Annotated in this window: 40 protein-coding genes and 1 tRNA gene; 24 read left to right on the top strand and 17 right to left on the bottom strand. The window is 63.0% G+C overall.

Annotated features, from left to right (window positions below; genetic code table 11):
- A partial coding sequence (gene waaC, locus NFV80_RS12395) for a lipopolysaccharide heptosyltransferase I (protein ID WP_296758846.1) occupies positions 1 to 518 on the bottom strand: 518 nt, incomplete at its 3' end.
- Between the two features lie 208 nt (positions 519 to 726).
- Between waaC and NFV80_RS12400 the strand changes: the two genes are divergently transcribed.
- The 4 genes from NFV80_RS12400 (at position 727) to NFV80_RS12415 (ending at position 5,078) form a co-directional block, all read left to right on the top strand.
- Positions 727 to 2,148, top strand: a complete 1,422-nt coding sequence (locus NFV80_RS12400; protein ID WP_296758849.1) for a mannose-1-phosphate guanylyltransferase/mannose-6-phosphate isomerase — start codon at positions 727 to 729, stop codon at positions 2,146 to 2,148.
- A gap of 88 nt (positions 2,149 to 2,236) precedes the next feature.
- Positions 2,237 to 3,304: a dTDP-glucose 4,6-dehydratase gene (gene rfbB / locus NFV80_RS12405; protein WP_295330180.1), complete on the top strand. Its 1,068-nt coding sequence runs from the start codon at positions 2,237 to 2,239 to the stop codon at positions 3,302 to 3,304.
- On the top strand, positions 3,301 to 4,197 hold the full coding sequence (gene rfbD / locus NFV80_RS12410) for a dTDP-4-dehydrorhamnose reductase (RefSeq protein ID WP_295330178.1): 897 nt from the start codon (positions 3,301 to 3,303) through the stop codon (positions 4,195 to 4,197). Before rfbB ends, rfbD begins: the two co-directional genes overlap by 4 nt.
- A 71-nt stretch (positions 4,198 to 4,268) precedes the next feature.
- Positions 4,269 to 5,078, top strand: a complete 810-nt coding sequence (locus NFV80_RS12415) for a sulfite exporter TauE/SafE family protein (protein ID WP_295330176.1) — start codon at positions 4,269 to 4,271, stop codon at positions 5,076 to 5,078.
- A 13-nt stretch (positions 5,079 to 5,091) separates the two neighbouring features.
- On the opposite strand, the gene NFV80_RS12420 is transcribed toward NFV80_RS12415, so the two are convergent.
- Together NFV80_RS12420 and NFV80_RS12425 are read right to left on the bottom strand one after the other, a co-directional pair.
- Positions 5,092 to 5,871: an enoyl-CoA hydratase-related protein gene (locus tag NFV80_RS12420; protein ID WP_295330174.1), complete on the bottom strand. Its 780-nt coding sequence runs from the start codon at positions 5,869 to 5,871 to the stop codon at positions 5,092 to 5,094.
- Positions 5,868 to 6,539: a GntR family transcriptional regulator gene (locus NFV80_RS12425; RefSeq protein WP_295330172.1), complete on the bottom strand. Its 672-nt coding sequence runs from the start codon at positions 6,537 to 6,539 to the stop codon at positions 5,868 to 5,870. The genes NFV80_RS12420 and NFV80_RS12425 overlap by 4 nt, the downstream gene beginning before the upstream one ends.
- 205 nt (positions 6,540 to 6,744) lie before the next feature.
- Between NFV80_RS12425 and scpA the strand changes: the two genes are divergently transcribed.
- The 4 genes from scpA to accC all read left to right on the top strand — a co-directional run bounded on the left by scpA (position 6,745) and on the right by accC (position 13,558).
- Positions 6,745 to 8,919, top strand: a complete 2,175-nt coding sequence (gene scpA, locus NFV80_RS12430) for a methylmalonyl-CoA mutase (protein WP_295330170.1) — start codon at positions 6,745 to 6,747, stop codon at positions 8,917 to 8,919.
- Positions 8,920 to 8,948: 29 nt separating this feature from the next.
- Positions 8,949 to 9,947 carry a methylmalonyl Co-A mutase-associated GTPase MeaB gene (gene meaB / locus NFV80_RS12435; protein WP_295330168.1) on the top strand — a complete coding sequence of 333 codons (999 nt, stop codon included), beginning with the start codon at positions 8,949 to 8,951 and terminating at the stop codon, positions 9,945 to 9,947.
- Positions 9,948 to 10,017: 70 nt separating this feature from the next.
- Positions 10,018 to 11,550: an acyl-CoA carboxylase subunit beta gene (locus NFV80_RS12440; protein WP_295330166.1), complete on the top strand. Its 1,533-nt coding sequence runs from the start codon at positions 10,018 to 10,020 to the stop codon at positions 11,548 to 11,550.
- A 19-nt stretch (positions 11,551 to 11,569) separates the two neighbouring features.
- Positions 11,570 to 13,558 carry an acetyl-CoA carboxylase biotin carboxylase subunit gene (gene accC, locus NFV80_RS12445; RefSeq protein WP_295330164.1) on the top strand — a complete coding sequence of 663 codons (1,989 nt, stop codon included), beginning with the start codon at positions 11,570 to 11,572 and terminating at the stop codon, positions 13,556 to 13,558.
- 292 nt (positions 13,559 to 13,850) lie between these two features.
- On the opposite strand, the gene NFV80_RS12450 is transcribed toward accC, so the two are convergent.
- From NFV80_RS12450 to NFV80_RS12470, 5 genes are all read right to left on the bottom strand, one after another.
- Positions 13,851 to 14,162 carry a DUF3579 domain-containing protein gene (locus NFV80_RS12450; protein WP_295330162.1) on the bottom strand — a complete coding sequence of 104 codons (312 nt, stop codon included), beginning with the start codon at positions 14,160 to 14,162 and terminating at the stop codon, positions 13,851 to 13,853.
- A 278-nt stretch (positions 14,163 to 14,440) separates the two neighbouring features.
- Positions 14,441 to 14,515: transfer RNA gene (locus NFV80_RS12455), tRNA-Val, on the bottom strand.
- 151 nt (positions 14,516 to 14,666) lie between these two features.
- Positions 14,667 to 15,515 (bottom strand): proteasome-type protease, encoded by an 849-nt coding sequence (locus NFV80_RS12460; RefSeq protein WP_295330160.1) that lies wholly within the window; start codon positions 15,513 to 15,515, stop codon positions 14,667 to 14,669.
- 70 nt (positions 15,516 to 15,585) lie between these two features.
- Positions 15,586 to 16,521: an alpha-E domain-containing protein gene (locus NFV80_RS12465; RefSeq protein ID WP_295330158.1), complete on the bottom strand. Its 936-nt coding sequence runs from the start codon at positions 16,519 to 16,521 to the stop codon at positions 15,586 to 15,588.
- A 19-nt stretch (positions 16,522 to 16,540) separates the two neighbouring features.
- Entirely contained in the window at positions 16,541 to 17,959 is a 1,419-nt protein-coding gene (locus tag NFV80_RS12470) for a circularly permuted type 2 ATP-grasp protein (protein WP_295330156.1), read from the bottom strand.
- A gap of 327 nt (positions 17,960 to 18,286) precedes the next feature.
- Here NFV80_RS12470 and NFV80_RS12475 point away from each other — a divergent pair, with 327 nt between their 5' ends.
- The 5 genes from NFV80_RS12475 (at position 18,287) to NFV80_RS12495 (ending at position 28,325) form a co-directional block, all read left to right on the top strand.
- Complete coding sequence (locus NFV80_RS12475) at positions 18,287 to 18,625, top strand: hypothetical protein (RefSeq protein ID WP_295330154.1); 339 nt, start codon at positions 18,287 to 18,289, stop codon at positions 18,623 to 18,625.
- Entirely contained in the window at positions 18,622 to 21,210 is a 2,589-nt protein-coding gene (locus NFV80_RS12480; RefSeq protein ID WP_295330152.1) for a [protein-PII] uridylyltransferase, read from the top strand. The genes NFV80_RS12475 and NFV80_RS12480 overlap by 4 nt, the downstream gene beginning before the upstream one ends.
- 210 nt (positions 21,211 to 21,420) lie before the next feature.
- A complete protein-coding gene (locus NFV80_RS12485) occupies positions 21,421 to 24,798 on the top strand; it encodes a transglutaminase family protein (RefSeq protein WP_295330150.1) in 3,378 nt (1,125 codons plus the stop codon).
- 42 nt (positions 24,799 to 24,840) lie between these two features.
- Positions 24,841 to 27,402 (top strand): circularly permuted type 2 ATP-grasp protein, encoded by a 2,562-nt coding sequence (locus NFV80_RS12490; RefSeq protein ID WP_295330148.1) that lies wholly within the window; start codon positions 24,841 to 24,843, stop codon positions 27,400 to 27,402.
- A 5-nt stretch (positions 27,403 to 27,407) separates the two neighbouring features.
- On the top strand, positions 27,408 to 28,325 hold the full coding sequence (locus NFV80_RS12495; RefSeq protein ID WP_295330146.1) for a transglutaminase family protein: 918 nt from the start codon (positions 27,408 to 27,410) through the stop codon (positions 28,323 to 28,325).
- Between the two features lie 15 nt (positions 28,326 to 28,340).
- Here NFV80_RS12495 and NFV80_RS12500 read toward each other — a convergent pair whose 3' ends face one another.
- From NFV80_RS12500 to NFV80_RS12520, 5 genes are all read right to left on the bottom strand, one after another.
- A complete protein-coding gene (locus tag NFV80_RS12500; protein ID WP_295330144.1) occupies positions 28,341 to 29,972 on the bottom strand; it encodes a mechanosensitive ion channel domain-containing protein in 1,632 nt (543 codons plus the stop codon).
- 88 nt (positions 29,973 to 30,060) lie between these two features.
- The gene (locus tag NFV80_RS12505; RefSeq protein ID WP_295330142.1) at positions 30,061 to 30,852 is read right to left on the bottom strand and encodes a type IV pili methyl-accepting chemotaxis transducer N-terminal domain-containing protein; all 792 of its coding nucleotides are present in this window, start codon (positions 30,850 to 30,852) and stop codon (positions 30,061 to 30,063) included.
- A 147-nt stretch (positions 30,853 to 30,999) separates the two neighbouring features.
- Positions 31,000 to 32,448 (bottom strand): metalloprotease TldD, encoded by a 1,449-nt coding sequence (tldD, locus tag NFV80_RS12510; protein ID WP_295330140.1) that lies wholly within the window; start codon positions 32,446 to 32,448, stop codon positions 31,000 to 31,002.
- An 86-nt stretch (positions 32,449 to 32,534) separates the two neighbouring features.
- Positions 32,535 to 33,380, bottom strand: a complete 846-nt coding sequence (locus NFV80_RS12515) for a carbon-nitrogen hydrolase family protein (RefSeq protein ID WP_295330137.1) — start codon at positions 33,378 to 33,380, stop codon at positions 32,535 to 32,537.
- Positions 33,361 to 37,353 carry a YhdP family protein gene (locus tag NFV80_RS12520; RefSeq protein ID WP_296758861.1) on the bottom strand — a complete coding sequence of 1,331 codons (3,993 nt, stop codon included), beginning with the start codon at positions 37,351 to 37,353 and terminating at the stop codon, positions 33,361 to 33,363. The genes NFV80_RS12515 and NFV80_RS12520 overlap by 20 nt, the downstream gene beginning before the upstream one ends.
- A gap of 129 nt (positions 37,354 to 37,482) precedes the next feature.
- On the opposite strand from NFV80_RS12520, the gene glnE reads away from it, so the two are divergent.
- Together glnE and NFV80_RS12530 are read left to right on the top strand one after the other, a co-directional pair.
- Complete coding sequence (gene glnE / locus NFV80_RS12525; RefSeq protein ID WP_296758864.1) at positions 37,483 to 40,221, top strand: bifunctional [glutamate--ammonia ligase]-adenylyl-L-tyrosine phosphorylase/[glutamate--ammonia-ligase] adenylyltransferase; 2,739 nt, start codon at positions 37,483 to 37,485, stop codon at positions 40,219 to 40,221.
- A gap of 252 nt (positions 40,222 to 40,473) precedes the next feature.
- A complete protein-coding gene (locus NFV80_RS12530; RefSeq protein ID WP_295330131.1) occupies positions 40,474 to 41,394 on the top strand; it encodes a VTT domain-containing protein in 921 nt (306 codons plus the stop codon).
- A gap of 193 nt (positions 41,395 to 41,587) precedes the next feature.
- Here the strand turns inward: NFV80_RS12530 and NFV80_RS12535 are convergent, their stop codons facing one another.
- On the bottom strand, positions 41,588 to 42,244 hold the full coding sequence (locus tag NFV80_RS12535) for a PEP-CTERM sorting domain-containing protein (protein ID WP_295330129.1): 657 nt from the start codon (positions 42,242 to 42,244) through the stop codon (positions 41,588 to 41,590).
- 347 nt (positions 42,245 to 42,591) lie between these two features.
- Between NFV80_RS12535 and NFV80_RS12540 the strand changes: the two genes are divergently transcribed.
- Complete coding sequence (locus NFV80_RS12540) at positions 42,592 to 43,359, top strand: alpha/beta hydrolase (RefSeq protein ID WP_295330127.1); 768 nt, start codon at positions 42,592 to 42,594, stop codon at positions 43,357 to 43,359.
- Positions 43,360 to 43,383: 24 nt separating this feature from the next.
- Here the strand turns inward: NFV80_RS12540 and NFV80_RS12545 are convergent, their stop codons facing one another.
- Positions 43,384 to 44,172, bottom strand: coding sequence for a M90 family metallopeptidase (locus NFV80_RS12545; protein ID WP_295330125.1), 789 nt, complete (start codon positions 44,170 to 44,172; stop codon positions 43,384 to 43,386).
- Positions 44,173 to 44,461: 289 nt separating this feature from the next.
- Between NFV80_RS12545 and NFV80_RS12550 the strand changes: the two genes are divergently transcribed.
- Positions 44,462 to 46,687, top strand: coding sequence for a bifunctional (p)ppGpp synthetase/guanosine-3',5'-bis(diphosphate) 3'-pyrophosphohydrolase (locus NFV80_RS12550; protein WP_295330123.1), 2,226 nt, complete (start codon positions 44,462 to 44,464; stop codon positions 46,685 to 46,687).
- Positions 46,688 to 46,758: 71 nt separating this feature from the next.
- Here NFV80_RS12550 and ppk1 read toward each other — a convergent pair whose 3' ends face one another.
- Positions 46,759 to 48,879, bottom strand: coding sequence for a polyphosphate kinase 1 (gene ppk1, locus NFV80_RS12555; protein WP_295330121.1), 2,121 nt, complete (start codon positions 48,877 to 48,879; stop codon positions 46,759 to 46,761).
- A 211-nt stretch (positions 48,880 to 49,090) separates the two neighbouring features.
- On the opposite strand from ppk1, the gene NFV80_RS12560 reads away from it, so the two are divergent.
- The 7 genes from NFV80_RS12560 (at position 49,091) to NFV80_RS12590 (ending at position 56,746) form a co-directional block, all read left to right on the top strand.
- Positions 49,091 to 50,623: a Ppx/GppA phosphatase family protein gene (locus tag NFV80_RS12560; protein WP_295330119.1), complete on the top strand. Its 1,533-nt coding sequence runs from the start codon at positions 49,091 to 49,093 to the stop codon at positions 50,621 to 50,623.
- 57 nt (positions 50,624 to 50,680) lie between these two features.
- Positions 50,681 to 51,844: an ABC transporter permease gene (locus NFV80_RS12565; protein WP_295330117.1), complete on the top strand. Its 1,164-nt coding sequence runs from the start codon at positions 50,681 to 50,683 to the stop codon at positions 51,842 to 51,844.
- Entirely contained in the window at positions 51,844 to 52,641 is a 798-nt protein-coding gene (locus NFV80_RS12570) for an ATP-binding cassette domain-containing protein (RefSeq protein WP_295330115.1), read from the top strand. The genes NFV80_RS12565 and NFV80_RS12570 overlap by 1 nt, the downstream gene beginning before the upstream one ends.
- Positions 52,642 to 52,643: 2 nt before the next feature.
- A complete protein-coding gene (locus NFV80_RS12575; RefSeq protein WP_295330113.1) occupies positions 52,644 to 53,579 on the top strand; it encodes an MlaD family protein in 936 nt (311 codons plus the stop codon).
- Positions 53,576 to 54,184, top strand: a complete 609-nt coding sequence (locus NFV80_RS12580; protein WP_295330111.1) for an ABC-type transport auxiliary lipoprotein family protein — start codon at positions 53,576 to 53,578, stop codon at positions 54,182 to 54,184. The genes NFV80_RS12575 and NFV80_RS12580 overlap by 4 nt, the downstream gene beginning before the upstream one ends.
- 29 nt (positions 54,185 to 54,213) lie before the next feature.
- Positions 54,214 to 55,851, top strand: coding sequence for an acyl-CoA synthetase (locus NFV80_RS12585; RefSeq protein WP_295330109.1), 1,638 nt, complete (start codon positions 54,214 to 54,216; stop codon positions 55,849 to 55,851).
- A 94-nt stretch (positions 55,852 to 55,945) separates the two neighbouring features.
- Entirely contained in the window at positions 55,946 to 56,746 is an 801-nt protein-coding gene (locus NFV80_RS12590; protein WP_295330108.1) for an enoyl-CoA hydratase, read from the top strand.
- Positions 56,747 to 56,959: 213 nt separating this feature from the next.
- On the opposite strand, the gene NFV80_RS12595 is transcribed toward NFV80_RS12590, so the two are convergent.
- Positions 56,960 to 57,655: a PEP-CTERM sorting domain-containing protein gene (locus tag NFV80_RS12595; protein ID WP_296758872.1), complete on the bottom strand. Its 696-nt coding sequence runs from the start codon at positions 57,653 to 57,655 to the stop codon at positions 56,960 to 56,962.
- Between the last annotated feature and the right edge of the window lie 16 nt (positions 57,656 to 57,671).

Consider the following 57,671-nt stretch of genomic DNA (forward strand, 5'->3'; position numbering starts at 1 on the left):
ATCCACGTCGAGTCGACTGCGGGCGCCGAAATTCCGTAATCGAGAGGCAGATCGACAGGGTAGTCGAAGGCGGCTGCCGCCAGCCAGCGGTTGCGCTGCACGGCATGCACATTCCACGGAATGACGAAGGTGGCGTCGTAGAATCGTGCCGCGATGGCTTCGCGTGCTGCTTCGGCGGCGTACCCCCAATGTACGCCGTTTGCCTGGCGGGCAATCAGCGCGCTTTTCAACAAGCCTTGGGTATCGAGCACCGCCGTGTATTCCCGAGCGCCAATGCGTCGCCGAAAGTCGTCCATTTCACGCCAGGTGGACATTCTGCCGAGGCTCCTGCGCCACCGCCGGGTAGCCACCGGGATGACCTGATCGACGGCCGGATGCAGACGCGGAATGTCCGCAAAGCCTTCCTCGACACACCAGTCGATTTGCGCATCGGGAAAACGCAGATGCAGATCGCTGACCACGGGCAGGTTGTGAATTACGTCACCGAGCGACGAGGTCTTTACCAATAGGATGCGCATCGGTGGGCCAGGGCGAAAGAAGATGGGCGGGAGCGGGGAAGTGCGCATTATAGGAGATGCCATGACGCAAGGCCCCCGCCTGCCCCGCTCCAGGCCCATCTCAAGAAGCGCCGGCGGCAGGGTCAGGGCCGGCGCACCATGAAAACGCTATAATGCCGATTCGTGCGATCGCTGCGCGACGAGTCGGCCGTGCCTGGAGACGCTGCAAATGAACACCCCCGTGATTCGCCCGGTCGTCCTCTGTGGAGGGGCGGGTACCCGCCTGTGGCCGCTGTCACGAACGCACTATCCCAAGCAGTTCCTGCGTCTGGTCGATGACTTCTCCTTGCTCCAGAACACGCTACGGCGACTCGACGGACTGGAGGGGCTGGGAGTTGCCATCGCCGTGGCCAACGAGCATCACCGCTTCCTGGTCGCGGAGCAGTTTCTGGAAATCGGACTGAAAGTCGAGATCGTGCTCGAACCGGCCGCTCGCAATACTGCCCCGGCGGTCGCTGCGGCGGCGATGCAGGCGCTCCGCGAGGCGGGCGAGAAGACTTCCCCCTTGCTGCTGGTCCTGCCGTCCGATCACCTGATTGCCGATGTGACGGCTTTCCGGAACGCCGTCGCCGACGCGATTCCGCATGCCCAGGCAGGAGCGCTAGTGACCTTTGGCGTCGTTCCCGATCGCCCGGAGACCGGCTACGGCTACATCCGCCGTGGCGATCCACTGGCCGGTGGGCATGTGCTTGATCGCTTTGTCGAGAAGCCGGATTTCGCAACCGCCCAGTCCTACCTGCAGTCGGGCGACTATTTCTGGAACAGCGGCATGTTCCTTTTTCGAGCCGACGTCTACCTCGATTCGCTGGAACACTTCGCGCCCGACATTCGTACCTGCGTCGCCGCGGCCGTTGCCAGTTCGCGGCGCGATCTCGATTTTTTGCGACTCGATCCGGTCGCTTTTGCAGCCAGCCCGGCGAACTCGATCGACTACGCGGTGATGGAAAAGACCGACCGGGGTGTCGTGGTTCCACTCGATGCCGGCTGGAACGACATTGGCGCTTGGGATGCGCTGGCCACCGTCGGTCAGCCGGGGACCAACAACAATACCCAGCGGGGCGACGTGCATTGCGTCGACACCCGTGACTGTGTGCTCTTCTCCGAAGGCAGGCTGTTGGCCACGGTCGGTGTCAAGGAACTGATCGTGATCGCCACTCCCGACGCAGTCCTGGTCGCCGATCGCACGAAAGCGCAGGAAGTCAAGACGCTGGTCGACGAACTGAAGCGCGCATCGCGCAGCGAAACCGAATTCCTGCACATCGTGCACCGCCCCTGGGGTAGTTACGAAGGGGTGGCGCATGGTCCGCGCTACCAGGTCAAACGCATCCTGGTAAAACCGGGGGCCAGCCTCAGTCTGCAGAAGCATCACCATCGGGCCGAGCACTGGGTTGTCGTCAAGGGGACGGCGATGGTCGTGCGCGGCGACGAAACGCTGCTTCTGTCGGAAAACCAATCAACGTACATTCCGCTCGGCGTCGTGCATCGGCTGGAAAACCCGGGCAAGATCGACCTCGAAATCGTTGAAGTCCAGTCCGGCAGCTATCTGGGAGAGGACGACATCATCCGTCTCGAGGACAGCTACGGCAGGTGAGCATGGCCACCATCCGTCCGTGGCTCCCCGTTTCGCCGGTTGAGGGGGCGCTCACTCTCTCCACTTTCCTGTTGGAGAGGTCTGGCAAGTGATTCTGGTTACCGGTGGCGCCGGTTTCATCGGGGCGAATTTCGTTCTCGACTGGCTGGCGCAGAGCGACGAGCCGCTGCTCAACCTCGACAAGCTCACCTATGCAGGCAATCGCGAGAACCTCGCATCGTTGGCCAATGATCGGCGGCACGTCTTCGTTCACGGCGACATTGCAGACAGCGACCTGACCGGGCGCCTGCTGGCGCGGTATACGCCGCGCGCGATCATCAATTTTGCCGCCGAATCGCACGTCGATCGGTCGATTCACGGGCCGGAGGACTTCATTCAGACCAACGTCGTCGGCACCTTTCACCTGCTCGAAAGCACGCGCGGCTACTGGAGCAAGCTGCCGGCAGGGACGCGCGAGCGCTTTCGCTTTCTGCACGTATCCACTGACGAGGTCTATGGTTCGTTGACCAGCGATGCGCCTGCCTTCAGCGAAACGCACCGCTACGAACCGAACAGTCCGTACTCGGCGAGCAAGGCGGCGAGTGACCATCTGGTACGCGCCTACCATCACACCTATCATTTGCCGGTACTCACGACCAACTGCTCGAACAACTACGGGCCCTACCACTTTCCCGAAAAGCTGATTCCGCTGATGATCGTCAACGCTCTCGCCGGCAGGCCATTGCCGGTGTATGGCGATGGCCAGCAGATTCGCGACTGGCTGTACGTCCAGGATCACTGCAGCGCGATTCGCCGCGTCATGGACGCCGGCCGCCCCGGCGAGACGTACAACATCGGCGGTTGCAATGAGAAGCCGAATCTGGAGATCGTGCACACGGTGTGCACACTGCTCGATGAATTGCGCCCGCGCGCGGACGGCAGGCCCTACCGCGAACAGATCACCTACGTCGCCGACCGGCCCGGCCATGATCGGCGTTACGCGATCGACGCCGGCAAGATCGAGCGGGAATTGGGGTGGAGGCCGGCAGAGACTTTCGCAACGGGAATCCGCAAGACCGTCGAGTGGTACCTGGCGAACCAGGACTGGGTCAGCAACGTTCAGTCCGGCGCCTATCGAGACTGGGTCGAAAAGAACTACGGCGGGCGTCCATCGTGAAGATCCTGCTTTTCGGCAAAGGAGGGCAGCTTGGCTGGGAGTTGCAACGCAGCCTGGCTCCGCTCGGCCCGGTGGTGGCGCTCGATTTCGGCGACCGCGGCAACCTCTGTGGCGATTTCACCGATCTCGACGGTCTCGCTGCCTGCGTGCGAGCGGTCGCGCCGGACGTGATCGTCAATGCCGCTGCGCACACGGCGGTGGACAGGGCCGAGTCGGAAGTCGAGCTGGCAAGAACCATCAACGCGCTGGCTCCGGCCATCCTGGCGCGCGAATCCGAGCGCCTGGGTGCCTGGCTGGTCCATTATTCGACCGACTACGTCTTTGATGGCGGCGGCCAGAACCCTTGGCGAGAGGACGACCCGACCGGTCCGCTCGGCGTTTACGGGCAAACCAAGCTCGAAGGCGAACGCGCGGTCGCCAGTTGTAGTCGCCATCTGACCTTCCGCACCAGTTGGGTCTATGCCGCACGCGGCAACAATTTTGCGCGCACGATGCTGCGCCTGGCGGGTGAACGCGATCGCTTGCAGGTGGTCGCAGACCAGATTGGCGCCCCGACCGGAGCCGAGTTGCTCGCCGACGTTACCGCGCATGCCCTGCGCAGCGTTCGCCAGCGCCCGCATCTGGCCGGCCTCTACCACCTGGCGGCTGCCGGAGAAACCAGTTGGCACGGCTACGCGCGGCATGTCATCGAGTTTGCCCGCCAATCCGGGCGGGCGATTCGCGTCACTGCCGACGCGATCGAAGCTGTGCCGAGCTGCGCCTATCCGGTGCCCGCTCCGCGCCCGCACAACTCCCGGCTTGACACACGCAAGCTGCAGGCTGCTTTCGACCTGGTTCTGCCAGACTGGCAAAGCGGGGTGGATCGCATGTTGCGGGAAATTCTCGAGCGTTGAGGCGAACGCGCGAGCACTTGCCGAGTCGATGAACTGCTGCTTTCGACGACATTATTGAAGAGGAGTCCGATTTGGGCTGGTGGCTGGCATATGTCGCGCTGGGTCTGTTTACGGGTGTCTCGGCCGGCATGCTCGGCATCGGCGGCGGACTGGTGATGGTGCCGACGCTGACCATGATGTTCGCTGCGCAGGCCGGATTTCCGCAGGCCGAGGTGCTCCATCTGGCGCTCGGCACTTCGATGGCGGCGATCCTGTTCACCTCGCTGGCCAGCCTGCGTGCGCACCACCGCCATGGCGCAGTGCTTTGGCCGGTAGTCATCCAGCTCACCCCGGGGATTCTCGTCGGAACGCTGCTTGGCACCCTGTTCGCCGCGCACGTTCCGGCCAGACCGCTGGCCGTCTTCTTCACGGCATTTGTCTGTCTGGTGGCCGGGCAGATGATCCTCAACCTGAAGCCCAAGGCGACGCGCGAGCTGCCCGGTGCTGGCGGCGTGTTCGCGGTCGGAACGGGAATCGGCGCACTATCTTCGCTCGTCGCCATCGGTGGCGGATCCTTGACCGTGCCCTTCCTGACCTGGTGCAACGTGCGTGTGCAGCAAGCGATCGGCACTTCTGCCGCAGTCGGCTTTCCGATTGCTGTCGGCGGATCGCTGGGGTACCTCTTCAACGGCTGGGGGCTCGCCGACCTGCCACCATGGAGCCTTGGCTACATCTACTTGCCGGCGTTCGCCTGGCTGGTGCCATCGAGCATGCTGGTAGCACCGCTCGGAGCGCGTCTGGCACACAGTCTGCCGGTAGCGACGCTGAAGCGCCTGTTCGCCGCATTCTTGATTCTGTTGGCGGCAAAAATGCTCTGGGGGCTCTTCGCCGGCAGGGGGTGAGTCGCCTGGGAAGTCAGCGGCCGCGGAACTTCGGCTCGCGTCTTTCGAGAAAGGCGGCGAGACCTTCCCGGTAATCCTCGCTATCAAGAAAAGCGAATGACGCGCGCAACTCCTGTTCGCTGAGCGGCACGTCGTGCTGCAGGCGGCGGACCCACTGCTTGTGCCAACCGGCGACCAGCGGCGCACCCTCGCAAATGCGCCGGGCGCTGGCGTAGGCCTCGGCAACGACTTCGGTGTCTGCCACGACGCGTGTGACCAGGCCCTTGGCCAGCGCCTCCGTTGCGTCGAGAATGCGACCTTCGAGCAGGATTTCGAGCACCGTCGGCGCGCCGGCCAGGCGCAGCAGACCGAGCATTTCTTCGGGATACATCGAAAAGCCGAGCTTGTTGACCGGCGCGCCAAAGCGCGAGGACGCGGCGCAGATGCGCAGGTCGCACTGCGCTGCGAGCTCCAGCCCGCCGCCGATGCACGCTCCCTGGATGAGGGCGATTGTCGGCTGGCGACAGTCGAAAACGGCCTGCAGGGCTGCGCCGGCCTGTGCGTGGTAGGCCATCGCGTGTTCCAGCGTATCGCGTCGGCTGAGAAACTCGTCGATGTCGCCGCCGGCGGCAAACGCCTGCGTCCCTTCACCGCGCAGAACTACACAGCGCACACCGGCGTCGGCGGACAGATTGCCAAAAATCGCGGCGATTTCCTGCCACATCGCGTGATCGACAGCGTTGCGCTTGCCCGGATTCGACAGGGTTACCGTGGCGATTTCCTGAGCGCGGATGCACAGAATGCTGCCGGTCATGTGCTCGATTCCCGCTGTGTCGGGTTTCGGGCCAGAGCTTGTCGTCCCGAGAGAATGTGATCGTGCATCATGCTCTGCGCTAGTGTCGCATCGCCGGCCTTGATCGCTTCCAGAATGGCGGCATGTTCGATCAATGACTGTTGCAGACGGCCGTCGATGCTGAGCGAAAAGAGGCGTGTCAGCTTGAGCACCTTGCGCAGATCCTGGATCACCTGTTGCAGCCAGCGGTTGCCCGACATCTCCTGGATGCGCGCGTGAAACTCCTGGTTGGCAACGAAAAAACGTTCGATCTGATTGCTGGCAGCAAAACGTTCGAGTTGCCGGTGGATCGCTTCGAGCTTCGCGATCTGTTCAGGCTGCGCCCTTCTCGTCGCCTCCAGCGCGCCACGACCTTCGAGCATCGCCATCAATGGGAAAATGTCGTCCAGATCCTGGTCGGAGATTTCGGTGACGAAACATCCGCGCCGCGGCTTCAGTGTCACCAGTCCTTCTGCGGCGAGAACTTTCAGGGCTTCGCGCAGCGGAGTCCGGCTGATGCCATAATCGACCGCCAGCACCTGCTCGTCGATGCGCGTCCCAGGGGGCAGTTCATGCGCGAAGATCCGCTGCCGTAGTCTTTCCGCGACCTCCTGGTAGAGCGCTGTTTGGGCTATACGACCCGCAACCATCGATCCTTTTCGCTGCCTCGCGCACGGTTTCCAAGGAACCTTGCTTTGATAATTATGGATACAGTATTATTCGCGGAGCGGGGTGTCAAGCGGTAAAATAGTCGTTGCTAGTGGTGCGACTCCCCTGATCAACATGACTTCGCTGTCGGGCGGCCGAGCCGCCTCAATCCACCGCAATCTACCGATTTTCTCGAAAGGTTCCGTCATGTCCAACGCGAACAATGCTCCAACAAGTGACTCCGCAAGTCTTGATGCCTGGAAAAAGGCCGCCAGCAAGTCGGCCCCGGGTGGCAACGTAGAAGCGCTGAACTGGGTTACGCCGGAAGGAATCGTCGTCAAGCCGCTGTATACCCGAGCCGACGTCGACGGTCTGCCGTACACCGATACGCTGCCGGGACTCCCGCCTTTCGTGCGTGGCCCGCAGGCGACGATGTACGCCGTGCGACCGTGGACCATTCGCCAGTACGCCGGCTTTTCCACTGCGGAGGCGTCCAACGCCTTCTACCGCAAGGCCCTGGCCGCAGGTGGTCAGGGCGTTTCCGTGGCGTTCGACCTGGCGACACACCGGGGTTACGACTCCGATCATCCGCGCGTCACTGGTGACGTCGGCAAGGCCGGTGTCGCGATCGATTCGGTCGAGGACATGAAGATTCTGTTCGACGGCATCCCGCTCGAAAAGATTTCGGTGTCGATGACGATGAATGGTGCCGTATTGCCGATTCTCGCCGGCTACATCGTTGCCGCCGAAGAACAGGGGGTGCCACAGGACAAGCTCTCGGGGACGATCCAGAACGACATCCTCAAGGAGTTCATGGTCCGCAACACGTACATCTATCCGCCGAAACCGTCGATGCGGATCATCGCCGACATCATCGGCTACACGGCGCAACACATGCCGAAATTCAACTCAATTTCGATTTCCGGTTATCACATGCAGGAAGCCGGTGCAACACAGGCGCTTGAACTGGCATTCACGCTGGCCGACGGCCGCGAATACGTGAAGACGGCAATCGCGTCCGGTCTCGACGTCGATGACTTCGCCGGTCGTCTGTCGTTCTTCTTCGCGATCGGCATGAACTTCTACCTCGAGGTGGCTAAGTTGCGCGCTGCCCGGCTGCTGTGGTGGAAGATCATGCAGGAGTTTTCGCCGAAGAAGGCGAAGTCGATGATGCTGCGTACCCACTGCCAGACCTCGGGCTGGTCGCTGACCGAGCAGGATCCGTACAACAACGTCGTGCGCACGACGATCGAGGCGATGGCGGCAGTTTTCGGTGGTACGCAGTCACTGCATACCAACGCTCTGGACGAGGCGATCGCGCTGCCCACCGATTTTTCCTCCCGCATTGCACGCAATACGCAGCTGGTCATTCAGGAAGAAACGCACATCACCAACGTCATCGACCCGTGGGCCGGTTCGTACATGATGGAGCGGCTGACTCAGGATCTGGTCGATGAAGCGTGGAAGATCATCGAAGAGGTCGAGACCATGGGCGGCATGACGCACGCCGTCGAATCCGGCTGGGCCAAGATGAAGATCGAGGGTTGCGCGGCCGACAAGCAGGCGCGCATCGACTCGGGCAAGGACGTGATCGTCGGTGTGAACAAGTACAAGCTTGCCAAGGAGGAAATGATCGACATCCTCGACATCGACAACAACGCCGTGCGCGAGGCGCAGGTCGCGCGCCTCAAGTCGGTACGCGCGAGTCGCGACAGCGACAAGGTCAATGCGGCGTTGACCGATCTGACCCGCTGCGCCGAAACCGGCGAAGGCAATTTGCTCGAGTTCACGGTGCGGGCGATGCGCCTGCGGGCGACGGTGGGCGAGGTTTCCGATGCCATGGAAAAGACTTTCGGTCGCTTCCGCGCGACGCAACAGACGGTATCCGGCGTCTATGCCGCGGTCGTCGACGGCATGGCCAGTTGGGAGACGCTGAAAGCCGAGATCGCCAGGTTCAGCGAAGAGGAAGGTCGTCGGCCGCGGATCATGATCGCCAAGCTCGGCCAGGATGGTCACGATCGGGGGGCCAAGGTGGTCGCCACCGCCTTTGCCGACCTCGGCTTCGACATCGATGTCGGCCCGCTCTTCCAGACCCCGGAGGAAGCGGCCCGTCTCGCAATCGAGAATGACGTTCATGCCATTGGTGTTTCTTCTCTCGCGGCCGGGCACAAGACCCTGCTGCCGGAACTGGTCCAGGCGCTCAAGGCGCAGGGTGCTGACGACATCATCGTTTTTGCCGGTGGCGTGATCCCGCCGCAGGACTACGATTTCCTGTTCCAGGCTGGTGCCAAGGCGATTTTCGGCCCCGGAACGCGCATCGAGGATTCGGCGATGTCCGTTCTTGCGGAGATCCGCAAGGCTCGCTCGCAGGCCACCGTCTGAGCGATTCACCCATCCGGCAGGAAATGGACATGAGCAGCGCGACCGCCGGTGGCCTGACGGCTGCCGACCAGCATCTCGTCGAAGGTGTCCTCGCGGGGCGCCGGCGAGCGCTGGCCAAGACCATTACCCTCGTCGAATCGACGCACAGCGATCACCAGCGTCGTGCCCGGCAGGTGCTGGCCGCGCTCCTGCCACATACCGGCAGGACGATTCGTGTCGGCATTTCCGGTTCGCCGGGTGCGGGCAAGTCGACCTTCATCGAATCGCTGGGTCTTTATCTGATCGATGCCGGCAGGCGAGTGGCGGTGCTCGCCGTAGACCCGTCGTCGTCGGTCTCCGGCGGTTCGATTCTCGGTGACAAGACGCGCATGGAGTTGTTGTGCCGGCGCGACGAGGCGTTCATCCGGCCCAGCCCATCGGCCGGCTCGCTGGGTGGGGTCGCCGACAAGACGCGCGAAGCGATGCTGGTCTGCGAAGCGGCGGGTTTCGACGTGATCATCGTCGAGACGGTGGGGGTCGGACAGTCGGAAACGACCGTCGCCGGGATGGTCGACGCCTTCGTCCTGCTGCAGCTGCCCAATGCCGGCGACGACCTGCAAGCGATCAAGAAGGGGATCGTCGAGATTGCCGACCTGATCGTTTTCAACAAGGCGGACATCGACGAGCGTGCCGCCGCTTTCGCGCGTGGACAGATGAGGGCGGCGCTGACCATGCTGCGCAGCAACAGTCCGAACTGGCGCCCGCCAGTGCTGACGGTCAGCGCGCTGGCCAAGCGAGGCATTGCCGAATTCTGGGCGGAAATCGAGCGCTATCGAAGCGTTCTGAGCGCCACCGGCGAATTCGACGAAAAGCGCCGCCGGCAGGCGGTCGACTGGATGTGGAGCCTGATCGATTCCGGACTGCGCCGTTATTTCCGCGCCCATCCAGCCGTGCGCTCGGCGCTGCCCGAACTTGTCCGCGACGTTGCCGAAGGGCACACGACACCCGGCGCCGCGGCTTCACGATTGCTCGCCTATCTCAAGCACTGATTGCTGGTACCAAGAATCTCCGACTTTATTCAGTAGTTCTGATTGACGCGACCGTTAGGGAGTAGAACATATGCACGACATCATTCGCCAGCTTGCAGACAAGCGCGCGGCCGCCTGTCTCGGTGGTGGTCAGAAACGCATCGACAACCAGCACCGGCAGGGAAAATTGGCTGCCCGCGAGCGCATCGAGCTGCTGCTCGACAGTGGCTCGTTCGAGGAATGGGACATGTTCAAGGAGCACCGTTGCAACGACTTCGGCATGGCGGAGCGCTCCGTGCCGGGCGACGGTGTGGTCATTGGCTGCGGCACGATCAACGGTCGCCTGATGTTCGTTTTTTCGCAGGACTTCACGGTTTTCGGCGGCTCGCTATCTGAAGCGCATGCCGAGAAGATCTGCAAGGTCATGGACCATGCGATCAAGGTCGGGGCGCCGGTGATCGGACTCAACGACTCGGGTGGTGCGCGCATCCAGGAGGGTGTGGCGTCGCTTGCCGGCTATGCCGACGTGTTCCAGCGCAACGTCCTTGCCTCGGGCGTCGTTCCACAAATCTCGCTGATCATGGGTCCGTGTGCTGGTGGCGCCGTTTATAGCCCATCGATGACCGACTTCATCTTCATGGTCAAGGACTCGTCGTACATGTTCGTCACCGGCCCGGAAGTGGTGAAGACGGTGACCCATGAGGACGTCACCGCCGAAGAACTGGGCGGAGCGATCACCCATACCAGCAAGTCGGGGGTGGCCGACCTCGCGTTCGAGAATGACGTCGAAGCGCTGATGATGATTCGCCGCTTCATCAGCTTCCTGCCGTCGAACAACCGCGAGAAGCCGCCACGTCTGCCGTCGCAGGATCCTGCCGATCGCCTCGACTTCTCGCTCGACACGCTGGTTCCGGACAATCCCAACAAACCGTACAACATCAAGGAACTGATCATCAAGATCGCTGACGATGGCGACTTCTTCGAGCTGCAACGCGAATACGCGAAGAACATCGTGATCGGTTTCGCGCGCATGGACGGCTCGACGGTCGGCATCGTCGCCAACCAGCCTCTGGTTCTCGCCGGTTGTCTCGACATCAAGAGTTCGATCAAGGCCGCCCGCTTCGTGCGCTATTGCGACGCATTCAACATCCCGGTGGTGACCTTCGTCGATGTGCCCGGTTTCATGCCTGGTACCGCGCAGGAATATGGCGGAATCATCAAGCACGGGGCCAAACTGCTCTACGCCTACGCCGAGTGCACGGTGCCGAAGATCACCGTGATCACGCGCAAGGCCTATGGTGGTGCCTACGACGTGATGGCTTCGAAGCATCTGCGTGGCGACGTCAACTTCGCCTGGCCATCTGCCGAAATCGCGGTCATGGGTCCGAAGGGCGCGGTGGAGATCATTTTCCGCGAAGAAAAGAACGATCCGGCCAAGCTGGCGGCGCGCGAAGCGGAGTACAAGGCGAAATTCGCGAATCCCTTCGTCGCCGGCGCACGCGGCTTCATCGACGACGTGATCATGCCGAACGAGACCCGCAAGCGCATCTGCCGCTCTCTCGCCATGTTGCGCAACAAGCAGCTGGAAAACCCGTGGCGCAAGCACGGCAACATTCCGCTTTGATCCACGGGGAGATATAAAGATGTTCAAGAAAATTCTGATCGCCAACCGGGGCGAAATTGCCTGCCGGGTGATGAAGACCGCCAAGAAGATGGGGATCAAGACGGTCGCAGTCTATTCGGAAGCCGACAAGGATTCGATGCACGTCCTGATGGCCGACGAGGGGGTGTGCATCGGGCCGCCGCCGTCCAAGGAGTCGTATCTGGTGATCGACAAGATCATCGCCGCGTGCAAGCAGACCGGCGCCGAAGCCGTGCACCCGGGTTACGGATTTCTCTCCGAGAACGAGGAGTTCTCGCGCCGCCTCGAAGACGCGGGGATCGTCTTCATCGGGCCCAAGCATTATTCGGTGGCGGCGATGGGCGACAAGATCGCTTCGAAGAAGCTGGCGATGGAAGCGAAGGTCAATACCATCCCCGGTTACAATGCCGAAATCGCAGACTCTGCTCAGGCCGTCGAGATTGCCCGGGGGATCGGCTACCCGGTGATGATCAAGGCCTCTGCTGGCGGGGGCGGCAAGGGATTGCGCGTCGCATTCAACGACCAGGAAGCCGCCGAAGGTTTCGATGCCTGCCGCAACGAGGCGCGCAACAGCTTTGGCGACGATCGTGTGTTCATCGAGAAGTTCGTCGAAGGACCGCATCACATCGAGATTCAGGTGATCGCCGACTCCTTCGGCAACACGGTATATCTGCTCGAACGTGAGTGCTCGATTCAGCGGCGGCACCAGAAAGTGCTCGAGGAAGCTCCCTCGCCGTTCATCAATGACCAGATCCGCAAGGCGATGGGTGAGCAGGCGGTGGCACTGGCGAAGGCGGTGAATTACCAGAGCGCCGGCACCGTCGAGTTCGTCGTTGGCTCCGACAAGTCGTTCTATTTCCTTGAGATGAACACACGTCTGCAGGTCGAACACCCGGTGACCGAAATGATCACCGGTGTCGACCTGGTCGAACTGATGATCCGCGTTGCCGCGGGCGAGAAGCTGCCATTCACCCAGGACGACATCAGGCCCAACGGCTGGGCGATCGAATGTCGGATCAACGCCGAGGACCCGTTCCGGGGCTTCCTGCCATCGGTCGGCCGCCTCGTGAAATACCGGCCACCGGCGACGGCCGACGGACAGATCAGGGTGGATACCGGTGTTTTCGAGGGTGGCGAAATTTCGATGTATTACGATTCGATGATCGCCAAGCTGATCTGCCACGGCGCGACGCGCGACCAGGCGATTGGCCGGATGCGCGACGCCTTGAACGCTTTCGTCATCCGCGGCATCGATTCGAACATTCCGTTTCAGGCAGCCCTGATGCAGAATCCCCGCTTCCTGTCGGGAGTATTCACCACATCGTTCATCGCCGACGAGTTTCCCAACGGCTTCGATTCCTCCGACGTGGTTCACGACGACCCGGGACTGCTTGCCGCTGTCGCCGCCTTCGGCCGTCGTCGCTACATCGATCGTGCGGTACAGATCAGTGGCCAGGTGCCGGGACACCAGCGCCGAGTAGGCAGCGAGTGGGTGGTCCAGATGGAGGGCAAGGATTATCCGGTGGTCGTCACGCCGATCTCCGGCGGCTACTCGGTGACGCACGGAAGCGATCGCTACGATCTCGTCTCCGACTGGAAATTCGGCGAACTGGTTTTCCACGGAACCTGCAACGGAGTGCCACTCTGTCTGCAACTCGAGCGCATCGGCCTGCTCTACCGTGTCGTCCACTTCGGCAAGCAGGTCAAGGTGACGGTCATGACCGCCAATGCTGCGCGCATGCTTGCTCTGATGCCGAAAAAGGTGCCGCCGGACCTCTCGAAATTCCTGCTCTCGCCGATGCCCGGCTTGCTGCGCGAGGTATCTGTCGAAGCAGGGCAAGCAGTTGCAGCCGGCGAAAAGCTGGCGGTAATCGAGGCGATGAAGATGGAGAACGTCCTCAAGGCCGAGCGCGACTGCAAGGTGAAGAAGGTCGTCGCCGGTCCCGGAGAGAGTCTGTCGGTCGATCAGGTGATTCTCGAATTCGAGTAGGTCTGTCGCCGGAGTCGGTCGGATGGCAGCGAAGCCCGCCTCCTGGCGGGCTTTTTTATCCTGTGTGCCGACGAGCGAGCGGCTCGCAGCGAAAGCGATTGGGCGCATGCGCCGCGCGGGTTGCAAGCCGCCGTGTACACGCTGCGGCGTGGTGCCATGGCACTTGGCGCGAGCGTCGGCGAATCGCGACGTTGCTGACGTGCCGAACGTTGGTGTCAGCTACGCTCGATCGCGTTCGCTGGATTGCTGCTATGGCGGCGGCGCAGAGGGTGGGTCGCCTCCGGCCGGACGCTCAGGCCGGCCTGCCCTGGGCAGCGGCGGGGGCGGCGACGTCGTAGATCAGTTGCAGATCGTTGTCTTCTGCGAAGTGCAGCACAAACCGGTATGCCATCGGCTCGACTTCATACAGTCGGCCGTCAACGAATACTGCCTTTTCTCCCTTGTACGTGCGCGGGCCGACGTAGGGTGAATAGCGCATCTTCTTCTCGGCACCAAAAACCGAAAGAACACCGCAAAGCCGTTCAGCCCAGTCACTCGGCCGGAACTTTTTGCCCGTGATGGTCAGACCGACGATGATGAAAGAGGAGTGCGATGAAGTGGTCATATCTCGTTGGGATGATGGCGAGGAGAACCGCGAATTGCCCCCTGGGATGGTCTTTGCGCACTTGCACTTGGCGACAAGTTCGACGCGCGGATTCTAACAGAAAGTGGAAGGATATGCCGGCTTCTTGCCCAAGCCCGCAGATTCGAGTGCCGTTCAATGCTACCGAGTAATGACCGACTCGATCGGTTCGGGCTTGTCTGCGGTGAACCAGGGGGCTCATCAGTGCCGCATCTGCCGCGATCAGTGGAAGCCGGCTCGAAGGCTTGGTGTGGTCTGGTTGGTGGGCGATAGTGGGTTCGAACCACTGACTTCCACCGTGTGAAGGTGGCACTCTACCACTGAGTTAATCGCCCAATCTGTCCGATGCATCGATGAATCCGGGTGGCGGGCCGATCGTTCGTATCGGAGAAAATGACTGCCACACGTTGACTGCCACGCTCATCTCTGAGCGTGCGGTCCACTCAGCGACCGGAACGGAGATTACATCACAAGTCGATGATCGGGTCAATCGACGCGACCGGGAACGACGCCATTCGCTGGCCGGACCAGCAGTATGGGCAAGGGATTGACGCCGTTGCGATGCGTGTGCCGATGGTTGCCGTCGGGATTGATCGCAGCTCCGAAGTTGGCCCAGTCGGGGTCCGGCAAGTCGGTGAATGCTTGCCGCAGGCGCTCGCCCCAGAGCGTGCGGATGGTGTTGAAATAGGCATTCTGCGGGCCAATGCTGATGTGCTGGCGCACCTGCAGCGCGCCGCTGGCGTAAATCAGAAGATCGAGCGGCATGCCCACGGAAAGGTTCGAGCGGATTGTCGAATCCATCGAAATCAATGCGCACTTGGCAGCTTCCTCGAAGCTCGTGCGCCGGGTAACGACGCGGTCGATGATAGGTTTCCCGTACTTTGACTCTCCGATCTGGAAGTAGGGGGTGTCTTCGCTGGCTTCGATGAAATTGCCCGCAGCATAGATGTTGAACAGGCGTGGCGCTTCGCCCGCGATCTGGCCACCAAAGATGATCGACGAGTTGAACTCGATACCGAATGCTTTCAATGCCGCCGCGTCGCGCTGATACACTTCGCGTACAACCGCACCGATGTGGCGTGCCGCTTCGAAGAGGTTCGGCAGATTGCAGAGATGTTCGCCACCGTCGGCGTCGATGCGCTCGCGCAGAATATTGACCACAGACTGGCTGACCGACAGGTTGCCGGCGGTCATCAGCACCAGCACTCGCTCGCCTGTGCGTTCGATCACCGTCATCTTGCGGAACGTATTGATGTGATCGACGCCGGCATTGGTGCGCGCATCGGACAGAAACACCAGGCCGGCATCCAGCTGCATCGCGACGCAGTAGGTCATGGTTGCCCCGCCGGAGTTGACAGCATGGTTGGTGGCGTTTGCACAATCGCTGGAGATGTCATCGAGTGAGTCAACCCGGTATCAGGAAGTCGCGGCTGATTCCATCACCGATCTCGAAGATGCGGTCCATGAAATCGGTCAGATACTCGTGCAGTCCGCCGGCTAGCACGTCGTCGATCCGCGCGAAGTGCAGGCGCGCGTGCAGGACTCCGGCCTGCCGTTCGGTTTCGGCAGACGCGCCGTTGGCGATCAATTGCAGCATGCGCACGATGCCGTCGGCACAGGAATGCAGCGACCGTGGCAGATTCATGTTGAGGATCAGCAACTCAGCCACGCGACCCGGGGTGATCGCGTCGCGATATACCTTGCGATAGACTTGGAATGCCGAAAGCGAACGAAGCAGGGCTCCCCAACGATAGAAGTCGCTGACCTCCTCGTCGTCGTTCTGTCGCAGGATGTGGTATTGCATGTCGAGAATTCGCGCCGTATTGTCTCCGCGCTCGAGCAGTCCTCCGAGGCGGATGAAATGCAGAGCGTCGTCCTTGAGCATGGTCCCGAAGGTCACGCCGCGCGTTACCGCCGAACGAAGCTTGACCCAGTCGAAGAATTCGCTGACGCCGCGTGCCAGAATGTGCTCGAAGTTCTGCTGCCGCAATTCGATCCAGGTGGCGTTCACGCTTTCCCACATTTCCGCAGTCATTGTGCCGCGCACGGCATGTGCATTTTCGCGTGCCGCTCGCAGGCAACTGTAGATCGACGAAGGGTTGGACGCGTCGGAAACCATGAAACGCAGGACGTTTTCGACATTCACGGCCGGGTATTCCCGGGCAAAGGCCGCCTCCAGACTGTTGAGGGCGAGAATCGCGCGCCAGTTCTCGTTCTGCGCCGCAAGCGATTGCGGTACCAGCGACATCTGGTAGGAAACATCGAGCAGACGCGCGAGGTTTTCGGCACGCTCGGTGTAACGCGCCATCCAGTAAAGATGGTCGGCTGTACGGCTCAACATTTGAAATCTCCCTGCATCTCTAGTTTTCCAACACCCAGGTATCCTTGGTTCCGCCGCCCTGTGACGAGTTCACCACCAGTGAGCCCTCGCGCAGCGCGACGCGCGTCAATCCGCCCGGTACCATGCCGATACCCCGCTTGCCGGAGAGCACGAAAGGGCGCAGGTCGAGATGGCGCGGAGCGATTCCCGACTCGACGAAAGTCGGGCAGTTGGACAGCGCCAGCGTCGGCTGTGCGATGTACTTCTCCGGCGAGGCGACGATCCGCGTCCGAAACTGCTCGATCTCGGCCCTGGTCGATGCCGGTCCCACCAGCATCCCGTAACCGCCGGCTCCATGCACCTCCTTGACGACGAGTTCCGGCAGGTGCGCCAGTACGTAGCTAAGGTCCTCGGGTTTGCGCAACATCCAGGTCGGGACATTGTTGAGCTTCGGCTCTTCACCAAGGTAAAAGCGGATCATTTCCGGGACGTAGGGATAAATCGACTTGTCGTCGGCGACGCCGGTGCCAATGGCGTTGGCGAGCGTAACGTGGCCGGCGCGATAGGCGGCAAGCAGTCCCGGGACGCCGAGCATCGAGTCCTTGTTGAAAACGAGGGGGTCGAGAAAGTCGTCATCGAGCCGGCGGTAGATCACATCGACCCGTTGTGGCCCCTGCGTGGTACGCATGAACACCGTTTCGTCGCGGACGAACAGATCCCGGCCCTCTACCAATTCGACGCCCATCTGCTGTGCCAGAAAAGTGTGCTCGAAGTACGCGCTGTTGTAGGCGCCCGGCGTCAGCAGCACGACTGTCGGATCGCTCACCCCCTTCGGTGCGACGCTGCGCAGGTTCTCGAACAGCATGTCGGGGTAGTGCTGGACCGGCGCGATCATTTGCCGCGAAAAGAGTTCGGGAAAGAGCCGCATCATCATCTTGCGGTCCTCGATCATGTACGAGACGCCGGACGGGACGCGCAGATTGTCTTCCAGAACGTACGATTCGCCGGCCCCGGCGCGGACGATATCGACGCCGGCGATATGCGCGTAAATCCCGGAAGGCACGTCGACGCCGATCATCTCGGGCCGAAACTGCGCGTTGTGCAACACCTGCTCCGGTGGCAGGCGACCGCTCCTGAGGATCTCCTGCTCATGGTAGATGTCGTGCAGGAAGGCGTTGAGCGCTTTCACCCGCTGCCATAGTCCGGCCTGCAGCGCCTGCCACTCGGCCGCGGGAATGATGCGTGGAATGATGTCGAACGGGATCAGTCGTTCGGTGCCCGACTCCTCGCCATAGACGGCGAAGGTGATGCCGACGCGGTGAAATGCCGTATCCGCCTCGGTCCGCTTGCGTTCCAGGCGGTCGGCCGGCATCGCTGCCAGCCACTCGGCAAAAGTGCGGTAATGCGGCCGCAGCACACCGGCCGAATCGTACATCTCGTTATAGAAATGTGTACTCATGGTCCTCACCATCAGTCTAGGTTTCAAAACGGCAAGCAGAAAGCGTGCCACGCCATCGACTGGATCAAGGCCGAGCAAGCACAAGTCGGGTGATCACTTTGCTGCCGGAAATGGTGCGATCTGCTGCCAGAATGCACGCCATTGGTGCATTTGCCTCGCGTTGCGAACGGTTCCGAAGAAGCAGAATACCTGTCGAGAGTCGGCACGAAGCTTGCTTGGAAACCAGGGGCAGCCGCAAGCGAAGACCGCTCTTCGTTGCGGTCGCGCTCGCTCGCCGGGATGGCTTTCCCAGCCAGGCACGTGCGGGTATCGTTGAAGAGGCGAAACATGAAGACACCGAAGATTCTTCCCTGGCTGGCACGTCGGACCGGAGTGAGCGATGAACGTGCCGAAGACCTGTGGCGCGCTGCCTGTCAGCAGGCGACAGCACTTACCGGCGAGCGGGACGGCCCGTGCTATTGGGGTGCAGCAGTGCAGACCCTGCTGGATCTGCTCGAAGCCGAGCGCTGGAAAGCCGGCACGGTGTTTGTGTGGCCCTGGCTCTTGCTGCCATACGGCATCGAGCAGTGGTCCTTGCTTGCCAGGCGCTGGCTGGCGCCCAGCGCATTGTTGCGTGGGCGGCCGGCCGCGGATTGCTGCCCGATGCAGGTCGGCGGGGCGCGATGAGGCCGACGCCTCACGGCGCTGCGCGTACCAAGAGTTGGCTGCAGGACGGGCAGAGGAAGATTCGTGAGGATTTCCTCGCCGACGGTGACGCAAAGCGCCTGCTGCGCAATCGCTGTTCCCTGATCGACGAGATTCTCTGCGCCCTCTGGAGCGAGCTGGGATTGCCGGATTCGCTCGCGCTGATCGCTGTTGGCGGCTATGGCCGCGGCGAACTGTACCCCTCCTCGGACGTCGATCTGCTGATCCTGCTGCCGGAACAACCCGGCCACGCGTTGGCCGCGCAGCTCGAAGGGCTGGTGTGTGCATTCTGGGACATCGGACTCGAAACCGGTCATAGCGTGCGTACCATCGAGCAATGTCTGGAGGAGGCCGCTGGCGACATCACGGTGCAGACGGCAATGATCGAGGCGCGCCGGCTGGCTGGCAACGTCGAACTGTTCGAGGGTTTCTCGCGCATCTTCCAGCAGAGTGTCGATGCTCGCGCCTTCTTCCAGACGAAGAAGATGGAGCAGGAAGATCGCCATCAGCGCTTCAGCGACACGCCTTACAGTCTGGAAGCGAACTGCAAGGAAGGTCCGGGTGGGCTGCGCGACCTGCAGCTCATCCTGTGGATTGCGCAGGCAGCGGGCTATGGCAGGTGCTGGAACGACCTCGAACGACACGGCTTCATCACCGTGGAAGAGGCGGCGCTTCTCGACCACAGCGAAGCCTTCCTGCGCCGCTTGCGCACGCAACTGCACCTGCACGTCGGTCGCCGGGAAGATCGCCTGCTGTTCGATTACCAGACGGCGTTGGCGGATAAGCTGGGATTTTCCGCCAGCGCCGAACGCCGCTCCAGTGAGCAAATGATGCAGCACTACTATCGGGTGGCGAAAACCATCACGCAGATCACCGGAATCCTTCTGCAGAACATCGGCGAGGCGTTGTTCCCGCCTCCGGACGAGCTTCCGCAAGCGATCAACGATCGTTTCCAGAATGCGCACGAGTTCCTCGACGTGGTAGACGAAAACGTGTTTCAGCGGACACCGTCCGCGCTGCTCGAGGCCTTTCTGCTCCTCCAGCAACATCCGGAGTTGAAAGGCATGAGTGCCCGCACGCAGCGCGCCCTGTGGCGCGCACGCAATCTGATCGACGACGACTTCCGCCACGATCCGGGCAATCGCGCACGTTTTCTGGCAATTCTCAAACAGGGGAACCGCCTGGTCCAGGAATTCCGGCGGATGAACCAGCTTGGCGTTCTCGGTCGCTATCTGCCCAATTTCGGGCGCATCGTCGGCCAGATGCAGCATGACCTCTTTCACGTCTATACCGTCGACCAGCACATCCTGCAGGTGATCCGCCGCCTGCGTCGCTTCACGATGGAGGAGTTCGCTCACGAATATCCTTTCTGCAGCAGGCTGATCAGCGACCTCGGCAATCCCTGGATTCTCTATATCGCCGCCCTGTTTCACGACATTGCCAAAGGCCGTGGCGGCGATCACTCGGAACTCGGGGCGGGCGACGCGCGCAGCTTTTGCGAGGTGCACGGTCTCGCCGATGAAGACACCGAACTGATCGTCTGGCTCGTTCGCCAGCACCTCCTGATGTCCCGGATCGCGCAGAAGGAGGATATCTCCGATCCTGGCGTTGTCGCCCGATTTGCCAAGGTCGTTGGCAACGAGCGCCGTCTGATCGCGCTTTATCTGTTGACCGTCGCCGACATTCGCGGGACCAGTCCGAAAGTTTGGAATGCATGGAAGGGGCAACTGCTCGAACAACTGTTCACGGCGACCCGACGCTTCCTGCTGTCTGGCGAAGATACGTTGATGACCCACGGTGTCATCGCCCAGCGTCAGCAAGAGGCGCTTCGGTTGATGCGCTACCTGGCTCTTCCGGAGAAGGCGCACGAAGAACTATGGCAGCAACTCGACACGGTGTACTTTCTACGTCAGTCGGCAGAGGAAATCGCCTGGCACGCCCGCGCCGTGCACGACTGCGTCGAGAGCGAGCGGCCCGTGGTCCGGGCGCGCCTCAATCCGCTCGGTGCGGGACTCGAAGTGATGGTTTACACGCGCGATCAGGAAGACCTGTTCGTGCGCATGGTCGGCTTTTTCAGCCGTGCCGGCTACAGCATCGTCGACGCCAAGATCCATACCACACGGCATGGCTATGCACTGGACACGTTCATGCTGCTCGACGTTTCCGGTCGCGACAGCGACCGAGCCATGATCAGCTATATCGAACACGAGCTTGCCGAACGGCTGCTCCACCCGGCACCGCCGGAAGTCCCGGCCAACGGACGAATCTCGCGTCAGGTCAGGCATTTCCCGATACAACCGCTGGTCAGCATTCAGCCCCTGGTCAGTCTGGAAGCCGACGAAACCGGCACATTGTTCGTATTGACCGTGGTCGCCGCCGACCGTCCCGGTCTGCTGTTCCTTGTTGCCAACGAACTGGCCCGGCATGATGCCAATCTGCACACCGCCAAGATCGCCACCCTGGGCGAACGGGTCGAGGATACCTTTCTGATCAGTGGTGACCACCTGGACGAGAGCGCCGGGCGAGTCAAACTGGAAACCGATCTGCTGAAACAGCTGCAAGCCTGAACGTCCGTGTACGAGTCTTCGCGAGGAGTCCAGAAATGGGATACGCAAACAAGCAGCGTTCCGGATCGGCGGCGGGTGGTCTCGTCGGGAATCGCTGATTCGCGCAATTTCCCCTATGGTCGCCATCGCGACTGGCCGGGCGGAATGGCTTCGTCGTTATGGCGCGGTTCTTGCTCTTCCAATTTCTGATTTTTTGCTCCGGAGCTGACTGTGTCCATTCATGTTGCCCTCAATCACCTTACCCGTTATCGCTACGATCGTCTGGTCAATCTTTCGCCACAGGTTGTCCGCCTGCGCCCGGCACCTCATTCGCGAACGCCGATACTCAGCTACTCGCTGAAAATCACCCCGGCGCAGCATTTCATCAATTGGCAGCAGGATCCGCAGGCGAATTACCTGGCTCGTCTGGTGTTTCCGGAAAAGACGCGCGAGTTTTGCATCGAAGTGGATCTGGTCGCCAACGTCTCGGTAATCAATCCTTTCGATTTCTTTCCCGAGCCGTACGCGACCACCTTTCCTTTCTCGTACGAAGCATGGCAGCAGGAGGAGCTCGAACCGTATCTGCATTGCCTGCCGCTGACGGCACAGGTGCGCCAGTTTCTGGCGACGATTCCGCGCGAGCCGCGGGGGAGCGTCGACTTTCTCGTCGACCTCAACCGGCAGGTGCAAAGCGCGGTGAGTTACGTAATCCGCCTCGAACCGGGCGTGCAGACGCCCGAAGAAACGCTCACGCTGGGCCGGGGCTCGTGCCGGGATTCCGCCTGGCTGCTGGTGCAGTTGTTGCGACATCTGGGGCTCGCTGCGCGCTTCGTTTCCGGTTACCTGATTCAGCTCGTTCCCGACGTGAAATCGCTGGACGGACCTTCGGGAACCGATCACGACTTCACCGACCTGCACGCCTGGTGCGAAGTCTACCTGCCAGGCGCTGGCTGGATCGGCCTCGACCCCACCTCGGGCCTCTTCGCCGGCGAAGGTCACATACCACTGGCCTGCTCGCCGCAACCGTCGTCGGCGGCGCCAATCACCGGCTTCACCGAAAAGTGCGAATGCGAGTTCGAGCATCACATGAAGATCGAACGCGTCTGGGAGGCGCCGCGGGTCACCAAACCTTATGACGAGGAGCAGTGGGCGGCGATCGAAGCCATTGGGCACCGGATCGACGCGGATCTGAGCAGCGGCGACGTCCGTCTGACGATGGGGGGCGAGCCGACCTTCGTCTCGATCGACGATCATGACGGGGCCGAATGGAACGTCGACGCCCTCGGTCCGACCAAGCGGGCGCGGGCGGCGGACCTCTTTCAACGCCTGCGCGCGAAGTACGCGCCGCAGGGGCTGCAGCACTTCGGCCAGGGCAAATGGTATCCCGGCGAGCAGTTGCCGCGCTGGTCGCTGAACTGCTTCTGGCGGCGCGACGGTCAGCCGGTGTGGAAGAATCCGGGGCTGTATGCCGACGAAACCTGCAATTACGGAGCCGACGAGGCGCTCGCCGGGCACTTTCTGCGCAGTCTCGCCGAACGGCTGGCAATCGACCCGGGGTATGTCTTTCCGGCCTTCGAAGACGTCTATTACTATCTCTGGCGCGAACACCGCCTGCCGATCAACGTCGACCCCTTGAACTCGCGACTCGATGATCCGATCGAACGCGAGCGACTGGTGAAGATCTTTCGCCAGGGGCTGGACACGGTGGCCGGCCATGTGCTGCCGCTGCGACGTCACGCGCAGGGCGGCTGGCAGAGTGGCAAGTGGTTCCTGCGAGCCGGCCGCTGCCATCTGATTCCGGGCGATTCTCCGATCGGCTATCGCCTGCCGCTCGACTCGCAGCCTTGGGTGGCCAAGACCGACTATCCGTACATCCACACGCCCGATCCGACGCAGTACTTTCCGCCGTTGCCCGACTATGCCGAAATCCGCGCCCAAAGTGCGGTCAGCCGCAGTCAGAGTGCGAGCGACGAAGCCGCAGCGGTGACCGGCGAACACTTTGCCGAACGGGCGCTCGAGCGAGTCGCCGAGTCGCTGGCGCACGCGGCCGACGGTTCGCGCGAAGGGCTGCCAGCGGATGCAGCGGCGGCGGTCATCCGCACCTCCCTGTCGGCACAGGCGCGTGACGGAGTTCTGTACCTCTTCATGCCGCCAACGGAGACACTGGACGACTATCTGGAACTGGTCGCCGCCGTCGAGGCGACCGCCGAAGCACTGACCACGCCGGTTATCATCGAAGGCTACGAGCCGCCGTCCGACCCTCGCCTGACCAACTTCCGTGTCACGCCTGATCCCGGGGTGATCGAAGTCAATATTCAGCCGTCGGCCAGTTGGGATGAACTCGTCGAACGCACTACGCACCTCTATGAAGCGGCGCGCCTGTCGCGCCTGTGTACCGAGAAATTCATGCTCGACGGTCGACATACCGGTACCGGCGGCGGCAACCATTTCGTGTTTGGTGGCGCCACCGTTCTCGACTCACCTTTCCTTCGCCGTCCCGACCTGCTGCGCAGCCTGATCAGTTACTGGCACAACCACCCGTCGCTTTCGTACCTCTTTTCCGGCCTGTTCATCGGTCCGACGAGCCAGTCGCCACGGGTAGACGAGGCGCGCAACGACTCGGTATACGAGCTCGAGATCGCCTTCGGCCAGTTTCCGCCGGTCGGCGACGCTGAAGAGTACGTCGCACCATGGATCATCGACCGTGTGCTGCGCAACCTGTTGATCGACTCCACCGGCAACACGCACCGCGCCGAGTTCTGCATCGACAAGCTCTATTCGCCCGAGGGCCCGAGCGGGCGCCTCGGGCTGCTCGAAATGCGCGCCTTCGAAATGCCGCCGCACGCGCGCATGTCGCTGGCACAGCAGCTTCTGCTGCGCGCGCTGATCGCGCGCTTCTGGCGGACCCCTTACGCGCCCGAGCGACTGGTCCGCTGGGGCACAGAGCTGCACGACCGCTTCATGCTGCCGTATTTCGTGCAGCAGGATTTCGACGACGTCATCAGCGAATTGCGCGCTGCCGGTTATCCCCTCGAAAGCGCGTGGTTCGCGCCGCATTTCGAATTCCGCTTTCCCCTGCACGGCCGCATCGCAGTGAAAGGTATCGAGCTGGAACTGCGGCATGCGCTCGAACCCTGGCATGTGATGGGCGAGCAGGCAACGGCGGGAGCGACCGTGCGCTACGTCGACTCCTCGCTCGAACGCGTACAGATCAGGGTCACGGGCATGGCCAGCGATCGCTACGTGGTGGGTTGCAATGGTTGTGCGCTGCCGATGCGCTCGACCGGCAAGGTTGGCGAGTTTGTCGCCGGCGTGCGCTACCGCGCCTGGCATCCGCCGTCGGCGCTGCATCCGACGATCGGCGTCCATGTGCCGCTGGTCTTCGACCTGGTCGATAGCTGGATGAAACGCTCTCTCGGCGGTTGCCAGTATCACGTCGAGCATCCCGGTGGGCGCAACCCCGATCGCTATCCGGTCAATGCCAACGAGGCGGAAGGTCGTCGGCTGGCACGCTTCACACCGTTCGGTCACACCCCCGGCGCGATCGACTTGCAGCCACCGCCGGCGAATGCCGGCTTCCCGTTTACGTTAGACTTGCGGCGACCCTGAAACCACTCGGCGCGGGAGCATGTTCCCGCGCCCGCTTGCTTCATGCCGCAATCGCTGCTCGCGAACTATCCGAGGAAGACCGACCGTTTCGACGAAATGCTCGCCGAAGATGGGAGCGTTCGTCCGTCCTGGAAACCGTTTTTCGCTCACCTCGATGTGGTGACCCCCGAGCAGATGCGGCACCGGCTCGACTTCGTTCGCCGCAGCATCCTCGAGAACGGCGTCACCTACAACGTCTACGCCGACCCGAAGGGCGCCGACCGACCGTGGGAACTCGACCCCTTGCCGCTGATCCTCTCTTCTGCCGAATGGCAGGAGCTGGCTGGCGCGGTGATGCAGCGCGCGCGCCTGCTCAACGCGGTGCTCCAGGATCTCTACGGCCCACAGGATCTGCTCCGCGACGGCAGTCTGCCGCCCGCCCTGGTTTTCGGCCACAACAATTTTCTCTGGCCGTGCCAGGGGGTCCGTCCCCCCGGTGATACCTACCTGCACCTCTACGCCGCCGACCTCGCGCGTTCGCCCGACGGTCGCTGGTGGGTGATCGCCGACCGCACGCAAGGGCCGTCCGGTGCGGGTTACGCGCTGGAAAACCGGACCATCGTCGCGCGCGTTTTTCCAGAGCAATTTCGCGACCTGCACGTGCAGCATCTGGCGTTCTTCTTTCGGGAGCTGCAGGACAGTCTGGCCTGCTGGGCGCCGCGCGGTGAAGATCCACCGCTGACCGTACTGCTCACTCCAGGTCCCTACAACGAGACCTACTTCGAGCATGCTTACCTCGCGCGCTACCTCGGTTTCCCGCTGGTCGAGGGGCAGGATCTGACGGTGCGCAGCGATTGTGTCTACCTGCGGACACTGAGCGGCTTGCGCCGCGTGCATGCGATTCTGCGCCGGCTCGACGACGACTACTGTGACCCGCTCGAACTGCGCGGCGATTCTGCGCTCGGCGTTCCCGGTCTCCTGCAGGCGGTTCGTGCGGGCAATGTCCTGGTTGCCAACGCGCTCGGCAGCGGCCTGATCGAATCGGCGGCGCTGCCGGGCTTCCTCCCCGGTATCTGCAAGAGAATGCTCGGCGAGCCGCTGGCGATGCCATCGGTTGCTACCTGGTGGTGCGGCGAGCAGGCCGCGCTTGAGTTTACCATCGAGCATCTCGACCAACTGGTGATCAAGGGTTCGTACCCCTCGCAGCGTTTCGATCCGATCTTTGGCAACGAGCTCGCCGGTGGTAGACGCCAGGAAATGATCGATCGCCTGCGCGCCCGCCCGCAAGCCTATGTCGCCCAGGAACTGGTCAACTTTTCGGAAGCCCCGACCTGGAGCACGAAGCATGGGCGGCAACTCGTGCCACGCGGCGTCGGCCTGCGTGTTTTCGTTGCCGCCACTCCGACAGGTCACGTGGTGATGCCGGGCGGCTTGACGCGCGTCTCGGCAGCTTCGAATGCGCGAGTGATCTCGATGCAGCGTGGTGGCTCGAGCAAGGACACCTGGGTGCTCACTACCGACGCGGCGGTCAATACCTTCAGCCTGCTCAAACCGTCGGTCGGGAAGGCCGATCTCGTCCGCGGCGGTCGCAATCTGTCGTCGCGCGTGGTGGAAAACCTGTACTGGTTCGGCCGGTACGCAGAACGCTGCGACAAGACGTCCCGCCTGCTGCGCGTCGCCCTTTCGCGTCTCGTCGACGCCGGTGCCGACACGCTGCCGGCGCTGATTTCGGCTATCGATCTATGCCGTGTCCTGCAGCTCCTGGTTACCGCCGAGGGCGAAACCAACGGCTCCCCCAAGGGCAAGGGGGGCGCCTCCGGGTTGCCGCGTGAGACGCTGATTCTCTCCGCCATTTGCGGTGCGGACGCAAACGACGGCTTGGCCGGCGACCTTCGCCGCCTGTTGTGGGTGGCCACCCAGGTACGCGAGCGATTCTCGCTCGACAACTGGCACGCGATCAATCGCCTGCAGCACCAGTTGCAGCAGTACTGCGCGGCGGTGCGCGAAAACGCGAATCCGGAGTTGGGGGAGGCGCTCGCCTTTCTCGATCAGGTACTCCTTGCATCATCGTCGCTGGCGGGTTTCGCCATGGATAACATGACCCGCGACGACGGCTGGCGTTTTCTGATCATCGGCCGACGGATCGAGCGACTGGTGTTCCTCGCCAACGCCGTCTCGGGTTTTCTGCGCCTCGAATCGACGCGCGCTCCGGGCAGTCTCGAATGGCTGCTCGAACTCACCGACAGCATCATCACCTATCGCTCGCGCTACATGATCCAGCCGCAGGTGTTGCCGACGCTCGACCTGATCGTTTTCGACGAGGGCAACCCGCATTCGGTTGCGTTCCAACTGCAAATCCTCGTTCGTTACCTCGACAACCTTACGCGCCTGCTCGGTGGACCACGCGACGACGCGTTGCCGCAGGCACTCTCGCGTCTGCAAGGCTTCGACCTCGCCCGCTTCGAGGGACAGAGCTTCCGCGAATGCCGAATCTGCGATCCGTGCATCGCACTCGCCAGCCTGCTCGGCGAGATTTCCATCGCTGCGGCGACGCTCTCGGATCGCCTGGCGATGCGCTATTTCAGTCATGTCGGCGACGTCAGCCGACAAACCTTTACTTCCTGATCGCCGTGAGTCCGTCCATCGCCCGCTATCACATCGTTCACGAGACGACGTACAGCTACGAAAGTCCGGTGTCGCTATCGCGGCAATTGCTGCACCTGACGCCGCGTACTTGCGCGTGGCAGCGTTGCCTCGGGCACCGGATCACGGTTGCGCCAGAGGCGAGCGCGGGACGCGAGCGTCTCGACAGTTTCGGCAATCCGGTGACCGAACTGGCGATCGAGTTTCCACATGAGAGTCTCAGCGTTCGCGCCGAAGGCACCATCGAGGTGCTGCCACACTTGCCTTCCGAGCATCTGGACAGTGCCTCGCCGGCGTGGGAAATCGTACGCGACGCGCTGACCTACGGAGCTCGTCCGGTGCTGCTAGACGCCAGTTGTTTTCAGTTCGAATCACCCTATGTGCGCGTCAAGCACGAATTTGCCGCTTATGCGAAGGCCTGCTTTCCCAGCGGCCGGCCGCTGCTGGACGCAGTGCATGCACTGATGAGCCGCATTCACAGCGAGTTCGAATTCGACCCCGAGGCAACCACGGTCGCCACTCCGGTGCTCACGGTGCTTGCCGAAAGACGTGGCGTCTGTCAGGACTTCGCGCACCTGATGCTTTCCTGCCTGCGGTCGCAAGGACTCGCCGCGCGCTACGTCAGTGGCTATCTGCTCACCCACCCGCCACCCGGGCGACCGCGAATGGTCGGCGCCGATGCTTCGCACGCCTGGGTATCGGTGTATTGCCCGGAGCGCGAAGGCGGTCGCTGGGTGGACTTCGACCCGACCAACAACCTGCTGCCCGATACGCAGCACATCACTCTGGCCTGGGGACGCGATTTCGCCGACGTTTCGCCACTGCGCGGGGTCATTCTCGGTGGCGACGCGCATGAACTCGCGGTGGCGGTGACGGTCACCCCGGTCACAACCGCCGGCACCTAGGTACGACGTGCCCGCTCAGGGCGATGGCGGCGGCGGCACGTCCGGTTCCGCTGGCGCCGCGTACCATTGTTCGCGCGGCACGACGACGTTGTTGCTGGGCTGTACGACGAAGTGCGGCGACATGATCTGCACGCCGTAAGTATTGAACTGATCCTGGATGTTGGCGTGCAGCGCGGAGAGCACCGGTACGCGCTCCAGGGGCTGGTCCATGTACGCGAACAGCTCGTACTCGACGTACCAGTCGCCCAGGCTGCGCTGGAAAACGAAGGGCTTGGGAGTAACCCGCAAGCCGGGAGTCTGCTCGGCGGCGGCGATCAGCATGGCGTGCACCTGGCGCCACGGCGTATCGTAGCCGATCGTCACCTTGGTGGACACCAGCGTGCCGCGGGCACCTGCGAGTCGCGAGTAGTTCTTGATCGGGTTGCCGACCAGAACCGCGTTCGGGATCGTCACCTCTTCATTGCGCATGTTGATGACCTTGGTCGATAGCGCGCCAACTTCGCTGACCACACCGACGTTCTGGCCGATATCGACAAAGTCGCCTACCGACAGGGCGCGTGAATAGACCAATACCAGGCCGCTCATCAACTGATTGACGATTCCTGCCGAACCGAGCGTCAGCATGAAGCCGAACATCACCGACAGACCCTTGAATGCGTCGCTGTCGGACATCGGAATGAACGGATAGGCGATGGCGAATCCCAGGCCCCAGACGAGTATGGAGACAATTCGGTGGGTCGCGGTAACCGTCTCCGGATGCAGGCCGGGCACCTGCACGCGGCCTTCCTTCGCGGCGCGGAAGAAATTGCCGAGTGCATCATTGAAGGCCTTGGTCAGAAAGAGGATGATCAAGGCGGTGCTCAGTGCCGGCATGGCCTCGATCAGACCCGTCCCGATCATGTAGAGCACGCCGAACAGAAAATCGGTGAGGCGTTCGCCAAGCGCCTCGGTGAGCGGAAAGCGTGCCAGAACGTAGGTCAGCCAGAGGTACGCGACGGTCAACCAGAGGAAACCCATCACCAGTTGCGCAATCCGCTGTACCAGCAGCCACCAGTGACGCGCCCAGCCGAGCCTGCCCACGTTGCGTTCGGCGGCGATGACCTCTTCCAGGTGGTGGACCATCAGCGCGGTGGCGCGCCGAATGAGCCAGAACAGGGTCAGCGCGATCATGGTCGCGAGTACCGACAGCCCGATTCCCGTCACCAGGACGATCGGGCGCCGCTGCTCCGCAGCCGCGTGCAGGGCGGCGGAGAGCACGCTCGCCGCACGCTGGGCGACTTCTTCGAGCGAAGCTTTCTCCTCGGGATCGAGGTCGCCTTCGACGACGTTGAACAGCACGAACTCGCCGATGTGCAAACCGATGCCACGCGTCGTACCGACGATGAACGGCGTTTGCTCGATCGCCTGCGTCATCCGGTCAGACGGCAGGCTGTCGATGCGTTCCCAGGCTCGCCGCACGCGATGCTCCGGCGATGCGCCGATGAAGCTTGCCCGGAAAGTGAAGATCGGCCGAAAGTGGTAGCGCAGAGTCGCTTCCGGTGGTTTCGCGGCATCGGCCGCAAGCGCCGGAAGCATGCCGAGAAACAGGCAACTTGCCAGCCACAGCAGTGCCTTGGACGATCGAGAGGACAGAGCGGTCAGGATCATGACGGAATTCGGTAGGCGGTGACGGAGCGACGAATTATAGCCGTCGACACGTCCGGTGGGCGCCACGCATGGCGACCGCAGCCGTCGCCTACTTGGTTTGCTTTTCGTACTGCCCGACGACGTTCTCCATGGTTTCGAGAATGCGTTCGCTGGTCGTCGCAACGACAGTTGCCTGGCGCTTGTCGGTACTGCCAAGCTGGCCCAGCGCGTTCTCGAAGAACAGCCATTGCTGCCGGACGAGTTCGAGATCTTCGCGCAGCGCCGGGGTATTGTTCGGTGCGGCAGCGAGTTCCTGCAGCCCGGCGGCAAATTCCCGGCGCGCCCTGTCGATTTCCGCTGCGGCCTGTTCGACCCCGATCTTCCACGCCGCTGCCTGGTAAAATTTCGCCATGCGTTGCGAGAGCATGCGCTGGCGACCGGCAAGGTTTACCAGCCGGGCACTGCTCGTCGTCGACCGATTTTCGAGTTGTTGCGTTCCCTTTTGCGCGAGTGCCAGCACCTCGTCGGAGAGGGCGAGGATTCTGGCGCCGTCTGCCAGGTTGGGCGCGCTGGCAGTGAGTGCCTGGCGATAGGTCTGCCAAGTACGTTCGAGTTTCTGGTAGGTTTCCCTGATTTCCTGTGACGGTGCGAAAGCCTTCAGTTCCGCGAGTTGTCGATCGAACAGGGCAACAGAACCATCGAGCACCTTGCGCGAGCGATCGACGTCTACGCCGAGACCGAGCTGGAAATAGGCCTTGGCCATGCGCTGCGAGAGCATTCGCTGCCGGCCGGCCTTGTTGATTGCCGAATTCAGGTCGCTCACCTCTGCCCGGGCGACGACGGCCAATGACAGAAGCAGCAGCAGGAGGATAGTGTGACGGATCGAAACCGGGCTCAGCATGGCAAGTCTCCACTCCGGCAGGCCGGTCGGGTGCCGACTGCCGATGATGAATCAAGGGGGTAAGTCTAGTCGAGCGGCGGGCGTAGTGGATGATCTGCGTCAAGCCGGTTGCAGGTGACGGGGCAGGATACGATTCGCCAAGCTGACTTAGCCCGTCCCGCCCACTGTCAGTCCGTCGATGCGCAGGGTCGGCTGGCCGACGCCCACCGGCACGCTTTGTCCTTCCTTGCCACAGGTGCCGACGCCCGGGTCGAGGCGCAGGTCGTTGCCAATCAGCGAAACCTGCTGCATCGCCTCGGGTCCGCTGCCGATCAGCGTCGCCCCCTTGACCGGCGAGGTCACCTTGCCGTCCTCGATCAAGTACGCCTCGGACATCGAAAAGACGAACTTGCCATTGGTGATGTCGACCTGTCCGCCACCGAAATTGACCGCGTAAATTCCCTTCTTGACCGACTGGATGATTTCCTCGGCGGTCCGCTCACCGTTCAGCATCGTGGTGTTGGTCATGCGTGGCAACGGCAGATGGGCAAAAGACTCGCGCCGGCCATTGCCGGTCGGCGCGACGCCCATCAGGCGAGCGTTGAGACCATCCTGCATGTAGCCCTTGAGGATCCCGTCTTCGATCAGCACGGTGCGTTGCGTCGGGTTCCCCTCATCGTCGATGTTCAACGATCCGCGTCGCTCGGCGATCGTGCCGTCGTCGATGACTGTCACTCCGCGGGCGGCCACGCGGCTGCCGATGCGGCCGGCAAAGGTCGAGCTTCCCTTGCGATTGAAGTCTCCCTCCAATCCGTGGCCGACTGCCTCGTGCAGCAGGATGCCCGGCCAGCCTGGACCGAGGACGACGGTCATCGTGCCGGCCGGCGCCGGTCGGGCGACGAGATTGGTGAGCGCCTGATGAACCGCTTCGCTGGCGTACGCCTGCAGCACAGCGTCGCTGAAAGCGGCATAGTCGGTACGGCCGCCGCCGCCAGCCGAGCCCTGTTCGCGCTGCCCGCCCTCCTCGACGATCACCGTCAATGAGACGCGCACCAGTGGTCGGATGTCGGCCGCCAAGCGGCCGTCGCTGCCGGCGACCAGGATCACTTCGTATTCGCCGGCGAGGTGTGCCATGACCTGCGTCACGCGCGGATCCTCGGCGCGGGCCAGGGCTTCGAGCCGTTCGAGCATTGCAACCTTGCTGGCCGCGTCGAGCGAGGCGATCGGATCCTGCGGCAGGTAGAGGTGACGCCCGCTCCTCCTTCGCAGCGCCGGTACCCGTCGTTCCTGCCCGGCAGCGGCGATTGCCCGTACGGCCGTGGCGGCAACGTCCAGCGCCTGCGCACCAATGTCATCGGAATAAGCGAAGGCGGTCTTTTCGCCCGCCAGCGCACGCACGCCGACGCCTTCGTCGATGCTGAAACTCCCCGCCTTGACAATGCCCTCTTCGAGGCTCCATGCCTCCGAGCGGCTGTATTGAAAATAGACGTCGGCGTAATCGACCTGGTGCGTCATGATCTTGCCGATTACACGTGTGAGATCGCCGACGTCGAGTCCGTAGGGCGTGAGCAGGGTCTTGCGAGCCTGCGTGAGAAGTGTTTGCGCTTTTGCGGTCATTGCATGTCCATGATTACTGCCGTTGTGGCGTGTCTCGGCGACCGGGGAATCCGGTTCCGGGCGCGGTGGTAAGGGTGAGCGGCAACTCACATGACGCGGTGGCTTAGCGCCGGCAGCCTGGCGCGGACTTCGGCGAGGCATGCCCGTTCGAGATTGCCGATGACGATGCCGGGTCCTTTCTGCTTGCGATCGAGGATGTTTCCCCAGGGATCGATCAACATGCTGTTGCCGTGCGTTTCGCGTCCGTTCTCGTGGCGGCCTCCTTGCGCCGCAGCCAGAACATAGCACTGATTCTCGATCGCCCGCGCGCGCAGCAGGATTTCCCAGTGCGCCCGGCCGGTGGTTTCGGTGAAAGCGGCCGGAATGACCAACAGGTCTGCGCCGCCGAGCGCACGATACAGTTCCGGGAACCTCAGGTCGTAGCAGATCGACAGCCCGATCCTGCCGAAAGGCATGGCGAAGGAGACGGGTCGACGACCTGCTTCGATCGTGGCGCTCTCGTCGTAGCACTCGACTCCCTGCCTGAAACCGAAGAGGTGAATCTTGTCATAGCGTGCGACCCGTTGGCCGTTCGGGCCGTAGACCAGGCTCGTATTCAGCACCTTTCCCGCCTGCTCTGTCCACAACGGCAGCGAGCCGCCGATCAACCAGATGCCGTGCGCTTTCGCGCTTGCCGCGAGGAAGTCCTGCAGTGGGCCATGTCCATCGGCCTCGCGCAGCTGGACCTTGTCGCGCTCGCTCATACCCATGATCGCGAAATACTCGGGCAGCGCGAGCAGTTCGGCGCCCTGTGCGACGGCTTCGTCAATCAGGGCACTGGCGGCGTGCAGGTTGTCCTCGACGCGCGGGGTGGAAACCATCTGCAAGGCGGCGACACGCAGCGTTGCGGCCGGTGGCGCGGCACCTGGCGGTTCATTGACGGGCGGCTTCATTGCTTCCTCCAGTCGGGTTGGCAGACTTCGCTGGCCCGGAATTGGCTGTCGGGCTCGCACTGTGGGAGATTTTTTCGACCTTCGGGTCGTCCCATTTTCCGGTCACCAGATACTCGAACGCGAACACCTTGTTGAGCGGACCCTGCAGCAGCTTGTCGGCGAGCAAGGTGGCGACGCCGGCCAGCGGATGGATCACTGCGACTCCCAGGGCGGCGCTGCTGCCCAGTTCGGGCTGCACCGTCACGTGCAGATTCTGCGTTTCATTCTTCAGGTCGGCGTCGCCACGCATTACCACGTGCGCCGCGGGGCCGTCGATCTGCAGACGCCGCGTGTGCATCAGGCCGCTGTTGACGGTGATCCGGCCCTGAATGCTGTCGAAAGCAAAACCCTCGCTGAACACATCGCCAAAGTCGAAACTGAGCCGACGGGGCAGGCCCTGCAGGCTGATCAAGCCGAGCAGCTTGCCGGCGCCGGGATCGAGCTTGAGGAACTGCCCCTTGCTCGCTTCGAGCGTCATTTCGCCACTCAGAGTTGCGTAGTCCAGCCGGTCCGGTGGTCCGTTCCAGCCGATCTTGCCCTGCATGGTCGCTTTGCCCGAACGAACGGCACCGGGGTAGCCGATCCGGTCGAGCAGTTTGCCAATGTCGCTGCTGTCGAGCGCGAAGTTGAGCTGCGTGCGGTTGGCGGCGCTGACCTGCCACTGTCCACTTCCGGAAAGCTTGCCAAACGGGTTGGCCAGTTCGATCTTGTCGATTCGCCAGATGCCTTTGTCGTTATGTGCCTGGACATCGAGGCGTCCGAAGCGGTGATCGCCGACGGCAAAATCATCGACCACGATGTCGAGTGCCGGCAGTTCCTTGATGGCTTCGGCTGGCGGGCCATCCTTGCTCACCTTTTCCGGACGGCTCCATTTGGTGAAATGCGCCGCCAGCCTGCCGCCTCCCGATCCGTCCCATTGAAAATCGCCCTCCGCCTCGCGCGACCTGAGCGCGCCCCGCCACTGGGAACTTGCCCCGGAAACCCGCAACTTTGCTGCATTGTAGCGACCGCCGAGGAAGATAAGTCTGTCGGTCTCCAGATCGACTGCGACCGGAAGGCCGGAACCCGATCCGGCGATTCCCTGCAGTGAATTCTGCCAGGAATCCACGTCCAGCGTCGGCACGGAAATCCCGACATTGACCCCGCGTTCCGGCAAGGGTGTCATCGGTCTGCCAATCATGATTGCGCCACGTTCGGGCAAGCTTCCCTCTGTCTGCCTACGGCGGATCAACTGCATGCTGACGATGCCGCCCAAACTGGCGCGCAACTGGTCGCGCACGATCGCATCGCCGTTACGCGGCGCGGCGCCGGGGAGCAGCGTGTTCTCGAAATGCAGGGGGAGAGGGTCACTGATCCCCTTGCCCAGTGGTGCCGGCAAGGTGGAAGCGATGCCGAGCAGATTCGAGTCGAGCAGGAGTTCGACGTCACGTTTGCGGACTCGCACCTCGGCGCGATAGCCAGTGGTGCCGGACAGCTTGTCGAAAAGCGGCAATTCCGTTCGCCGACGCAACTCGTCCATTGCCAGGGTTCCGTCGGCGACGATCAGTACCTTGCCACCCTGTGCGCCGCCGCCGATGCGTACGGGGCCACCAAACAGCAAGGCGTTGATTTGCTGCAGATGCAGGTCCTTTTCGGAGAACTGCAGGCTGCCTTTGACCTGGCGCAAGGGGGGCAAGGCCGGATCGACAGTCACCTCGTTGTTGAGAAACGTGTAGATTCCCTCGACCTTCGAATCGCCGAGTCGTGCTTCCTCCAACGGAATCACCAGAGAAATCTCGAGATGCCCTTTGCCCACGGCACTCATGCTGTCGGTGAAATGGTCGATTTGCGTCGCCACCGGGCTCTGCCTGATGAAGCCGAGAAACTCCCTGGTATCCCCTTCGACCCGTCCTTTCACCTTCAGCGTCGATAGCGGCGCGTCGAAATCGGGAATCTCGGCGAGTGTCTCCAGCAGCCTGGTGCCGAGAATCGAACCGTGTCTCGTCTGTATGACCATGCCGGCGCCTGCGAAACGCAGATCGGCGTCCAGGCCGGTGATTGGCGGCCAGCCGGTGGCATAATCGAGAGTCACTGCGTGCGCTTTGACGGTGACGAGAAACTGCCCGTCCCTGTGGTCGACAAAGGGAAACTTCGCCAGATCGCCCTTCAGGATAAGCCTGGTCTCGCTGGCGGTCCCCGTCTTGATTGCGTCGCGAAGCCAGTGGCGCGCTCCGACATTGACTGTCGCCGGCAGGTAACGCCAGACGGCGCGTGCGTCGGCCCGGCTCAGCGCTCCCGTCAGATCGATGCTGCCCGGCCCATCGCCGACCTTGTGATAGCTTCCTTGCGCCGATCCGCTGGCGTCGGGTCCAGCGAATTCGAGGCGTGACAAATGGAGGTCCAGCGCTTGCCCGCTGATCTTCCATCTGGCCTGTGCCTGCAGCGTATCCAGCGCGATCGCCGACTCGGGAAAAACATCCGGCAGCTCGATAGCCACCTTGCGCGAGTTCAACTGAGCGGATCCTCCCTGCTCGCTGGCCTCGAGCGAGCCGCTCAAGCCCGCTATTCCCGGGAACCGCCCCTGTGGTCTGAGTGCCAGGTCCGCAAAGCGCCCGCTCAGCGAGTAGGTCTGCAAGTGCTCGCCATTGCCCCGCCAACTGGTGCGCAAGCCACTGATGTGGCCACGTGGAGCAAAGTCGTCGAGCAAGCGGCGTGAGTCGTCATCGAGCGGCAGATAGGCTGCCAGACTGGCGAGGGCACCGAGGTCGAGCGCGCTGGCCGTGGCGCTGCCGCCGACGATGCCGCCTTCGCTGGCGGAGTTCTGCCACTCGACGTGGAAATCGGTCGGATCGATATGGACGCCGTGCGCCGGAGCGTCGCGGCCACCTGCCGGCCGTCGCGTCACCAGAGCGACGTGGCGTCCATCGACACTCATTTCCGAGGCGGAAAGGCGCGCGCCGATGCGGCCGGACATGTGGTCCAGTTGGAGCTCTGGCAGACCCCTTGCCAGGCGCAGTTTCACGTCGTCGAGCGACAGGTCGGCCGTCAGCTCCCGCAGCCCGCCATCGACGATGCCCATCCAGGCGCGCACTGCGCCCCGCCCATGTGGCAAGGCCACCGGGTAGTCGAGCCAGGTACGCCAGACGGCCAGATCGGCGTAGTCAATCTGCACGAAGGCCTGTCCTTTCCAGGCCGCGAGATGCTCGACGTCCTGGCCGCGAAAATCGCCCCGCAGATCGATGCGCGACGCCAGTTCGGCGGGTGGCAGTCCAGTCAGGCCGAAGCGATGCCGGTGTCCATCATTGTCGAGCGCCAGATCGACGTCATCGAGCACCAGCGGCGGTGCATCACGCTGCGCGTCTTCCCAGACCACGGTCGCGCCATGGATGCGAATGCGCCTTTGCGCCAGCAGCCAGTCTGCCACGCCGCTGTCGCTCTCCTGTTGGCCGATGGCGATGCCCGCCACAAAGAGGTGACCGGAGGCATCGCGCCGGATATGCAAGGTCGGCTCCGCGATGCGCAATGAGCGCAGGCGGAGTTGCAGGTGCGGCAGCGACGACCACGAGAGCACGCTCTCGACGCGAGTGAAGGTCAGCGCCGGCAGTCCTTGCGCGTCGGCGATGCGGACGTCGGAGAGGACAAGGTCGGGATGGATGCCGTCCCAACTCGCTTCGATGTGCCCGATGGCGATCGCGAGGCCGAGTGCCTGACTGACCTGCCGCTCGATTTCCGGTCGATAGCTCTCGATGTTCGGCAAGAGCAGGTAACGAAGGGCGAGAATCAGCAGGACGAAAGCGAAATAGAGCAGCCAGCAGGCGCGCAGGGCAAGCCGTCCGAGGCAACGCGTTGCCGGATGCGAGATGACCGGCAGCAGATGATGCAGGCGATGGTAGATCGCCGGGCGCAACTCTTCCTGGCGCATCACACCGAGCCAGCGCACGGAGACTTTTGCCAACGGCCGGCGAGCGTCACTAGAATGTCGGGATACCTGAGGAAACGATGGAATCGACAATTGTAACCACTTTGCCAGGGCTCTTCAGTGCCGCCGGCAGCCGGTTCCGCTCGATCACGCGAAGATAAGGCAATGGACCCCACAGATACTCCCGACGCCATCGACGGCGCGCTAGGTTCGCCCTGGCAGGCTGCCCGGGCGCACAGCCGCTACCTGGACAACCTGCTGCTCAACCGTCCGGACATTGCCTCCTGGCTTGGTGAGCATGTTGCGCAGCCGCTCACCGCCGGTGAGATGCGCGACTTTCTCGACGCTGCGGCGCCACACGACGATGCCGGCGTCAAGCGTGTGCTGCGCCGCCTGCGCCAACGGGTGATGGCGACGCTGATCGTTCGCGATCTCGCCGATGTGGCGCCATTGAGCGAAGTCGTCGAGAGCATGACCCGGCTTGCCGACGTCACCACGAACTTCGCCCTGGATTTCGTACATCGGCAACTTTGCGAGCTGTACGGAGAGCCGCTCGACAGCCAGGGACGGTCGCAACGGCTGATGGTCATCGGCATGGGAAAACTCGGCGGGCGCGAGCTCAATGTCTCTTCGGACGTCGATTTCATTTTCGTCTACCCGGAGGAAGGGCAGACGGCTGGCGGCCGCTGCATCGACAACTACGATTTCTTTCTGCGTCTCGGCAAGCGCTTGATCAGCGCACTTGGCGATCTCACCGAAGACGGCCAGGTCTTTCGGGTGGATATGCGCCTGCGCCCCAATGGCGATTCCGGACCACTGGTAGGATCGCTCGGTTCACTCGAGAACTATTTCATCGCACAGGGCCGCGAATGGGAACGTTACGCCTGGATCAAGGCGAGGGTGATGAACGAGGGCGTCAATCTGCAGCCGCAATGGAACAGGATGCTGCACGACATCGTCCGCCCCTTCGTTTTTCGCAAGTACCTCGACTTCGGTGCAATCAACGCCATGCGCGATCTGCACGCCCAGATTCGCCGGGAAGTGGTGCGCAAGGACATGGCCGATCACATCAAGCTCGGACCCGGCGGCATCCGCGAAATCGAGTTCATCGCGCAGGTGTTCCAGTTGATTCGCGGTGGCCGCGATCCCGCATTGCAGATCCGGCCGACGCTCGAGGTGCTCGCCCTGCTCGCCGAGCGTCGTCTGCTGCCGCCGGAAAGCGAGCGGGAACTGGCGGCGGCGTATGAGTTCCTGCGCCGTCTGGAGCATCGTCTGCAGTACGTGGGCGACGCTCAGACACACCGTCTGCCAGGCACGCAGGGAGATCGCTTGCAGATCGCACATTCGCTGGGCTGCGCCGATTGGCCCGCTTTTCTGGCGATTCTCGACGCGCACCGTGCGATCGTCGGCCGGCATTTCGAACAGGTTTTCTCCGAGCCGGAAGAGGGGCGACATCCGCTGGCTGCGATCTGGGAAGGATCCGCTGCAGGCGACGATGCGCTCGATCAATTGTCGAGGCGCGGCTTCCGTCAGCCGCAACTGATGCTCGAACGTTTGCAGAGCTTCCGTCGCAGCGGCCGTTACCTGCAACTGCCGGCGAGCAACCGCGAGCGCCTCGATGCCCTTGGCCCCCGTCTGATCGATGCCGCTGCAACGACTGCCATGCCCGACGCCACCTGGCAGCGAGGTCTCGACTTTCTCGACACGATCAGCCGTCGCGGCGCCTATCTGGCCCTCCTGCAGCAGTATCCGCAGGCGCTGCAGAAGCTTGCAGAGCTGATCGGCAGTTCGTCGTGGGCTGCCGATTACCTGACCCGCCACCCGATCCTCCTCGACGAACTGCTGGATTCGAGAATCTTCGACGTCGCCACGGATTGGCAGGAATTTCGGCAGCAGTTGCAGGAACAACTCGGGCAACATGTGGATGATACCGAGCGCGAGATGGACATTCTGCGCGAGTTCCATCACGCGCAGGTCTTTCGCTTTCTCGCACAGGACATCGCCGGGCTGCACACCGTCGAACACCTCGCCGACCGGCTCAGCGAACTCGCCGACATCATGGTCCAGACCACCATGGAACTCTGCTGGCAAAAACTGAAGCATCGACACACGCACCCCGACCGTCCGCCGCGCTTCGCGGTCATCGCGTACGGCAAGCTCGGTGGCAAGGAGCTCGGTTTCGCGTCGGACCTCGACCTGGTCTATGTGCACGACGATCCCGAGCCTGGCGCTGGCGAGCTGTACGCCCGCCTGGCACAACGCATGAGCACCTGGATGACGACCCAGACGCCCGCCGGAATGCTGTTCGACGTCGACCTGCGCCTGCGTCCGAACGGCGATTCGGGAATGCTCGTCTCGCCGATCGAAGCATTTCGCGACTATCAATTGCAGCACGCCTGGGTGTGGGAGCATCAGGCGCTGACCCGTGCCCGTTTCTGTGCCGGCGATCCGGCACTCGGCGAGCAGTTCGAAGCGATCCGCAGCGAAATCCTGCGGCAGCCGCGCGACCGTGGAAAGCTGCGCGGCGAGGTACTGGCGATGCGCCAGCGCATGCTTGACCAGCACGCCTCGCGCAGCGAAGAACTGTTCGACATCAAGCACGATCGCGGCGGCCTGATCGACGTCGAGTTCATCGTCCAGTACCTCGTGCTCGGGCACGCACACGCCCATGCTCGCCTCTGCGGCAACCTCGGCAACATCGCCTTGCTCGGCATCGCCGCCGAAATCGGTCTGATCCCGCAGGCCCTGGCGGACGCGGTACGTGGCGCGTACCGTGAATTCCGCCGCATGCAGCATGTCCTGCGACTCAACGCCAACCGTCGCGCACGCGTCGGACGCGTTACGGTCAGTCGGCGCATCGAAGCCGTGCGCACCCTTTGGGAAGAAGTTTTCGGAGTTCGCTGAGTGACTCGTTCGCCCGCCGCGGGCGACCGCGGCGAGCCGGTGATCGCAACGCGTCACGCGGAAATCTTGTCCTGACGGAAAGAGTTGCTTGCTGGCAGGGCGGGCCGCCAGCAGCGCCGCCATTGCGTTTTCCCTCGTCGGGGTTCACGATGTCCATCGATTGGGAATTCACGAACGTCGGCGCCGAGAGCGACCCGCGTGCCGATTTCGCGATTCCCGGCCTTGCTGCATTTCGCCTCGTGCCGACGCCTGATGGAAATTGCCCACGTCATCCAGACCTTGCAAGACGATGCACTTGCGGTCGTTTTCTTGAATGTTCTGTTGCAACAGGTCGGTCTGCCGGTGCCGGCGGTGCCGACCCTGCTGCTGGGCGGCAGCCTCGCCGCCGGCCCGGGACAGTTGGGCGAAATGCTGGCCACCGCTGTCGTTGCGTCACTGATCGCCGACTGGCTCTGGTACGGTGTGGGAAGGATGTTCGGCTATCGGGTGCTGACCGGCCTGTGCAAGCTCTCGATCAATCCGGGTTCGTGCGTCAGCCAGACCGAAGCGCGGTTCGTTCGCTGGGGTGTCTCGTCATTGGTGGCGGCGAAGTTCATCCCCGGTTTCTCCACGGTTGCCCCGCCGATCGCAGGCGCTTTGCGGATGTCCTTGCCCGGATTCCTGATTGCTTCCGGCAGCGGCGCCGGCCTATGGGCCGGGCTGGCGCTGGTCACCGGCTGGCTGTTGCGGGACACCGTGCAGGAGGCAATCGCCGTTCTCGATCAGCATTCGGGTGGGGCAATGCTGGTCGCGACTGCCATCGTGGTGCTGTGGCTGGGATGGAAGTTTTGGCAGAGATACCGTTTCCGGAAATTTTCTGCGGTTCCCCACATCACTGCCGATGAGCTGATCGCGACGCTGGCCACCGATCAACCGCCGCTGCTGCTCGACCTGCGTGGGGCCACGATGATCGCGGAGACCGGCCCGGTTCCGGGTGCGACCGTTGCCGAGCACGATCATCTGCAGCGGGCCGTCGACGGCTGGCCGAAGAACCGGCCGATCGTGACCCTGTGTGCCTGTCCGGAGGATGCGGGCGCGATCCAGGCCGCGCGCGCCTTGCTGAATCAAGGTTATCTATCGGTGCGGCCGCTGCGCGGCGGTTACGAAGCGTGGATCGCGGCAGTCAGGCGTTAGACTGCCCGCTGGCGCCAGTTTCCCGCTCGGCATCTCTGGTACGGCGGAAAGGAGGCAGGTGTCGCTTCGCGAAGCACTCGCGAACCAGTCCGGCTCGGGCTGGACAACTCCGCACCGAGGTCGCTCGGGTCGACAAGATGGCGACCGTATCGATCGCCACCTCGGGTCCGGTGCGCGGCGCTCCGTCCGGATTTCACCCACCCATTCTGCGGCGACCAAGGCCCAGTCCGGTCAAGCCCAGGCCCAGCAGGGCAAGCGTACCTGGGACCGGCACTGCCGCGCTACTTACTACCAATGTACCGACGGCTTGCGTCTCTTCGAACGCATCGCCCGTGTCACGTCCAAAGGGATCGCCGCCCTGCAGCACATAATTGTCAAGATTGATCCCGAAAGGGTTGGTGCGGAAGACGCCGGAATGGATGTCCTTGTCGAACACATCCACATTCACCGCCACGTCAGCAGTCCCTACCAGCGTAAACTCCAGACCATTGTCCGGGTTGCCGCCGGCCTGCTTGTTGAAACCACCCTGATTGGAGCTCTCGGGTCCGGCGTTGAAAACCCAGGATTGACCGAGGCCCAAGGTACCAACGATGCTCAGGTTGATGGTCTGCCCCGGGGCAACACCCGACAGCGTGCCGGTGCCGGTAAACGCCGAGGTACCCGTATTCTGCACTTGAAGCCAACCCGTATCCGGGCTGCCACACGTCCCGACCGTCGCACTTCCTCCTCCACAGCCGCCGGTGTAATGGGTGGTAATCGTCAACTGATAAGCCGAAGCCGTGGCGGACGCGGCCAGCAAGCTGGCGGTCAATGCCAGCAATCGTAGTTTCTTGCTCCCAATGCTTTGCATCGTGGTTCTCCTCGTATAGTCAGGATCAAGTGGAACTCCCCCGGGGGCGAGTAGAAGCAAATATTGGGCCTGCCGTTGCAACATGTTGCTTTAATGGATGGTGCTTTGCCATGAGTGGCGCGGCGAAGAGGCCGATGTAATCTTTTCCGACACGTCCCATTTCTGCGCGGAATTTCGCCCCCGTTTACCGATGATCAAGCTGGCGTGTGTGCTTTCAGGCGCGTGACCGTGCTAGAGTCGCAAGCGTGTCGTCGCCGTAAACCGCTCGGTGGTCCGTCCGCGGTGAGCAATCGAACTTGCTTGGTGAGTTGAATCGTGAACACCGATCTGCTGTTGTTGGATTGAACATGGCCTTCGTCGACATTGACGGGCAACCGATCGAGTACCAATTCCTATCCGCCGCGCGGCGCGATCGGCCGACGCTGGTCCTGCTCCACGAAGGGCTGGGGAGTGTGGCGTTTTGGCGCGAATTCCCGGCACGGCTGGCGCAGGCCAGCGGCTGTCGGACGCTGTGCTGGTCGCGACGCGGTTACGGTGATTCGGCTCCGCTTACCGCCCCGCGCACGGCTTGCTACCTGCACGAAGAGGCGTCGCAGCAGCTGCCGTCCTTGCTCACTGCCCTCGCCATCGAGCGGCCGCTGCTGATCGGACACAGCGACGGGGGATCGATCGCACTGCTCTACGCCGCCGCCTGGCCGGATCGGGCGGCCGGCATCGTCGTGCTGGCGCCGCACGAGTTCGTCGAGGAAAAGGCACTGCTTGGCATTCGTCTGGCGGGCGAGACCTACGCCAACAGCGACTGGCCACGGAAACTGGGTCGCTACCACCGTGATCCCGATGCCGTTTTCCGGGCCTGGCACGATACCTGGCTGTCACCGGAGTTCCGTTCCTGGGACATCACCGGTTGCCTGTCGAAGATCACCTGCCCGATCCTGGCGATCCAGGGCGAAGACGACGAATACGCGACGATGCGCCAGATCGAGTGCATTGCCGAAGCTGCGCCCGACGTCGATCTGCTCAAACTCGCCGACTGTCGGCATTCGCCCCACCGGGATCAGCCGCAGGCGGTGATCGAAGCGATCGTCGGTTTCGTCGATCGGCTTGCCGTCGGCTGACTGGGCGCGCCGACCTTGCGGCGCTTACGGCCGGCCGCGGTGCGGGCGCAGGCGGGCGGCCGGGTCCTGGCGATAGAAACGGGCGAACTGATCGTAGAGCTCAGGATATGCACTGCGCAGTGTCGCTGGAGTCTCAAAGAATGCCTCGCTCATGACGGCGAAGAACTCGCCCGGATTTTCGCTGGCGTAAGGGTCGAACTGCGCTTCCCGGCCGAGCGCTTCGGCCGTGTCCACGCGCTCGCAGAAATCGTGGTAGCTGGTTTCCAGGATGCGCTGCCAGTGGCTGCGCGGGATGTCCGGCGGTAGCGGCGGGATGCCGTCGGTTTCGCCATCGAGCATGTCGAGCTTGTGGGCAAACTCGTGGATGACGACGTTGTAGCCGCTGCCGGCCATCTGCGCGTCGCGCCACGAAACCAGCAATGGCCCTCCGCTCCAGGCTTCTCCGGAAGCGAGCTCCTGATACTCATGAACGACGCCGAATTCATCCTCGACGCTGCGCGGGATGAGGAACTCGTCGGCGTAGACCACTACCCCTACCCAGCCGCGGTAATAATCGAGGCCGAGTTCGAGGATCGGCAGGCAACCCTGCGCGGCGATCGAGACGCAGATCTCGTCGGAGAGCGTGAGCCCGCCGGCGGCGGCAAACTCCTTCTCGGCCAGGAAATCTTCGGCGAGGTGACGCAGTCGGTTCTGCTCCGCGTCGTCGAGCGCGGCGAGAAAAGGCAGTGCCGAGACCACCGACTGCCAAAGGCAATCCGGTATCGGTGCCGGTTCCCGGCGACCACGCAACCAGCCGAGCAACTTGCCGATCATGCCGCCTCGACGGCCGGCGGCGCAGCCACGGTCCGGCCGACTCGGCTGCCCATCGGCTCGATTCGAGGGCACTGACCGGCTTGTGGATGGTCGGCGAGGGGGACCGGAGAAAACATCGTTGCGCAGCGCGTTGGGCGGACTTCGCGGCTGACCCTGCCGTACCTGGGCAGCCGCCGCTGCGCAACCGGCTGCGGCGGCTGATGGCATTGCAGGGGATCGGGCATGGCCGGCGAGAAACACGGAAAGGAGCATTATGCACGAAGCTTGGGCCTGACCTTATAATGGGCCGATGGTCTCGGTCATTCATTCGGTCGCTGCGCAGAGCGACCTGGAACAGTCCCTGGCGACGCTCGCGGAAGGGCTTTCCACAACCGAAGTCGATCGGCTCCGGCTGGCCGTCGATTTCGCGCGAGGGAGCTACGCTGGCGGTCTGCTCGGCAGTGGCGAAACAATCTGGGGGCATGCCCTGGGAATGGCACTGGTCGTCGCCGGCCTCAAGCTGGACGCCGATGCCCGTGTGGCAGCACTGCTCTTCGCCGTGCCGGCGCAGCACGAACATGGTCTGGCTCGCGTCGAGCGCGATTTCGGTCACAGTGTCGCGCAACTCGTCGGCGGAATTTCACGGCTGAACCGCATGCGCCCGATCACGCGCGGCTTCGTCGCGCATTCCGTCGACAGCAGCGACAAGAATCCGCACGAGATGAAAGCGCAGATCGAAGTCCTGCGCAAGATGCTGCTGGCGATGGTCGAGGACATCCGCGTCGTCTTGCTGCGCCTGGCTTCGCGCACACAGACCCTGCGCCACTTCGCGATTGCTCCCAATGAACTGCGGGTGTCGGTGGCGCGCGAGACGCTCGAGCTTTATTCGCCGCTGGCCAACCGGCTCGGTGTCTGGGAACTGAAGTGGGAGCTGGAGGACCTTTCCTTCCGCTTTCTCCATCCGGCGATCTACAAGGAAATTGCGCAGCATCTCGACGAGAAGCGCACCGAGCGCGAACAGTTCATCGGTCAGGCAATCGCCATCGTGCGGCGTGAACTCGAGGTTGCCGGTGTCGTCGGCGCCGAGATCTACGGCCGTCCCAAGCACATCTACAGCATCTGGAACAAGATGCGGAAGAAGGATGTCCCGTTTTCCGAGGTGTACGACGTGCGTGCGCTACGCATCATCGTCGACCAGGTGAAGGATTGCTACACCGCTCTGGGGGTCGTGCATCACATCTGGTCGCCGATCGCCAAGGAGTTCGACGACTATATTACGCACCCCAAGGGCAATCACTACCGTTCGCTGCATACCGCCGTGCACTGCGCCGACGGGCGCGCAATCGAGGTGCAGATTCGCACGCGCGAGATGCACAGCCACGCCGAGTTGGGGGTCGCTGCGCATTGGCGCTACAAGGAAGGAAGCAGGGCAGCGCCGGAAGATCGCTACGATGAGAAGATCGCCTGGTTGCGACAGCTCCTGGCCTGGCGCGACGAAGTTGGCGGTTCGTCGGACTGGGTCCGGCACTATAAGCAGGCGGCGTTTGACGAGACGGTGTACGTCCTGACGCCGCAGGGCAGGGTCATCGACTTGCCGCGCGGTGCGACGCCGGTCGATTTCGCCTATCGAGTGCACACCGACATCGGACACCGCTGTCGCGGCGCCAAGGTCGACGGGGCGCTGGTGCCGCTCAATACACCACTGAGCACCGGCCAGCGCGTGGAGATCATTCTCGCGAAGCACGGAGGTCCGTCACGTGACTGGCTGAATCCCTCGCTGGCCTACCTGTTCACCCATCGCTCGCGGCTCAAGGTGAGGCAATGGTTCGCCAGTCTGGCGCTCGAGGATACCCTCGCCGAGGGGCGCTCCGTGGTCATTCGCGAATTGCAGCGGATGGGCCAGGCCGGGATCAATCTCGACGATCTTGCCGCGCGACTAGGTTTTGCGCGCAGCGACGATCTGTTCATCGCCGTCGCGCGCGCCAAGCTCAACATGCGCCAACTGCAGGTGGCGGTGCGTGGCAGCGAGATGCCGGTCGACGAGCGCGTGCTCGGCGATGTGCCGGTGCGCAGGCAGCGGGAGAGTGACGTTGCGGAGAAGGGAATTCTCATCGTCGGCGTCGGTCGCCTGCTGACCCAGCTCGCAGGTTGCTGCAAACCGGCTCCGCCCGACGAGATCATCGGCTTCGTCACGCGCGGCAAGGGAGTCTCGGTGCATCGCGCCGACTGCAGCAACTTCTCGAACATGCAGACGATGCATCCCGAGCGGGTGATCGAAACGACCTGGGGTGGCCGTACCGACGGCGTCTTTGCCGTCGATCTGGTGATCGACGCCTACGACCGGCAGGGCCTGCTGCGTGATGTGTCGGACGTCCTCGCGCGCGAAAAAATCAATGTGATCGCCGTCAACACCCAGTCCAGGCAGGGCAACGCGCACATGCGCTTCACCGCCGAAGTCGGCAGCATTCCGCAACTCAACCGCACCCTGACCCTGCTGCACGAGGTCCACGGCGTCGTCGGTGCGCGCCGCGCCTGAGCTGGTTCCTGTCCGCCCGCGGTTGCACCGCCCACCAGTGCTCCGTCAGGCGGGAACGCACAAACCCCTCGTCAGGACTGCAGCAGTTCGATCAGTTCGGTCTGCGAGGCGTGCGGGCTGGTGCGAGAGCCGCGTCGCTGGTGGTAGCTGCCGTCAGGGCCAAGTTCCCAGGCCAGCACATTGTCGCTCAGGTAGATCTGCAGACCTTCGTTGATCACCCGCCGTTTGAGCTTGCGGTCGAGCACCGGGAAAGCAAGTTCGATCCGCCGGAAGAAATTCCGCTCCATCCAGTCGGCGCTCGACAGATACACCTTTTCCTCGCCACCGGCGTAGAAATAGAACACCCGGTGATGCTCCAGCTGGCGGCCGATGATCGAGCGGACGCTGATGTTTTCCGAGAGATCCTTGACTCCCGCGCGCAGGCCACAGACGCCGCGCACGATGAGATCGATCTTGACCCCGGCCTGCGAGGCCTCGTATAGCGTGGCGATGGTTTCCGGTTCGAGCAGCGAGTTCATCTTGGCGATGATGCGCGCGCGCTTGCCTGCACGCGCCGCTTCGGCCTCGGCGCGAATCGCTGCGACGACGTTTGGTTGCAGCGTGAACGGTGCCTGCCAGAGATGTGTCAGCGTCTGCGCGCGGCCGAGGCCAGTGAGCTGCTTGAATACTTCGTTGGTATCGGCGCCGATCTCCTCGTTGCAGGTCAGCAGGCCAAAGTCGGAGTAGAGGCGGGCGGTCTTCGGGTGATAGTTGCCGGTGCCGAGGTGCACGTAGCGCCGCAGCAGGCTGCTGCCGGCCTTGCCTTCCTCTCGGCGGACGATCATCAGCATCTTGGCATGGGTCTTGTAGCCGACCACGCCATAGACGACATGCGCGCCGACCTCTTCCAGCTTGGTCGCCCAGCCGATGTTGGCCTCTTCGTCGAAGCGCGCCATCAGCTCGACGACGACGGTGACTTCCTTGCCGTTCTGCGCCGCGCGCAGCAGCGACTGCATCAATACCGAGTCGGTGCCGGTGCGATAGACGGTCATCTTGATGGCCACCACCTGCGGGTCGTCCGCCGACTGTTCGAGCAGATCGATCACCGGATTGAAGCTCTGGTAGGGATGGTGCAGGAGGATGTCGCCGCCGCGGATGCTGTCTACCACGCTGTGGCATTTCTGCAGGGCTTTCGGTATTCCCGGGGTGAACGGCACGAACTTGAGGTCATTGCGCACGACCCAGTCGGGTACCTGCATCAGGCGAACGAGATTCACCGGGCCTGCCACCCGGTAGAGGTCGCTTTCGGTGAGGTTGAACTGTCCGAGCAGGAACTGGGTCATCGCTTCGGAGCAACTGTTTGCCACCTCGAGGCGGACGGCGTCGCCGAAGTGGCGCTGCGGCAACTCGCCCTGGATCTTTGCGCGCAGATTCTTGACCTCTTCCTCGTCGACGAAAAGGTCGCTGTTGCGCGTCACCCGGAACTGGTAGCAGCCGAGCACCTTCATGCCGGCGAACAGTTCGTGCACGAACTCGTGCAGGATCGAAGAGAGGAATACGAAGGAGTATTCGGCTTCGCCGAGTTCGCGCGGCAGCCTGATCACGCGCGGCAGGACGCGCGGCGCCTGGACGATGGCAGCACCGGAGCTGCGACCGAAGGCGTCGCGACCTTCCAGCTCGACGGCGAAGTTGAGACTCTTGTTGAGCACGCGCGGGAACGGGTGCGACGGATCGAGCCCGATCGGGGTGATCACCGGCATCACTTCGCGGAAGAAGAAGTCGCGAATCCATTCCCGCTGGTCGACGTTCCAGTCGCCACGCTTGAGGAAGCGAATCCCTTCGGCGGCAAGCTGCGGCAGGATTTCATCGTTGAGCAGCGCGTACTGTTCCTTGACAATGGCATGCACCTCGTCGCTCACCAGGCGATAGACTTCCCGTGCCGTCTTGCCGTCGGTGGTGATCGCCACCGAGTTCAGCTTGAGCTGTTCCTTGATGCCAGCCTCGCGAATCTCGAAGAATTCGTCCAGATTGCTGCTCACGATGCACAGGAAGCGAAGCCGCTCGAGCAAGGGAGTACGCGGGTTTTTCGCCTGCCACAGGACACGCCGATTGAAAGCCAGCAGGCTCATTTCACGATTCTGGAAATACTCGGGCGGGAAGCCCGTGGCAGGCTGGGGGGGCGGCATTTCGGTGGTGGTGGCGACTATGTTCATGGATTCGTTCCGTCGGAAAGGATGGCTCGGGAAAGGGTGAATTGCGGACGAGCATATTACAACCATCGCTCGCGTGCTTGTAGCCCGGGGACCGCTTTTCTCGGTCTACGAATTCGAGCCGTTCCCGGTCACGGTAATGATGCGTCTTTCGCCAATGCTAAAATGACTGGCCTGAAAAGCACTCTTCGCCGTAAGGTCGAAAAGAAACCCTATGAGCTACGAACTAATTGCCGGTGTCGATCTCGGTTCCAACAGTTTCCGCGTGCAGATCGGACGCATCGTCGGCGACCAGATTCATCCGCTCGATACGCTGAAGGAGACGGTTCGGCTCGGTTCGGGTCTGACCCGCGAAAAGCTTCTCGACCATGCCTCGCAACAGCGGGCGATCGAGACCCTGCGCCGTTTTGGCGAACGGCTGCGCGGTTTTGATCGGGAAACGGTCCGTGCAGTGACCACCGACGCGATGCGGGTGGCGAGGAATTCGCGCATGGTTCTGCTGCAGGCGGAAGCAGCTCTCGGGTTTCCGATCGAGATCATCGGCGGCCGCGAGGAGGCGCGCCTGATCTTCATCGGCGCCGCCAACGCATTGCCGCCAGCCAGTCACCGCCGCCTGGTGGTCGACATCGGCGGTGGTTCGACCGAATTCATCATCGGCGAGCGGACCGAGCCGCTGCTGATGGAGTCGCTGTTCATGGGCGGCATCAGCTATCGGCAGCGCTTCTTCCCCGAGGGCAGGGTGGACAAGAAGCGCTTCTACGCAGCCGAGGTGTCCGCTGCGCGCGAGGTCGAAGCGATCGCCGTAGACTATCAGCGCTTCGGCTGGCAGGAAGCGGTGGGGTCTTCCGGTTCGGCACAGGAAATTGCGACGATTCTGGAATCGAACGATCTCAACCCCGATGGCGGTCGCGGCATCAGTCGGGAAGGTCTGAGCAGGCTACGCCAGCTCCTCATCCGGGCCGGCTCGGCCGAGGCGCTGAACCTCAAGGGGATGCGGGACGAACGCTACATGATCCTGCCGGGTGCCATCGCGATCATGTCGGCCGTGTTTTCCGAACTGGCCATCGAGCACATGACCTACTCCGATGGCGCGCTGCCGCTCGGCGTCCTCTACGATCTGCTCGGGCGCTTCGAGCATCACGACACGCGCGACGAGACCGTCGGTCAGTTCATGCGCCGCTACCAGGTTGACGAGATGCAGGTCCGGCGCGTCGAGCGGACCGCCTTGCTGCTTCTCGGGCAGATGATCAAGCTCGATTCGCCTGAGCACGAGAACGATGTTCACTTTCTGCGATGGGCCGTTTCCCTTCACGAAATCGGCGTTTCGGTGGCGCATACCGAGTTCCACAAACACGGTGCGTACATTCTGGGACACGCCGACATGCCGGGGTTTTCCAAACGCGACCAGGCGCGCCTCGCGCTGCTGGTGCTGGGCCAGCGCGGCAAGCTGCAGAAGCTCGCCTCGATGCCGGCGGGTGACCCGAACTGGCGCCTGGTCTTTTGTCTTCGCCTGGCAGCGCTGTTGCATCGCGCGCGCGAAGATCAGGCGTTGCCCGAACTGGCGGTCAGGGAGTCGCCGGTGGGTTTTCAGCTCGACGTACCGGTCGACTGGCCGGATGCCAATCCGATGACTGCCGCCGCACTGAACGACGAAACACTGCTCTGGCGACGCATCGGCATCAAGGTGAAGATCAGGCCGGTTCCCGATGAGGAGGCGGTACAACTGGAGCTGTTGCGGAAATCGTAGCGGGCCGCCCGCAATCGGGCGGGCGAACAGAGACCAACTGCATGCGGCGAGAGGCGAATGGGAACAATCGGTCACGCAAGGGTTGTCGATGCGGATACGGAAGCGGGGCCGGAATCGGCTACGGTGGACGCCGTCGACCATGCCGACTCGCGGCAGATCCGGCTCGCCGGAGACTGGACGCTGTCGACGATGCCGACGCCGATTGCTGCATTCGAGCGGCGACTAAGCGAGCTGCGCGCGAGCAGCGCGGGATGGGACCTGCGCTCGATCTCGCGCATGGACAGCGCCGGTGCAATCGTGCTCTGGCGCGCCTGGGGGAGGCAGTGGCCGGTGTCGCTGCTGGTTTCTCCCGGGCACCGGGCGATGCTCGAACGGGTCGAGCCGATCCGCCTTGCGGTCGAACCGCCACGGCAGCGCGACCGGCTGGCCGGGGTGCTCAGCCTGGGGCGAGCGACTGTGGCTGCCGCCGACCACCTCCTCGGGATGATCGCACTGGTCGGGCAACTGGTTCTCGACGTCGCCTATCTGTGCACGCGGCCGCGCGACCTGCCATGGCGCGAGTTCTCGGCCAACCTGTACCGCAGCGGTGCGCAGGCGCTTCCGGTGACCGCGCTGATCGGCTTTCTCATCGGCATCGTTCTCTCCTACCTCAGCGCCCTGCAACTCAAGGCCTTCGGTGCCGACGTCTTCATCGTCAATCTGCTGGGCATCAGCATCGTGCGCGAACTCGGCCCGGTGCTGGTCGCGGTACTCGTCGCCGGCCGCTCCGGATCGGCGATGACCGCCCAGATCGGCGTCATGCGGGTGACCGAGGAGATTGACGCACTGGCGACGATGGGTGTCTCGCAAAGTCAGCGCCTGGTGCTGCCCAAGGTGCTTGCGCTCGCGGTGGCGTTGCCGTTGCTGGTGATCTGGTGTTCGGCGGCAGGAATCGTCGGTGGCATGGTTTCCGCGAAGCTGCAGATGGATTTGGCCTACGGCTTCTTCATCGACACGCTGTCGCGGGTCGTACCGGTGGCCAACGTCTGGATCGGTTTGAGCAAGGGCTTGGTATTCGGCCTGCTGATCGCGCTCATCGCCTGTCATTTCGGTCTCCGGGTCAAGCCGAACACCGAAAGTCTGTCGGCGCTGACAACCACTTCGGTGGTCACCTCGATCACCGTCGCGATACTCGTCGACGCGGTTTTCGCGGTCATGACGCGAAACTTAGGGATCCCGTAGTGAGCGGGCCGCCTGATGCCTGCCCGAAGGAGCCGCCAGCGATCGAGATTCGCGGCTTGTGGACGCAGTTTGGCGACCAGATCATTCACCGCGGCATCGATCTTGAGGTCGAGGCAGGTCAGATGCTCGGCCTGGTCGGTGGCTCGGGCAGCGGCAAGACGACCTTGCTGCGCGAGATCGTCGGCCTGCTGGCACCCAACCGGGGGACGGTCAGGCTCTTTGGCCAGGCGGTACTCGATCCCGACCCGCAGCGTCGTCGCGCACTGCATCGTCGCTTCGGCATGCTCTTTCAGCAGGGAGCACTCTTCTCTGCACTCTCGGTGCATGACAACATTGCCTTTCCGCTGCGCGAACTGCACATGCTCGACGAGTCGATGATCACCGATCTGGTACTCCTCAAGCTCGCCATGGTCGAGCTCGAGCCACGACACGCGCGCATGATGCCCGCCGAACTGTCGGGTGGCATGGTCAAGCGGGTGGCGCTGGCGCGCGCCCTGTCGCTGGAGCCCGAGCTCCTGGTGCTTGATGAGCCGACCGCCGGTCTCGACCCCGATCGCAGCGAGAACTTCGTCAGGCTGCTCCGCATGCTGCAGAGGGAACTCGGTTTCACGGTGGTGATGGTGACGCACGACCCCGAGACGCTGGCCGGCCTGGCCACACGCCTTGCCGTGCTCGCCGATCAGCGACTGGTCGCCTGCGGCAGCGCCGCCGAGGTGTGTGCTGTCGATCACCCGTTCATCCGCAACTTCTTCAGCTCCGGGCGTGCTGCGGCAGCTATCCGGCAGGAGGCGAACTAGCCATGGAAAACCGTGCGCATGCCCTGACGGCAGGGCTTTTCACCCTCCTTCTCGGTCTCGCGGGAGCGCTCTCGATCTGGTGGTTTGGTGGCCGACACGAAGCGACGACGGATTACACGGTAGTTACTCGCCGCAACGTCACCGGCCTCAGCCTGCAGGGGCAGGTACGCTATCGCGGTATCCGGGTCGGCAAGGTGCAGGCGATTGAACTCGATCCGCAGGATGCGCGCAACATCCTGATTCGCATCAGCGTGGACAGTGGCGTGCCGCTTACCCGTGCGACCATCGCCAGGCTCGGTTACCAGGGGGTGACCGGTATTGCCCACGTTCTGCTCGAGGACAGCGGCGACAACCCGACGCGTCTCACGGGCGGTGACGACGGTGCGCGCATCGAGATGAAGCCGTCCCTGATCGAGGAGCTGTCGGACACTGGCGGGGACGCTCTCGGCCAGGCGCGAGACTTCCTGGTCAGCGCCAATCATGTGCTCGACCTCGAGAATCGGCAGCATCTGGCAAGGATTCTCGCCAACCTGGAGGCAGCCAGCGGCAACGCCAATGAGGTAACGGTTCAGCTTCGCCAATTGCTCTCGCCGGAGAATATTCAACGGTGGCACGCCATCCTCGCGCACGCCGAACGGGCAGCCGCCGAGGCAGCGCCACTGCTTGCCGAATCGCGTTCCTTGCTGGCGCGCTGGCAGCCGATCGGCGACAGGGTCGAGCGCCTGATCGGCGAGCCGGCACCCGGTGGCATCGCGACCCTGGTTTTTCACTTCAACGAAGTCGCCAGCGACCTGTCGGCGAACTCGCGACAGCTTGATCGCTTGTTGCAACTGCTCGAACAATCGCCACAGAGTTTCCTGTTTGGCCCTCCACGGCGCGCTGCCGGGCCTGGTGAGGCAGGTTTTCGGGCGCCGCCCGGCGAAGGAGGAGCACCATGAACAGGTTGCTGATTGCCACCTGCCTGCTCGCTGGTTGCGCCGGCGGTGGGCACAACGCATCGCCGCCCGAAGTTTACGATTTCGGCTTGCCCGTCGCGCGGCTGGCAGTCGACGCTCGCTGGGCGAACGTCGCACTCGAGGTCAGCGCGTCACCGTGGCTCGACTCGCGGGAGATCGAATATCGCCTGCTCTACGAAGACCCGCTCAAGTTGCGGAGCTACAGCGCAAGCCGGTGGGCGGCGGCACCGAGACTGTTGCTGTCGCAGCGTCTGCGCCAGCAACTCGGCCTTGTCGGCGCCGGCGCCCCGGCCGCGTGCCTGCTGCGACTGGATCTGCAGGAATTCTCGCAGGTGTTCGCCACGCCAGCCAGCAGCCGTGCCATGCTGCTCGGTCGCGCGAGCCTGGTCGATGCCAGGCGCCAACTGATCGGCGAGCGCCCGCTAGCCATCGAGCAGCCGGCGCCGACCGCCGACGCGCGCGGTGGCGTCGTTGCGCTGGTTGCGGCCAGCGACGATCTCGGCCGGCAATTCGCTGCCTGGTTGAATGATCTGGAGAAACATGGCAGGCTGCAGGGCTGCCGGTCGAAGGCAGGGGAAAGCCAATGATGTTCATCACTTGAGAGGAGAAGCTGGGGATGCCAAATATCTACCGAGAAGGTCTCGACAAGAATACGGCCAACTACACGCCGCTGACGCCGCTGACTTTCATTGCCCGTTCCGCCTACGTGCATCCGCAGCGGACGGCAGTGATCCATGGTCAGCGGCGTTACAACTGGCTGGAGACCTTCACGCGGGCTCGCCGCCTGGCGTCGGCCCTGAGCAACTGCGGTGTCGGGGAGGGCGATACCGTCGCGGTGATGCTCAACAACACGCCGGAGATGGTCGAGTGCCACTTTGGCGTACCAGTGACCGGCGCCGTGCTGAACACCCTCAATACCCGCCTGGATGCCGAAACCATTGCCTTCATGCTGGACCACGGTGAGGCCAAGGTCCTGATCACCGACCGCGAATACTCGCCGACCGTGAAAAAGGCGCTGGCTCTCGTACAGCACCCGATCCTGGTGATCGACGTCGACGATCCAGAGTACGATGGTCCGGGCGAACGTCTGGCCAGTCAGGAGTACGAGCAGTTCATTGCCGCTGGCAGCCCCGACTTTCCCTGGAGTGGCCCGGCCGACGAGTGGGACGCCATCTCGCTCAATTACACGTCGGGAACTACCGGCAATCCGAAGGGTGTCGTCTACCATCACCGTGGTGCCTACCTGAATTCGATGAGCAACATCGTCAGTTGGGGAATGCCGCCGCATTCGGTTTACCTGTGGACACTGCCGATGTTTCACTGCAACGGCTGGTGCTTCGTCTGGACGATGGCGGCCAACGCCGGAACCAACGTCTGTCTGCGCCGCGTCGATCCGAAGCTGATTTTCGCTGCCATCCGCGAGCATGGCGTCACCCATTACTGCGGCGCGCCGATCGTGCACAGCCTGATGGCGAATGCCCCCGCCGAGCTGCGCGCCGGCATCACGCAGACGGTTTCCGGCCTGATCGCGGCGGCGCCGCCGCCGGCGGCGGTCATCGAGGCAATGGCGAAGATCGGCGTTGATCTCACTCATGTCTATGGTTTGACCGAAACCTACGGGCCGGCCGCGGTCTGTGCCAAGCACAGCCACTGGGCCAGTCTGCCGCTGGCCGAACAGGTGGACCTGAACGGCCGTCAGGGCGTGCGCTATCATGCCCAGGAAGCGATCACCGTGCTCGATCCGGCGACCATGGAGCCGGTTCCCTGGGATCACGAGACGATGGGCGAAATCATGTTCCGTGGCAATCTGGTCATGAAGGGTTATCTCAAGAACGCGAAGGCGACCGAGGAATCGTTCGCCGGTGGCTGGTATCACACCGGCGACCTGGCCGTGATGCACAGCGACGGCTATGTGAAGATCAAGGATCGCTCGAAGGACGTGATCATCTCCGGCGGCGAAAACATTTCGTCGATCGAGGTGGAGGATGTCCTCTACAAGCATCCGGCGGTGATCGCTGCGGCCGTCGTCGCGACTCCCGATCCGACCTGGGGTGAGGTTCCCTGTGCCTTCCTCGAGTTGCGCGAGGGAGCGTCGGTCAGCGAGGCAGAGGTGATCGATTTTTGTCGCCAGAACATGGCACGCTTCAAGATTCCCAAGCGGGTGATCTTCTGCACTCTGCCGAAGACCTCGACCGGAAAGATCCAGAAGTACGTGTTGCGCGAACAGGCAAAGTCGTCTGCCGCGATCGAATAAGCCGCCGCGGCGGCTGCCGTCGACCGGCGACACAGCCGGTCGAGCGGCGGCGCCGGCTGGCCAGTCGGCTACGATTAGTACAAAGGAGAGCAGGATGAATACCGTGACGTCCAACCCCGATGAGCCCTACGTGCTGCGCGCCGATCGCGACGGCATTGCCACGCTGACGCTGAATCGCGCCGGCCAGTTCAACGCCCTCTCGCAGGCAATGATCGACGCGCTGCAATGTGAGCTCGACGCCATCGCCGCGGATCCGGCGGTTCGTGTGCTGGTCATCGCTGGCGCCGGCAAGGCTTTCTGCGCCGGACACGATCTCAAGGAGATGCGTGCCAATCACGAGAAGGCGTTCCTGCGGGATCTGTTCCGCCGCTGCGGCAGGATGATGATGACGCTCATCGAAATGCCACAGCCGGTCATTGCGCGGGTGCACGGCATCGCCACGGCCGCTGGTTGCCAACTGGTGTCGATGTGCGACCTGGCGGTCGCGGTCGAGAGCGCCCGCTTTGCCACCTCGGGGATCAACGTCGGGTTGTTCTGCGCCACCCCCGCAGTCGGACTGTCGCGCAACCTGGGGCGTAAGCAGGCGCTGGAGATGCTGCTCACCGGCGATTTCATTGACGCCCGCAGTGCGCTGCAACAAGGCCTGGTGAATCGGGTCGTTGCCGCCGATGCCCTCGATGCCGAGGTCGAGAGTCTTGCGCGTTCGATCGTGGCGAAGTCTTCGGTGGCCATCGGCATGGGCAAGCAGATGTTCTACAAGCAGCTCGAAATGGGGCTGGAAGCGGCGTACCAGTACGCTTCCGAAGTAATGGCCTGCAACATGATGACCGACGATGCCGGCGAGGGGATCGACGCTTTCATCGGCAAACGCAAGGCGGAGTGGAAGGGAAGGTAAGTCTGCGCGGCGTCGGCATCCCGCCGTGGCACTGTCCAAGGGTGGGGCGCCCGCCGGCTACGGCCGTGCTGAGGCCCATCAGGTGGTCGCTGTCGTCCGATGCTGCGCTCATCGGCACCGTGGTCGACCGGTGCCCGCTGTCGGGACAGATCGAAGCCCGGAGCCCCGCCATGGCGGGGCTCCACGAGCTTGCAGCAGGTGCTTTCTGCCGGATCAGGCCTTTCGCTGCCGTACGGCAGCCAACGCTGCGACACCCAGCCAGACCAGTGCCATTGACCCTGGCTCGGGGACTTCGCCGCCGATGGCCCCCCCGATGCCCCATGACGAACCGATCGCGGCGTTCAGCGCCGAAAGCGCGTTGCCGTTCAGATTGATCACGACCTGCATGTTCACGTCGGCTGCAGTGGCGTTGAACACGCCGTACGACACGCCCGAGCCGAGGTCTGCGTAAATATCGGTGCGGCCCACGCCGCTGGCGGCGACGTCGTTCAGGTCGGTGAAAACGTCAAAGAAGCTCACCGGCAGAAAAGCGCCGCCATAGTAGCCGGAGGGCCCATTGCCGATGTTCAGCGCGGCCGACAGGATGGAACCGCGGACCGTCGACAGATCGAAAATGAAAAAATCGCGGTGGTCCAGATTATCGCCAGAGCAGGTGTCGCTGCTGCCACAGACACCGACGATGTAGTTGGGGTTGAAAGAACTGTGCGCGCCGTTTTGGTCCCACCAGCCAGTACTGCTGGCACCGATCGAGACCGACCCGGTGGTGGTGGTCAGCTCGAGCGTTTGCGTGCCGAACGGGCTGTACGAGAAGAAAGCGTTGGACAAGCCTGCGTGGCTCGGCATGGCGGCCGCCATCAGGCCAAGAGCCAGGGAAACGCTGGGGAGTAGCTTCGGGAAGTTCGGTTTCATAGGATTTCTCTCTTTC

Source organism: Accumulibacter sp., from assembly GCF_023806565.1.
Lineage (GTDB): Bacteria > Pseudomonadota > Gammaproteobacteria > Burkholderiales > Rhodocyclaceae > Accumulibacter.

Excerpts from the sequence above, each read along its gene's own strand:
- NFV80_RS12400 (WP_296758849.1), top strand. The coding sequence starts at position 727 with ATGAACACCCCCGTGATTCGCCCGGTCGTCCTCTGTGGAGGGGCGGGT.
- NFV80_RS12420 (WP_295330174.1), bottom strand. The coding sequence starts at position 5,871 with ATGACCGGCAGCATTCTGTGCATCCGCGCTCAGGAAATCGCCACGGTA.
- NFV80_RS12425 (WP_295330172.1), bottom strand. The coding sequence starts at position 6,539 with ATGGTTGCGGGTCGTATAGCCCAAACAGCGCTCTACCAGGAGGTCGCG.
- scpA (WP_295330170.1), top strand. The coding sequence starts at position 6,745 with ATGTCCAACGCGAACAATGCTCCAACAAGTGACTCCGCAAGTCTTGAT.
- meaB (WP_295330168.1), top strand. The coding sequence starts at position 8,949 with ATGAGCAGCGCGACCGCCGGTGGCCTGACGGCTGCCGACCAGCATCTC.
- NFV80_RS12440 (WP_295330166.1), top strand. The coding sequence starts at position 10,018 with ATGCACGACATCATTCGCCAGCTTGCAGACAAGCGCGCGGCCGCCTGT.
- accC (WP_295330164.1), top strand. The coding sequence starts at position 11,570 with ATGTTCAAGAAAATTCTGATCGCCAACCGGGGCGAAATTGCCTGCCGG.
- NFV80_RS12450 (WP_295330162.1), bottom strand. The coding sequence starts at position 14,162 with ATGACCACTTCATCGCACTCCTCTTTCATCATCGTCGGTCTGACCATC.
- NFV80_RS12460 (WP_295330160.1), bottom strand. The coding sequence starts at position 15,515 with ATGACCTACTGCGTCGCGATGCAGCTGGATGCCGGCCTGGTGTTTCTG.
- NFV80_RS12465 (WP_295330158.1), bottom strand. The coding sequence starts at position 16,521 with ATGTTGAGCCGTACAGCCGACCATCTTTACTGGATGGCGCGTTACACC.
- NFV80_RS12470 (WP_295330156.1), bottom strand. The coding sequence starts at position 17,959 with ATGAGTACACATTTCTATAACGAGATGTACGATTCGGCCGGTGTGCTG.
- NFV80_RS12475 (WP_295330154.1), top strand. The coding sequence starts at position 18,287 with ATGAAGACACCGAAGATTCTTCCCTGGCTGGCACGTCGGACCGGAGTG.
- NFV80_RS12480 (WP_295330152.1), top strand. The coding sequence starts at position 18,622 with ATGAGGCCGACGCCTCACGGCGCTGCGCGTACCAAGAGTTGGCTGCAG.
- NFV80_RS12490 (WP_295330148.1), top strand. The coding sequence starts at position 24,841 with ATGCCGCAATCGCTGCTCGCGAACTATCCGAGGAAGACCGACCGTTTC.
- NFV80_RS12500 (WP_295330144.1), bottom strand. The coding sequence starts at position 29,972 with ATGATCCTGACCGCTCTGTCCTCTCGATCGTCCAAGGCACTGCTGTGG.
- NFV80_RS12505 (WP_295330142.1), bottom strand. The coding sequence starts at position 30,852 with ATGCTGAGCCCGGTTTCGATCCGTCACACTATCCTCCTGCTGCTGCTT.
- tldD (WP_295330140.1), bottom strand. The coding sequence starts at position 32,448 with ATGACCGCAAAAGCGCAAACACTTCTCACGCAGGCTCGCAAGACCCTG.
- NFV80_RS12515 (WP_295330137.1), bottom strand. The coding sequence starts at position 33,380 with ATGAAGCCGCCCGTCAATGAACCGCCAGGTGCCGCGCCACCGGCCGCA.
- glnE (WP_296758864.1), top strand. The coding sequence starts at position 37,483 with ATGGACCCCACAGATACTCCCGACGCCATCGACGGCGCGCTAGGTTCG.
- NFV80_RS12530 (WP_295330131.1), top strand. The coding sequence starts at position 40,474 with ATGGAAATTGCCCACGTCATCCAGACCTTGCAAGACGATGCACTTGCG.
- NFV80_RS12535 (WP_295330129.1), bottom strand. The coding sequence starts at position 42,244 with ATGCAAAGCATTGGGAGCAAGAAACTACGATTGCTGGCATTGACCGCC.
- NFV80_RS12540 (WP_295330127.1), top strand. The coding sequence starts at position 42,592 with ATGGCCTTCGTCGACATTGACGGGCAACCGATCGAGTACCAATTCCTA.
- NFV80_RS12545 (WP_295330125.1), bottom strand. The coding sequence starts at position 44,172 with ATGATCGGCAAGTTGCTCGGCTGGTTGCGTGGTCGCCGGGAACCGGCA.
- NFV80_RS12550 (WP_295330123.1), top strand. The coding sequence starts at position 44,462 with ATGGTCTCGGTCATTCATTCGGTCGCTGCGCAGAGCGACCTGGAACAG.
- ppk1 (WP_295330121.1), bottom strand. The coding sequence starts at position 48,879 with ATGAACATAGTCGCCACCACCACCGAAATGCCGCCCCCCCAGCCTGCC.
- NFV80_RS12560 (WP_295330119.1), top strand. The coding sequence starts at position 49,091 with ATGAGCTACGAACTAATTGCCGGTGTCGATCTCGGTTCCAACAGTTTC.
- NFV80_RS12565 (WP_295330117.1), top strand. The coding sequence starts at position 50,681 with ATGGGAACAATCGGTCACGCAAGGGTTGTCGATGCGGATACGGAAGCG.
- NFV80_RS12575 (WP_295330113.1), top strand. The coding sequence starts at position 52,644 with ATGGAAAACCGTGCGCATGCCCTGACGGCAGGGCTTTTCACCCTCCTT.
- NFV80_RS12580 (WP_295330111.1), top strand. The coding sequence starts at position 53,576 with ATGAACAGGTTGCTGATTGCCACCTGCCTGCTCGCTGGTTGCGCCGGC.
- NFV80_RS12585 (WP_295330109.1), top strand. The coding sequence starts at position 54,214 with ATGCCAAATATCTACCGAGAAGGTCTCGACAAGAATACGGCCAACTAC.
- NFV80_RS12590 (WP_295330108.1), top strand. The coding sequence starts at position 55,946 with ATGAATACCGTGACGTCCAACCCCGATGAGCCCTACGTGCTGCGCGCC.
- NFV80_RS12595 (WP_296758872.1), bottom strand. The coding sequence starts at position 57,655 with ATGAAACCGAACTTCCCGAAGCTACTCCCCAGCGTTTCCCTGGCTCTT.